This is a genomic window from Bacillus pretiosus, assembly GCF_051294775.1.
In the GTDB taxonomy this organism is placed as follows: Bacteria; Bacillota; Bacilli; order Bacillales; family Bacillaceae_G; genus Bacillus_A; species Bacillus_A wiedmannii.
Genome location: NZ_JBPPHF010000005.1, coordinates 115,344 through 173,014 on the forward strand (window position 1 = coordinate 115,344; position 57,671 = coordinate 173,014).

General features: G+C 31.6%; 45 protein-coding genes and 7 pseudogenes (2 of these 52 cut by a window edge). 20 read left to right on the forward strand and 32 right to left on the reverse strand.

Translation table 11 applies throughout. The features are described 5' to 3' along the window. Positions 1–163 carry the 5' portion of an MBL fold metallo-hydrolase gene (locus ACSG5Z_RS23800; protein WP_435712285.1) on the reverse strand. Its footprint begins 659 nt before the window's first position, so only the first 163 of its 822 coding nucleotides appear in the window; the start codon lies at positions 161–163; the stop codon falls past the left edge of the window. A gap of 173 nt (positions 164–336) precedes the next feature. Beyond that, entirely contained in the window at positions 337–957 is a 621-nt protein-coding gene (locus tag ACSG5Z_RS23805) for a DsbA family protein (protein ID WP_435712286.1), read from the reverse strand. A gap of 1,202 nt (positions 958–2,159) precedes the next feature. On the opposite strand from ACSG5Z_RS23805, the gene ACSG5Z_RS23810 reads away from it, so the two are divergent. The 4 genes and pseudogenes from ACSG5Z_RS23810 to ACSG5Z_RS23825 all read left to right on the forward strand — a co-directional run bounded on the left by ACSG5Z_RS23810 (position 2,160) and on the right by ACSG5Z_RS23825 (position 4,560). Further along, complete coding sequence (locus ACSG5Z_RS23810) at positions 2,160–2,564, forward strand: DUF3221 domain-containing protein (protein WP_435712287.1); 405 nt, start codon at positions 2,160–2,162, stop codon at positions 2,562–2,564. An 86-nt stretch (positions 2,565–2,650) separates the two neighbouring features. Continuing rightward, positions 2,651–2,871, forward strand: a pseudogene (locus tag ACSG5Z_RS23815) (IS4 family transposase); the annotation flags it as partial. Between the two features lie 307 nt (positions 2,872–3,178). Further along, complete coding sequence (locus tag ACSG5Z_RS23820; protein WP_435712288.1) at positions 3,179–3,721, forward strand: stress protein; 543 nt, start codon at positions 3,179–3,181, stop codon at positions 3,719–3,721. A gap of 542 nt (positions 3,722–4,263) precedes the next feature. Then, positions 4,264–4,560, forward strand: a complete 297-nt coding sequence (locus ACSG5Z_RS23825; RefSeq protein WP_098343806.1) for a hypothetical protein — start codon at positions 4,264–4,266, stop codon at positions 4,558–4,560. A 128-nt stretch (positions 4,561–4,688) separates the two neighbouring features. On the opposite strand, the gene ACSG5Z_RS23830 is transcribed toward ACSG5Z_RS23825, so the two are convergent. Next, a complete protein-coding gene (locus tag ACSG5Z_RS23830) occupies positions 4,689–4,781 on the reverse strand; it encodes an IS3 family transposase (RefSeq protein ID WP_161796075.1) in 93 nt (30 codons plus the stop codon). 23 nt (positions 4,782–4,804) lie between these two features. Next, on the reverse strand, positions 4,805–5,023 hold the full coding sequence (locus ACSG5Z_RS23835) for a hypothetical protein (RefSeq protein WP_088609731.1): 219 nt from the start codon (positions 5,021–5,023) through the stop codon (positions 4,805–4,807). Positions 5,024–5,447: 424 nt separating this feature from the next. Between ACSG5Z_RS23835 and ACSG5Z_RS23840 the strand changes: the two genes are divergently transcribed. After that, on the forward strand, positions 5,448–6,122 hold the full coding sequence (locus ACSG5Z_RS23840) for a hypothetical protein (protein ID WP_435712289.1): 675 nt from the start codon (positions 5,448–5,450) through the stop codon (positions 6,120–6,122). A 359-nt stretch (positions 6,123–6,481) separates the two neighbouring features. Here ACSG5Z_RS23840 and ACSG5Z_RS23845 read toward each other — a convergent pair whose 3' ends face one another. After that, positions 6,482–6,946: a hypothetical protein gene (locus ACSG5Z_RS23845; RefSeq protein ID WP_435712290.1), complete on the reverse strand. Its 465-nt coding sequence runs from the start codon at positions 6,944–6,946 to the stop codon at positions 6,482–6,484. 251 nt (positions 6,947–7,197) lie between these two features. Continuing rightward, positions 7,198–7,452, reverse strand: coding sequence for a hypothetical protein (locus ACSG5Z_RS23850; protein WP_435712291.1), 255 nt, complete (start codon positions 7,450–7,452; stop codon positions 7,198–7,200). Positions 7,453–7,648: 196 nt separating this feature from the next. Here ACSG5Z_RS23850 and ACSG5Z_RS23855 point away from each other — a divergent pair, with 196 nt between their 5' ends. After that, positions 7,649–8,275, forward strand: coding sequence for an ATP F0F1 synthase subunit alpha (locus ACSG5Z_RS23855; protein ID WP_097952597.1), 627 nt, complete (start codon positions 7,649–7,651; stop codon positions 8,273–8,275). A 239-nt stretch (positions 8,276–8,514) separates the two neighbouring features. Here ACSG5Z_RS23855 and ACSG5Z_RS23860 read toward each other — a convergent pair whose 3' ends face one another. After that, on the reverse strand, positions 8,515–16,113 hold the full coding sequence (locus tag ACSG5Z_RS23860) for a non-ribosomal peptide synthetase (protein ID WP_435712292.1): 7,599 nt from the start codon (positions 16,111–16,113) through the stop codon (positions 8,515–8,517). Positions 16,114–16,479: 366 nt separating this feature from the next. On the opposite strand from ACSG5Z_RS23860, the gene ACSG5Z_RS23865 reads away from it, so the two are divergent. Both ACSG5Z_RS23865 and ACSG5Z_RS23870 read left to right on the forward strand, forming a co-directional pair. Continuing rightward, positions 16,480–17,406: an aldo/keto reductase gene (locus ACSG5Z_RS23865; protein ID WP_435712293.1), complete on the forward strand. Its 927-nt coding sequence runs from the start codon at positions 16,480–16,482 to the stop codon at positions 17,404–17,406. A 345-nt stretch (positions 17,407–17,751) separates the two neighbouring features. Beyond that, positions 17,752–18,018, forward strand: coding sequence for a hypothetical protein (locus ACSG5Z_RS23870; RefSeq protein WP_016136232.1), 267 nt, complete (start codon positions 17,752–17,754; stop codon positions 18,016–18,018). Between the two features lie 429 nt (positions 18,019–18,447). Here the strand turns inward: ACSG5Z_RS23870 and tnpB are convergent, their stop codons facing one another. After that, positions 18,448–19,569: an IS200/IS605 family element RNA-guided endonuclease TnpB gene (gene tnpB, locus ACSG5Z_RS23875; RefSeq protein ID WP_210627560.1), complete on the reverse strand. Its 1,122-nt coding sequence runs from the start codon at positions 19,567–19,569 to the stop codon at positions 18,448–18,450. A 1,610-nt stretch (positions 19,570–21,179) separates the two neighbouring features. Between tnpB and ACSG5Z_RS23880 the strand changes: the two genes are divergently transcribed. Continuing rightward, a complete protein-coding gene (locus ACSG5Z_RS23880) occupies positions 21,180–21,908 on the forward strand; it encodes a glycosyltransferase family 2 protein (protein ID WP_435712294.1) in 729 nt (242 codons plus the stop codon). 1,420 nt (positions 21,909–23,328) lie between these two features. On the opposite strand, the gene ACSG5Z_RS23885 is transcribed toward ACSG5Z_RS23880, so the two are convergent. Next, a complete protein-coding gene (locus tag ACSG5Z_RS23885) occupies positions 23,329–23,394 on the reverse strand; it encodes a YopX family protein (RefSeq protein WP_075313364.1) in 66 nt (21 codons plus the stop codon). A gap of 143 nt (positions 23,395–23,537) precedes the next feature. Between ACSG5Z_RS23885 and ACSG5Z_RS23890 the strand changes: the two genes are divergently transcribed. The 3 genes from ACSG5Z_RS23890 to ACSG5Z_RS23900 all read left to right on the forward strand — a co-directional run bounded on the left by ACSG5Z_RS23890 (position 23,538) and on the right by ACSG5Z_RS23900 (position 25,198). Then, positions 23,538–23,771 (forward strand): CGEA protein, encoded by a 234-nt coding sequence (locus tag ACSG5Z_RS23890; RefSeq protein ID WP_210627561.1) that lies wholly within the window; start codon positions 23,538–23,540, stop codon positions 23,769–23,771. Between the two features lie 172 nt (positions 23,772–23,943). Further along, on the forward strand, positions 23,944–24,189 hold the full coding sequence (locus ACSG5Z_RS23895) for a CGEA protein (RefSeq protein ID WP_048524909.1): 246 nt from the start codon (positions 23,944–23,946) through the stop codon (positions 24,187–24,189). A 31-nt stretch (positions 24,190–24,220) separates the two neighbouring features. Further along, positions 24,221–25,198, forward strand: a complete 978-nt coding sequence (locus ACSG5Z_RS23900; protein WP_435712295.1) for a CgeB family protein — start codon at positions 24,221–24,223, stop codon at positions 25,196–25,198. Between the two features lie 235 nt (positions 25,199–25,433). Here ACSG5Z_RS23900 and pseI read toward each other — a convergent pair. The 9 genes and pseudogenes from pseI to ACSG5Z_RS23945 all read right to left on the reverse strand — a co-directional run bounded on the left by pseI (position 25,434) and on the right by ACSG5Z_RS23945 (position 34,332). After that, a pseudogene (gene pseI / locus ACSG5Z_RS23905) lies at positions 25,434–26,470 on the reverse strand (pseudaminic acid synthase). Continuing rightward, entirely contained in the window at positions 26,463–27,023 is a 561-nt protein-coding gene (gene pseH, locus ACSG5Z_RS23910; RefSeq protein ID WP_195756425.1) for a UDP-4-amino-4,6-dideoxy-N-acetyl-beta-L-altrosamine N-acetyltransferase, read from the reverse strand. The pseudogene pseI and the gene pseH overlap by 8 nt, the downstream one beginning before the upstream one ends. A gap of 1 nt (position 27,024) precedes the next feature. Continuing rightward, the gene (gene pseG, locus ACSG5Z_RS23915; RefSeq protein WP_210627444.1) at positions 27,025–28,125 is read right to left on the reverse strand and encodes a UDP-2,4-diacetamido-2,4,6-trideoxy-beta-L-altropyranose hydrolase; all 1,101 of its coding nucleotides are present in this window, start codon (positions 28,123–28,125) and stop codon (positions 27,025–27,027) included. A 39-nt stretch (positions 28,126–28,164) separates the two neighbouring features. Beyond that, a complete protein-coding gene (locus ACSG5Z_RS23920) occupies positions 28,165–29,922 on the reverse strand; it encodes an N-acetylneuraminate synthase family protein (protein ID WP_210627441.1) in 1,758 nt (585 codons plus the stop codon). Positions 29,923–29,931: 9 nt separating this feature from the next. Next, positions 29,932–31,137 (reverse strand): UDP-4-amino-4,6-dideoxy-N-acetyl-beta-L-altrosamine transaminase, encoded by a 1,206-nt coding sequence (pseC, locus tag ACSG5Z_RS23925; RefSeq protein ID WP_435712296.1) that lies wholly within the window; start codon positions 31,135–31,137, stop codon positions 29,932–29,934. Further along, positions 31,137–32,099, reverse strand: coding sequence for a dTDP-glucose 4,6-dehydratase (locus tag ACSG5Z_RS23930; protein WP_435712297.1), 963 nt, complete (start codon positions 32,097–32,099; stop codon positions 31,137–31,139). The genes pseC and ACSG5Z_RS23930 overlap by 1 nt, the downstream gene beginning before the upstream one ends. After that, positions 32,096–33,121: an SDR family NAD(P)-dependent oxidoreductase gene (locus tag ACSG5Z_RS23935; RefSeq protein ID WP_000465151.1), complete on the reverse strand. Its 1,026-nt coding sequence runs from the start codon at positions 33,119–33,121 to the stop codon at positions 32,096–32,098. Before ACSG5Z_RS23935 ends, ACSG5Z_RS23930 begins: the two co-directional genes overlap by 4 nt. Before the next feature lie 239 nt (positions 33,122–33,360). Then, positions 33,361–33,560 (reverse strand): annotated as a pseudogene (locus tag ACSG5Z_RS23940) (CDP-glycerol glycerophosphotransferase family protein); the annotation flags it as partial. A gap of 4 nt (positions 33,561–33,564) precedes the next feature. Next, positions 33,565–34,332 carry a glycosyltransferase family 2 protein gene (locus tag ACSG5Z_RS23945; protein ID WP_435712298.1) on the reverse strand — a complete coding sequence of 256 codons (768 nt, stop codon included), beginning with the start codon at positions 34,330–34,332 and terminating at the stop codon, positions 33,565–33,567. 290 nt (positions 34,333–34,622) lie between these two features. Between ACSG5Z_RS23945 and ACSG5Z_RS23950 the strand changes: the two genes are divergently transcribed. Beyond that, a complete protein-coding gene (locus tag ACSG5Z_RS23950) occupies positions 34,623–35,912 on the forward strand; it encodes a glycosyltransferase family 2 protein (RefSeq protein WP_435712299.1) in 1,290 nt (429 codons plus the stop codon). Between the two features lie 1,095 nt (positions 35,913–37,007). Here the strand turns inward: ACSG5Z_RS23950 and ACSG5Z_RS23955 are convergent. The 3 genes and pseudogenes from ACSG5Z_RS23955 to ACSG5Z_RS23965 all read right to left on the reverse strand — a co-directional run. Next, positions 37,008–37,154 (reverse strand): annotated as a pseudogene (locus ACSG5Z_RS23955) (3D domain-containing protein); the annotation flags it as partial. Between the two features lie 385 nt (positions 37,155–37,539). Beyond that, positions 37,540–38,331: an SDR family oxidoreductase gene (locus tag ACSG5Z_RS23960; RefSeq protein WP_075313321.1), complete on the reverse strand. Its 792-nt coding sequence runs from the start codon at positions 38,329–38,331 to the stop codon at positions 37,540–37,542. Continuing rightward, entirely contained in the window at positions 38,318–39,235 is a 918-nt protein-coding gene (locus ACSG5Z_RS23965; RefSeq protein WP_075313319.1) for an aldo/keto reductase, read from the reverse strand. Before ACSG5Z_RS23965 ends, ACSG5Z_RS23960 begins: the two co-directional genes overlap by 14 nt. A 954-nt stretch (positions 39,236–40,189) precedes the next feature. Between ACSG5Z_RS23965 and ACSG5Z_RS23970 the strand changes: the two genes are divergently transcribed. Beyond that, positions 40,190–41,200, forward strand: coding sequence for an N-acetylneuraminate synthase family protein (locus ACSG5Z_RS23970; protein WP_075313315.1), 1,011 nt, complete (start codon positions 40,190–40,192; stop codon positions 41,198–41,200). Then, the gene (locus ACSG5Z_RS23975; RefSeq protein WP_435712300.1) at positions 41,200–41,988 is read left to right on the forward strand and encodes an SDR family oxidoreductase; all 789 of its coding nucleotides are present in this window, start codon (positions 41,200–41,202) and stop codon (positions 41,986–41,988) included. The genes ACSG5Z_RS23970 and ACSG5Z_RS23975 overlap by 1 nt, the downstream gene beginning before the upstream one ends. A gap of 516 nt (positions 41,989–42,504) precedes the next feature. Here ACSG5Z_RS23975 and ACSG5Z_RS23980 read toward each other — a convergent pair. From ACSG5Z_RS23980 to ACSG5Z_RS23990, 3 genes and pseudogenes are all read right to left on the reverse strand, one after another. Beyond that, positions 42,505–42,708, reverse strand: a pseudogene (locus ACSG5Z_RS23980) (DDE-type integrase/transposase/recombinase); the annotation flags it as partial. A 22-nt stretch (positions 42,709–42,730) separates the two neighbouring features. After that, on the reverse strand, positions 42,731–44,128 hold the full coding sequence (locus ACSG5Z_RS23985) for a CDP-glycerol glycerophosphotransferase family protein (RefSeq protein ID WP_435712301.1): 1,398 nt from the start codon (positions 44,126–44,128) through the stop codon (positions 42,731–42,733). Positions 44,129–44,132: 4 nt separating this feature from the next. Then, positions 44,133–44,568: pseudogene (locus tag ACSG5Z_RS23990) on the reverse strand (glycosyltransferase family 2 protein); the annotation flags it as partial. A gap of 1,350 nt (positions 44,569–45,918) precedes the next feature. On the opposite strand from ACSG5Z_RS23990, the gene ACSG5Z_RS23995 reads away from it, so the two are divergent. Then, positions 45,919–47,280, forward strand: a complete 1,362-nt coding sequence (locus tag ACSG5Z_RS23995) for a YncE family protein (RefSeq protein WP_435712302.1) — start codon at positions 45,919–45,921, stop codon at positions 47,278–47,280. A 559-nt stretch (positions 47,281–47,839) separates the two neighbouring features. After that, on the forward strand, positions 47,840–48,106 hold the full coding sequence (locus tag ACSG5Z_RS24000; protein ID WP_137035145.1) for a hypothetical protein: 267 nt from the start codon (positions 47,840–47,842) through the stop codon (positions 48,104–48,106). A 412-nt stretch (positions 48,107–48,518) separates the two neighbouring features. Here ACSG5Z_RS24000 and ACSG5Z_RS24005 read toward each other — a convergent pair whose 3' ends face one another. Continuing rightward, positions 48,519–48,737 carry a helix-turn-helix transcriptional regulator gene (locus tag ACSG5Z_RS24005; protein ID WP_327961566.1) on the reverse strand — a complete coding sequence of 73 codons (219 nt, stop codon included), beginning with the start codon at positions 48,735–48,737 and terminating at the stop codon, positions 48,519–48,521. A gap of 147 nt (positions 48,738–48,884) precedes the next feature. On the opposite strand from ACSG5Z_RS24005, the gene ACSG5Z_RS24010 reads away from it, so the two are divergent. Further along, positions 48,885–49,211, forward strand: a complete 327-nt coding sequence (locus ACSG5Z_RS24010; protein WP_435712303.1) for a helix-turn-helix domain-containing protein — start codon at positions 48,885–48,887, stop codon at positions 49,209–49,211. A gap of 210 nt (positions 49,212–49,421) precedes the next feature. On the opposite strand, the pseudogene ACSG5Z_RS24015 reads toward ACSG5Z_RS24010, so the two are convergent. The 3 genes and pseudogenes from ACSG5Z_RS24015 to ACSG5Z_RS24025 form a co-directional block, all read right to left on the reverse strand. Continuing rightward, positions 49,422–49,805, reverse strand: a pseudogene (locus ACSG5Z_RS24015) (helix-turn-helix domain-containing protein); the annotation flags it as partial. Between the two features lie 273 nt (positions 49,806–50,078). Then, positions 50,079–50,372 (reverse strand): ArsR/SmtB family transcription factor, encoded by a 294-nt coding sequence (locus ACSG5Z_RS24020; RefSeq protein WP_435712304.1) that lies wholly within the window; start codon positions 50,370–50,372, stop codon positions 50,079–50,081. A 1,174-nt stretch (positions 50,373–51,546) separates the two neighbouring features. Then, complete coding sequence (locus ACSG5Z_RS24025) at positions 51,547–52,644, reverse strand: S-layer homology domain-containing protein (RefSeq protein ID WP_435712305.1); 1,098 nt, start codon at positions 52,642–52,644, stop codon at positions 51,547–51,549. 756 nt (positions 52,645–53,400) lie between these two features. Between ACSG5Z_RS24025 and ACSG5Z_RS24030 the strand changes: the two genes are divergently transcribed. Continuing rightward, positions 53,401–53,868, forward strand: coding sequence for a hypothetical protein (locus ACSG5Z_RS24030; RefSeq protein ID WP_435712306.1), 468 nt, complete (start codon positions 53,401–53,403; stop codon positions 53,866–53,868). Positions 53,869–54,113: 245 nt separating this feature from the next. Here the strand turns inward: ACSG5Z_RS24030 and ACSG5Z_RS24035 are convergent, their stop codons facing one another. Together ACSG5Z_RS24035 and ACSG5Z_RS24040 are read right to left on the reverse strand one after the other, a co-directional pair. Continuing rightward, entirely contained in the window at positions 54,114–55,484 is a 1,371-nt protein-coding gene (locus ACSG5Z_RS24035) for a lytic polysaccharide monooxygenase (protein ID WP_435712307.1), read from the reverse strand. Between the two features lie 294 nt (positions 55,485–55,778). Beyond that, positions 55,779–55,940 (reverse strand): hypothetical protein, encoded by a 162-nt coding sequence (locus ACSG5Z_RS24040; RefSeq protein ID WP_435712308.1) that lies wholly within the window; start codon positions 55,938–55,940, stop codon positions 55,779–55,781. 483 nt (positions 55,941–56,423) lie between these two features. On the opposite strand from ACSG5Z_RS24040, the gene ACSG5Z_RS24045 reads away from it, so the two are divergent. Beyond that, positions 56,424–56,837: a hypothetical protein gene (locus tag ACSG5Z_RS24045; RefSeq protein WP_435712309.1), complete on the forward strand. Its 414-nt coding sequence runs from the start codon at positions 56,424–56,426 to the stop codon at positions 56,835–56,837. A gap of 75 nt (positions 56,838–56,912) precedes the next feature. On the opposite strand, the gene ACSG5Z_RS24050 is transcribed toward ACSG5Z_RS24045, so the two are convergent. Both ACSG5Z_RS24050 and ACSG5Z_RS24055 read right to left on the reverse strand, forming a co-directional pair. Then, positions 56,913–57,128, reverse strand: a complete 216-nt coding sequence (locus ACSG5Z_RS24050; RefSeq protein WP_001167047.1) for an alpha/beta-type small acid-soluble spore protein — start codon at positions 57,126–57,128, stop codon at positions 56,913–56,915. Positions 57,129–57,287: 159 nt separating this feature from the next. Then, positions 57,288–57,671, reverse strand: the end of a protein-coding gene (locus tag ACSG5Z_RS24055; protein WP_435712310.1) for a methyl-accepting chemotaxis protein. 1,374 nt of this gene lie beyond the right edge of the window; the window shows 384 of its 1,758 coding nt (coding positions 1,375–1,758); its start codon lies beyond the right edge, outside the window — the gene reads right to left on this strand; it ends in the stop codon at positions 57,288–57,290.

Sequence of the window (57,671 nt, forward strand, 5' to 3'; positions counted from 1 at the left end):
AATCCACAATTTCTTTCGAATCAGATTGAGTAAATTTTGAGTTTATTAAAAATGCATGTCCTGCTTTCTCAACTAAGGTTGCAGTGACCATAAAACTTTTTTCGTCTGAACCAAACACCATCAATTTTACATCTTTTTGATCTATATCGATTGTTTTAAACATAGAATATTATTCTCCTTTTGTTAAAGTTATTAACTAGTTAACATACTTTTATCTTGTTCCGACAGAAGCTCCCTTTTCAATTCACCTGAAAATGTAATAGCACCAGCAAATATTCGGGAGATGTATGTCGGTTGGCGTAAGCTAACATGTTTGCTACTATAACGTAAACTTTCTTAGTATAAATTTTTAAAACGTGCTTCAATTTTATCTGCCGTCATTACCCCACCACCAATAGGAATAATTTGATTATCCTTTTGTAAAAGTAATGAAGGATAACTATTAACACCAAGCTGTCGAACCTTATCAAAATCGCTTTGGGCATCTATTATAGTTTCTTGAGCGTTTAAACGTTCTAGTACTTGTTCAGGGTCCAAACCATGCTCAATGGCAATCTTACGATATGTTTCAGGATCACTTAGACTTTGTCCCCCATAATAAAACGCTTTTTGCATAGCCGAAGTCAATTCTAACAAACGGTCTGGTGCTAATGAGCGTAAGGCTGAAAAGCCAATTGCAGCATCTTTCGAATTCATTTTAAAAGTACCTTCTTTTACTAATTTTTGATATAAAGGACCAAATTCTGCACCTGTAAGTTGATTAATTCTTTTATTTCCCTCTTCTATATATGAAAGATTTTTCATTGGTAGATTATCTAAAAATAATCCTCCACATAAAACAGTTAAAGGCATTTCAGTATGATTTTTGTAAAACCCTTTAACATTTTCTGAAAATCCGTAGCACCATCCACAATATGCATCCCATACGTATAGAAGGTTATCTTGTTTTGTTTTCATTTAAATCTCCTACCTTTATTTTTATTAACTAGTCCAGATAGCACTTAAAATTCTCAGCTAACTTTCTGGTTTATATAAGTACATCTCTTTTATATCTTGTTCTTTTTTAAGTTACCTTACTATATTTTTCAAAACTAACCCTTCAAAAAAAGATTAGATAAGATCTTTAACAAAAAATAGTACTGCACATTATCGCTCTAAAATAGAAGATACTGAAGTTCGGAATATACCTTGATTTAAATACGTTAGTAACTTTCTACACTGGGCGATAACATATGGCATACCATCCTTAATTAAATATATAAACCTTATTTTCACTTTGAATATAGATACTAGTTGTAACTAATATGATTACAACTTTATGAAACCATTTTAGTTACAACGATAGTAGAAGTCAATTCTTTTTTAACAAAAACATTAAATTTCTACCCTAATGCTTTTAGAATACTAATATTAACAACTGGCTTCATGTTCTTAAATTTTTTAGAACTCTTAGTAATTCCCTCAAAATATATATGCCATTATATTGATAAAATCTATATGTTCCCTTAACCCTGTATTTCTTACAGAATCTTTATTTATTCATTTTATTTTTTGATCGTGTGCAATTAACAATAAATTCAAAAAAGAAAAAACAATTTTAAATTTATTATTGTATTTTTAAAGTATTCCACATCAAACAATATAGTTAACACTATAAACATAGTATCAACTATATTAATTGAATATTAGTAATAGTGAGTCTAAACATTATCAATTTACTTTATATTACATATATGTAAAAATAAGAACATGATAAGCTTTTTCAAATTTTTCCCCTAATAAAGATTTGAAATTAGCATTTCAATACTCTCCTTACTGTTAATATGCCTAGAAAAAGAACCCAATTGGGTTCTTTTTCTGTTCATTACATAAAATCCTATATTAATAAAGAAAAAAAGAAGAGGAATCTCTCTCCTCTTCACCAATAAAATTGAACATATTTAAAATTAAGAAAGGGCATACATTCATCAAAAGATGAAAGGAACAATAATAGTTCACCTGGTGAATTATAACACAGATTGACTCCTATTAATAGGTAATATTAACATTTATGGAATAATTGTGACATAAATGTTAAACATCTTAATATTAAAAGGCTTTATATGTGAATAACTAGAAAGTCGATAGTGTAGGGATTAAATATAAGGGGGATATATATTATGTTTAACAAAAAACAAACATTCGTAACAACCGTAACAGCTTTAACATTAGGATTTGGATTTACTTTCGGATTAACACCAGCCTTTGCAGATTCTAATAAGCCTTCTCTCAACAATACTCCTGTTCATTCTATTCAGAACCAAGAACAAGAACCTTTTACTGGATATGTCATTTCAGTAGATAACAATTATTTAGTGGTTGCTGCTACTTCTACAAAAGATGAAGCACTTGCTTATCAACATGATTGGTGGGATCTAGTTTCTCAAAATAAGATTTTAAGAGTCCCTGTTTCAGATGGTGAAAACTACACATTAGGTGAGAAATTAAATGTATATGCAGCTGCATGGACTAAATCTTTACCACCAATAGCTGTTATGCCTACAATTGAAAAAGTATTTCAGTAGGTAATATTTCCGATAATAAAGCTATCCCATATAAAAAGGAGTCGAATAACGACTCCTTTTTATATTCACTTTTCTTTTTACGTTTTCCAGAATTCTTTCGGGATAGGACAGTAAAAAAAAACAATTTTTGTATGTTTTACTTAATCTTAAAGACATTATGCATTAGATAAAGCTAGGAAATACTTATGAACTTCAAAATGTCTATATCCAACAACAAGAATTATGCTTGTGAGTTTTAATATACATAATCACAACAACTCAAGTTTATAAACTTAGGAAACAGCAAACCTATGTTGAAAAGAAGAAATAAGTTACACACTCTGAAAAAAGTAAATGATTAACATAAATCAACTTTAATAGATTAGCTTTTAATCAAACATTTTCATAAAACAACAAATCTACTATCATCCATAGTCTTCATATATTTGCAACAGAACCCAAGATACTAAAATAAATGAAAGTTTTTTCATATATCAACAAAAAATTCAGTTAATGTTTTTTTATTCCTATAAATGTATATAAACCTTAAATTAAGTTTCTTATATACATAAAATTTGTTTATTTTTGCATTTTTATTATTTTTTGACTATTAATAATTTAAAGGAGGTTTTTTTATGAAAAAAATGAAAAAGTTAGTGAACGTTGCTTTAGCTGGAGCTATCGGTATAGGAGGATTGGGGGCGTTTGCACCAACAGATGCAAGTGCAGCTGAGATTTCTCCTTCTAAAACAAATATTCCTACTAACTTATCTACTGAATTACCCACTAATTTTGTAGAGTCTAAGTTACCAAACGCAGCGAAAGCTAGTGCAAATTTAGATGTAAGTATAGATGTATTAGGTATCGCTAATTTGATTAGAAATGCCATCAATAGTCAAACTAATCGTTCAGGATTTGTAAAAGGCGTAATGGAATCAACATTTTATTCTGCAGGTCAACGCTATAATGTTATGGTTTTTAATTTAAACCATAACTATGATGATCGTTTTAACGGTGTTAAATTCTTCGGAACAACAGTATATGATGGAATCACTTTTGGAATTTGGGTATTTGAAGATGGGGAATTCACGAATAAAGGTGATGGTGGATGGATTAACTGGGCATTTAGAGGTTGGTTCGATCGCGATGGTGGCCATGTTAAATTTTATCGTCCGTAAAAATAAACCACAAAATCAGCCAATTTTGCGGTTTATTAAATAAAAAGTATTATTAAGCCTAGGAGATCATATTCTAAAATCAACTCCTAGTAAAAACAGTATAGATGATATTTATTAAAAAGAAAAGCACTCCGAAGAGTGTTTTTCTTTTTTTGTTTAAAATTAAACAATTGGAATTTTTAGTATTGAACTACCCCCACTTTCATTTCGTTTAGAAGTGAAAGTGGGGGTAGTTCAAAGCTGCCTTTCTTGTATGAATTATAAATTTTTACACATACTATTTACGGAATGCTTGAATCATTGTCATTGAAAATGTTCAGCACTTCCGCTCCTTAAGAGAACAGTCTACGCAACTGTTCTCTTTCCTATTTCCTTTTTCACACATATAATATGACAAGCATTATTAACTCCGCTACAATCAATAGCATCTCAACATTCTCAACGTTTCCTCAACAATTTCACAATATTTTTCATGGACAACAGCACACTTTCTCAACAGTTTTAATATCTTAATATTAAATACTGAAAGGAGATGTTGAAAAATGACTTGGTTCATTATTTTAGGATTTATGCTTATTTTAATAATAAGCGGTTTTCATGCACATAGTATTCATATCATTTTCAAAATAGGTTCAGATACAAAAGCTGTGCCAAGTTGGTCTTTCGTTAATAAAATAAACTTCCAAACATTAAAAGAATTAATAAAAGGACTAAATAAGGATAAACTTAAAATCCTTACAATAGGAGAACTTGTTATTCCTTTAAGTTTCTTTAATAAATTATTTAGTAAAACATTAATTTTTCTATTCCTATTCTTTTACTCTCAATACTTAAACTAACGTAATATGAGATGAATTAGAAAATAACAATCACTAAGCGTAGCAAGCCAACAATCGATCGCCTATGATGAACTGGACCTGAAGAATTAAACAAAAAATTAAGCGGCTGTTTGAATGTGAGTCCGGTATTATACTGGACTCATTCTTTTTAACTGTACTTTGATTTTTTTGCGATTGTAATGAACTATATAATTATCTAATACTATCTTAATATGTTCCATACCTTCGAATTTTGTAAGATAAATTACTTTTGCTTTGTCTTGTTCTGTAATTCCATCTCTTTTTGAACGAAGGCCTTTAACTTTTTTAAGTAATCGATTTCCATACGTAAACATTCATTTTCATCTTTTAATGCCTTTATAGCCTCTTCAATAGCTACATTATCTAACTTCGATCTTGTATTTGTAATTCCCATAGCTGGATCCCCTTTCTTGTTTGTATATAGGAAATCCATGTCTTTCAAATCATATATTCCCCTTCATCTACGAACTATTTCAATGAATTCCTTAACAAAAACGATTCATTTATTTCCTTTTTTATTAATCTATTTCTAAATATTTCAGATCTATCCATTGAAAAATCCACCTATATTCATTCCATATTTCTCTCTCCTAAATGAACGTAGTACATATTATCCTCAATACATTTATAGGTTTTTATAGGATTTTTAAAAAAATCTACTTACATTTAAATAGTCATACCACTTTATTCTGTCAACTCCATCTATATTGATAAATATAAAAAAACAAATTTATTTGACATTTTAATGACTTGTAACAGGAAAATATTTACATTAAATAAAACCTAATATATCTTTAATTTGTAAGTTGTAGTTAGTTGGCCAACTTTCCATACAATTTAATGATATAAAATAAGGGGGATCTAAAATGAATCAAGTATTAAAGAAAAGTAAGAAAAAAATGATGGATTTAGTTGGTTCACTTCTAATTTCTCTATCAATGTTTTCAGCTACTAGTTTTGCAGCTACAGAAGGTGCTATAAAAAGTGTTACAAATAGTACCTATACCGGGATTGCAGCTGATATAAATCTACCAAAATCAGTTGTTGTTAAAGATGGATATGTGAATTGGTATTTAGGTATTGGAGCATCTAAAGTTGAGGGTGGTATTTCCAAAACACCAAGTGGATATAAAGTATTTCTAAATTCAGGATATAATGAATCAGGTCAAAACAGTAAGTATTGGAACACACAGTATGATGCATCAATTAAAGATGGTGACCGAGCAAACCTTAAACTCGTTAATAACGGAAATGGTACGGTTACTATGTATGTAAATGGAAGCCCTAGATATGCAAATCAGCCTGTATATGGCTCATTTTCTCAATATGAACCAGTAAAAATGGTTCAGGGGGTTGAAGATACTGGACGTAATTCCTTTAGCCAAGCTAGCTTTTCAAACGTACTTCTAAGAACAGATACATCTGGGGCTACCTACAAAAGTTGGAATGGTTCAATTTCTTCCTCATTTTCAAGACACGGTACTTATGGTAACAATTTCACAGTTTATTCTCAAGTACCATTAAGCACAAGTTTACGCTAAAGGTGTTATTTGAATAATAATGTTTTTGAAAAAAGTAGTTGCATTTGCGACTACTTTTTTATATAGGGTCCATTGTAATAGATATTCGCGCCAATATAAATACCATCTTTCAACTTTTTCAAAAAACAAGCTGTTTATTTAAATGTTATGTACAAAAAAACGTAGAAATATTTAATTTCTACGTTTTTTATAGGTTAATCAATTAATTCATTTACTATTACAATTCAAAGTCATACTTCGTTTGATAAGCCACTAAGTAAAAATAATACTCCGAAAAAATAACCCCAACTAGCTTTACGCATATATCTCTTGAAAAAACAAGAAACCACCCATTTGGATGGCCTCTAAATTTACTAGTTTTAATATTTTTCTGCTACTAAAATATAATCAAAGTTATTATCTTCATTCCCTCTTACCGATGAACTTACTTCAATATAATAGTCTTCCCATTCTTCCGCTTCAAAAACAATTTTTTCCATATCATTCGAAAGGTTCAAAGATTTTTTTATTATTTTACCTTTCGAATTTCGTACAAATAGATCAAAATCATTATCATCATGCATTCCCTGCAAAGTAACTTCAACTTTCATGGTATCACTTGGAGAAAATTTAAAGATATCTATACCGTCTTTATCGTCTAAATTTAAATTGCAATAAACCACACAATCATACCCTAAATCTAGTCTATTGGCTGTTTCAAGAGTATTATTTGGCTCCGTATCTCTAAATTCTTTCTGTTTTCTAGCAGCGTCCACAAAACTTGTACTACTAAACACAAGTGTTACGGTTCCTAATAATATAATCCCTAATTGTTTTAAATTCATTTTCCTCATCCCCTCATTATTTTTTGTGTTTATTACGACAACGATATACCTATATTTTACTATTTTGTAAATAATTTTACTATTGAAAAAATCTGTTTATCTTTCTTTATTTATTTTACAATCATTTTATTAACGTTTTCTAAGAGTCGAAGTTTTCGAGTCGGTATGTTAAAATCTGTTTCCCCATCTTTTAGAGCTCTACAAAAACAGGTGGATTAAGCGGATTAATTTGCAATAAAAAATAGAAATAGTCAGTCATGGTAGCCTATTTCGTCTTTTTTAGATGTATTAAATGGCTTGTATTTCTCTCTTAATCCTTCGATTTCCTTACACTTCTCCTTAATATCCTCTCGAAGAGATAATCTAACCTTGTATAATTTTTTCACAGTTATAATTTTCCACTGTTTAATTAGGAAATTCATATGTTGACCATTTACGCCTAGAATTTTTCTTTCCCCATTTCGCACGAAGGTTCCTTTTTGCTCTACGGTAACAATTTCATACATACACATCTTCCTTTCCATTTGAATGATAAATTATTAAATCAAGATTTATTATTATGCAAAATTACATTCCAATTGTAGTTGATAATCATTCTTATTGTAACTATAATGATTACATGTTAGGTGATATACGAAAGTTATTTACGAATTAAACCTAACTGCGCATTTAACTACAACCGGAATGGAGATGTTATAAGGTATGAAAAAAATCATTTTAGCTGGTGCATTAGGAATTGCAGCTCTTGCAGGCACAAATCTACCAGGATTAGAAGTAACAAAAGCAAGTGCAGCTTCTATCGAGTCAAATTTATCAACAATTGAAGGGCGTGTAGTTGAGGTTACTGATAATGTTATCTCTGTTGAATCAACAAAGTATTCAGAGCCTATTAGTATTTATTTAAACTCTACACCAAATGTAAAAGTTGGTGATCAAATAAAAGCTACTGGTGCAATGATGCGTAATTTTACGGACTATATGGTTGCAGAGTCAATTGAAAAGGTTCAAGGTACTGATACATTACACCAGGGAAGTTATTTAAAACATGTTTTTGCATACGAATATGAAATAGGACATGTTACAAAAGTAGATAAGTTTAAATCTGGAATAGAAGAATATAATTATGTAATTGTTCAATATACTGGAAATGACGGAAGTAAACGTAATGTTACGGTTTATTTGACACAAGGGCAGAAATTTAATGTAGGTGAAAAAGTTAAAGTGCATATGGCGAACGCTGAAAGAAGTAATGAGTGGTCGATAACAGATGAGATTGAAAAAGTTAATGATTCTCAAGCATTAACTGATGATCGATGGATTTGGTCTTAATATAAAATTGTATTTTTTCTCTAATTAAAAATAATTATTTGTCTTAGTTAATTTCTTCTGTTTGTAATATGAAGAATTGAAATATTAGCCAACCAACTAAATGTATAAACCTTTTAATTGAAAAGAACTTGTAGATAAAACTACAAGTTCTTTTTAATTTTCCAAACGATAAGGGGAAGTAAGCAAACATTCAAAACTTCATATTTATAGACCAATCTGTTCAAAATCGATTGTATATTCTATAGCAATATTGGTTCTTTAATGGTTGGTAAAAACTCGATACTCATAGCATAATTTAATAACAAATTGATATACTCTTGATTTGGCTCTAAACAATGTATATTCTTCAAATATCCTTGCGTGTATAAACAAGATGGTATAGCTACTGATAGCTCTTCTACAGATTCTAATAAAGGCATTATGAGCTCTAAAGCTTTCTGTTCATCAGTGGTTAGATTCGTATTAAAAAACTTCTCTATATACTTTTCTTGTTTCATTAACATAATATCGTATCCAAAAGCTTGTAAACTATTAATAAATTGGTCCCATTTAAGCTGAGTTGGATTACAAATATGCATGGTTTTATTTATTGTATTGACCTTATAGGATAATTCAGTAATAGCTAAACTTCCATAGTCTACAGGCGTTAAATCTACATACGTATTGATGTCAGGTGCTATGCTAGATAGGCATATCCCTTTTATTAATCTATAAAATGCATTTTCATTAATATTGTATTGAAATTTACCCGTTTTAGAGTTACCCACTAAATTCCCCACACGGTATATCGTAGCACGAACCCCTTTTTCCATTGCTTCTCTGACCATTTTCTCGCCTTGAAACTTACTTTCTAAGTACACATTATCTAAATTTTGCCCTCTATCAAAATTAGACTCAAAGAATTCAAATTCTTTTGGATCGCTTTCAGCCTGCCCTACTACACTTAAAGTAGATATATAATGAAAACGTGCATTTGTATTCTTAGCTAATTCCAATAAATATTTTGTAGACTGAACATTTACCTTTTGAAAATGATCGCGTTCTCCATAGTGTCTAACTTCTCCACCACAATGTATGATTGACTCTACCTTATTATTTAAATGGTCCAATTGCTTTGAATCTAGACCTAAATTTATCAAAGATAAATCTCCTTCAATTAACTCTACTCTCTCCTCCAACTTTTGGAGAATTTCTTTACCGAAATAAAACATCATTCTTTCTTTTAACTTTGAACCAATTACTTGATCCTCATGATTTCTTACTAGACAGTAAATAGTCGTAGATGGCAACTGTAATAAGCGTTCTAAAATGTGTGCTCCTAAATATCCTGTAGCCCCTGTAAGGAAAACTGCTTTTGGATAATTCACCCTATCTATCTCACATTCTTCTAATTTATTTCTTTTATAAACAGGAGTCGTTTTCGTTTCATTTTCTATATATGCTACATTCATGTTTTTCTCTTTCTTGAACGACATTTCTTCCATTTCTTCAATATGAGAGGCTAATTTTTCTATTGTTCTATACTTAAAGAAATCTTGGATTTTCAAGTTAGGGTATAACGGTTTTAATTTGACTAATGCCGGCATAACTTTTAAAGAATGTCCACCCAAATTAAAGAAATCATCTTTTAAACCTATAGATTTAATGTTTAGAACTTCGGACCATACTTTTGCAATGTTTTTTTGCACTTTAGTTTGAGGCTTAAGTATACACTCATCGTTTTGCTCATTATCAAACTCTATTTCTGGCAGTTTTTCGAAATCAATTTTCCCATTAGCCGTTATTGGTATTTCTAACACATGAGAGTAATATTTAGGGATCATATATTCTGGCAATACATTTGATAAATATAAAGCTAACTTATTTTTCTCTATTTCTAAACCGTCCACTGTTTTATAATAAGCTTGCAATAGCATTCCATCTTTCGTTTGTGTTACCACAGCCTGATTTATCCCCTCAAATTGTAATATTGCATCTTCTATCTCCCCTAGTTCAATTCTGTGCCCTCTAATTTTAACCTGCTTATCTTTTCTTCCCATAAATTCTATATTTCCATTTGGTAACCACTTTGCTAAATCACCTGTTCGGTATAACCTTTTACTGTTATCTTCTGAATATGGATTTGCAATAAATGTCTGTTTTGTTTTTTCTTCCTGCTTCCAATACCCTTGGGCCAATCCTAAACTCTCAATATATAATTCGCCCATGCCCCCTACCGGACAATGTTGCATATATGAGTTCAATATATGAACCTTTGTGTTAGAAATTGGAATGCCAATCGGTATACTACCTAAAATGTTATTTTCGCATTCTAAGTCTGGTATGAAATAATACATCGCTGAAACAGTTGCTTCCGTAGGACCATACTCATTTACCAGTTGCACTTGGTTTTTAAAAGTATTTTGCCAACTCCTAATAGCATTTGTTGATGCAGCTTCCCCTCCCATTATCATAAATCTTATCGAACGTATCTTTTCACTATCCAGTTTATTTAATGAAGTCGATAGTTCATTAAAAAATACTGTTGGTAAATCAGAAATAGTTGCTTGTATTTCTTGGACAGCTTGGGCATATGCTGCAGTTGAATAGCGCTGTTCATCACTTAATACATATAGTTCCGCCCCATTTAACAAAGTAGAAAAAATTTCCGATACAGAAGAATCAAAACTATGGGAATAAAACTGTGTTACTTTATCATTTGGTGAAATATGAAATACTTCATTTCTCCATTCAACTAAATTTAATACTCCTTTATGAGTTAATAATGTACCTTTTGGTTTGCCTGTTGATCCTGAAGTATAAATTACATAGGCCAAGTCATCTGGTTTATTTAAAATTTTCACATCATCATTTATTGTCGTACGATATATATCCTCTATTATTGAAACGTTATAACTACTTGAATTCAAATGATTTTTATATTTGTAATTCGTTATAATTCTACATGCCTCGCTGTCACTTACTATATAATTTATTCTATCCTCAGGGTATTTTACATCGATTGGTATATAGGCAGCACCGGCTTTTAATATTCCAATCATAGAAACGATACTATTCATACTTCTATCTAAAAATATGGCTACCTTGTCACCTTTTTTTATACCTTTATCAAGCAAATGTTGAGCTACTTGATTAGAACTCCTATTTAATTGCCTATATGTTAAAGACTCTGTTTCAGTCGCTATAGCAATCCGATTTGATTGTCTTTCTACTTGCTTATAGAATTGCTCCTGTATATTTTGAAAATAAGGATACGGTCTTTCTGTATGATTTACCTTTCTATATAGAGATTCCTCTTCCAGTGATAGGAATGAAAGATTCTCATATACCACTGTTCTTTGATGAATAAATGCGTCCAGTATATTAAGTAAATTTTGAGTAAACCTATTAATTGACTCTTCCTTGAAAAGATTAATATTATACTCAAATGAAATCTCTACATAATCAGATCCTTCTTCAACAGCTAAAGAAATGTCAAACTTACTAACATCTTGTTTATTAGGTAACAATTGAAGCTTGTAAGCATCATGTTGTTGCAAAATATCTTTCTGGTAACTAAACATAGTAGAAAAGATCGGGTTATTTCCAAAGCTTCTATCAGGATTTATTTGCTCAATTACTTTATCAAATGGGTATGATTGGTTTTGGAAAGAATTCAAACATTTTTCTCTCACTACTTTTAATAGCTCTTTTAAATTTTTCACATCATTTAATTGTGTTCTAATAGCTAAAGTATTTACAAAAAATCCTTGTATTTGTTCAAATTCTTGATAATTCCTTCCAACAACCGGTGTACCTACAATAATGTCTTTTTGATCCGTGAGATAATGTAACAATTGAATATATGCTGCCAAAAATAGCATATACATCGAAACATTCTCTTGTTCACATACTTGTTTCAAAGACTCTTTCATTTTATTATCTAACTTCATTTCAAATACTGTACCTCTATTTGTACTTTGATGATTCTTACTAAAATCTAAAGGAAGATTTAGTATAGGAAGCGGTGCTGCAAGTTCGGCCATCCAATAAGATTTTTCTGTATCCCACCGACCTAATTTTAACTGCTTCTGTTCCCACTCAACATAATCTACATATCGATTAGAAATAGTTGGCAACTCAGGATTTCTTCGTTTAGCAAAGGCACTATATACCTTCATTAATTCATCTAATAAATTCCTTACACTCCACTCATCAGTAATAATGTGATGTAAATTGATATATAAATAGGATTTTTTCTTATCAAGATTAAAAATTCTAATCCGGAAAAGCGGTCCATTTTCCAAATCAAATGGTGTATGATCCGTTTGATTTATTGTTCTACGTATATATTCTTGTTGTTCCTTTTTAGCCATGTGTTCAATCTCATGGTGTGTCAGGTCAATCGCTATTGATTTTAATATGACTTGTCTAGGCTCCCCATTTTTTTCAATAAACATTGTTCGGAGCATCTCGTGTCGTTCAACTAAAAACCTTATGGCGTCCTGTAAAATATCTTTTTTCAAACTCGGCTCAATATATATGTGTAGTGGTGTATCGTATACTCTATTAATAGCGTTTGATTTATTTAAAAACCAGATTCTTTTTTGAGCACTTGATAACTGATAACTTTCCTTATCTGCAACTTTTAATATTTGCATCTTCTGTTCTTCCCTATCATGATTTACTTCCATTAATTTATCGATGTAAGCAGATAGACTAGCAATTGTTGTATGCTCAAAAATATCTCTAATTTCTATTTTCAAATGAAACTCTTTTTGAATTTGATTTAATACTTGCACAGCAATTAATGAATGTCCCCCAAGTTTAAAAAAGTCGTCATCTCTACTGATTCTATATTTCCCTAAATTTAAAATCTCTGACCATGTTTTTGCCAACCTTTTTTCTGTGCCACTTATTGGTGGTATATATTGATTTTGCATATTTTCAAGTAAAGATGGGATTTGTAATTCTAATTTTTTTCTATCAATCTTACCACTTGGTGATAATGGAAATGTTTTAAGATGAAATATATAATTTGGCATCATAAAATCTGGTAAACTTTCACTTAAGAATGTTTTTAATTCCTCTTGTTTTAGTTCTGTATTGTCTTTTGATACATAAAAGCTAGCAATTTTGTCATTTTGATAAATTACTACTACTGCATCTTTTACCTCTGGGTGTTTAAATAATGCTCTTTCTATTTCATCAAGCTCAATTCGATACCCACGTAGTTTTACTTGATTATCTTTCCTTCCGATAAATTCTAAGTTTCCATTTGGTAAAAGACGTACTAAGTCCCCAGTATGATATATTTTTTCATTGCGATTATATGATTTTTTGAAAGAAATAAATGCCTCTTCTGTTTTTTTCTTTTGATTTATATATCCTTTAGCAACCCCATCACCACCAATGAATAACTCACCTACTACTCCTGCCGGACATAACGTGTTGAACGGACTGACCACGAAAACTTTACTATTAGCAATTGGTTTACCTATTGGGATATTAGAAGTTTCTTCTTTTATCTCATGATTTACTTCATAAATGGTTGTACATACAGTAGCTTCAGTAGGACCATATGCGTTAAGAATTGGAATCTTTAACCCTACTTTACTTTGCCATTTACGAACTGATTCAGCAGGTATGGTTTCCCCTCCCACAAATACACATTTTAAGGAATTTAATTTAAGCAACATTTCTTTTGGCATATCAGCTATTAATTTAAAAAATGCAGTTGGTAAAAGAACAAATGTAATACCATTCTTGTTAATTACATTTATAAATTCTTCTGCAGAACGTTTTTCCATTTCAGAAATTAAATGCATTCTTCCTCCGCATAACAAAATCGGAAACATTTCCATAATGGAGGCATCAAAAATCATTGTTGCAAATTGTAAAAATACATCATTTTTGTCTACATTAAATTGATTCATTAATGAATATGATAAATTAATTACTCCTCTATGTGGTACAACTACTCCTTTTGGTAAACCTGTTGAACCTGACGTGTAGATAATATACGCAGCATCTTCTATGTTATGTGTAGACGCAATATTTTCTTTAGAATTAGTGTAATGAAAATCCTCTAGAAAAATTGTATGAATCGCAAAACTTTCAATTAATCCCCTGAATTCTTTCTTTGTAATAATCATTTGACTTTCACTATCTTTTAATATAAATTCTATTCTTTTTTCAGGAAACTTTGGATCGATTGGTACATAAACTCCACCTGATTTTAGTATACCTAGGATGCATACAATTGTATCGATCTCTCTCACCATAGTAATACTTACACGCTGTCCCTTTTTTATATCATTTTCACGTAAATAATTCGCAATTTGATTTGACCTTTGCTGCAAGTCATAATAGGTAATCGATTTATCCCCCATTGAAATCGCTATTTGATTTGGCGATTTTAATGCTTGTAGATCAATTAATTGATCTAATGTTTTTGAATTAGGATATGCAAGAGTATTTGAGTTTATATCTTTGTATAAACCATGTTCCTTTTTTAAAAGTAAATCCAATGAATGGATAGGTTCGTTCACATTCTTCATTAGTTTTTGTAACAAATATATATATCTTTCAACTAAATCATTCATACTATCTGGTTTATATAATGCTGAATTATAGTCAACCTCAATTTTATTCTCTGTTTCCCCTTCATATCTCATTATTCTCCAGGTCATGTTAAAAGGATTTACTCTTTTACAATCTGTTAAAACTGTGGACTCAATATCGGGAATTTTCAATTGAGGTATCCTTACCGTATTAAATGCTGTTGAATAAATCATATTATGATGTGTATTATTATTTAGATTTAAATCTCTTACTATATGTGAATATGGATTATGTTTATACTTAATAGCCAAATGAACAGATTTATTCACCTTGTTAAGTATTCCCTTAAATGTATCACCTTTTTCTATTGTTATACGTATAGGTAATGTATTAACAAAATAACCAAAAGCATTTCCTTCTTCCCTTTGTGGTCTAGTATTAATTGGAATACCTACAATAATTTCTTCAGCATTTGTCATTTGATGAAGCAAGGCACAATAAGTACTTAACATAACCCGATAGACACTTATGTTATTTCTTTTAGCAAAACATTGTATTTGATAAAATAAATCGGCATCAATATTCTTGCTTATATTTTTGTTCGTATATATCGGTTCATTCATTTTATTAATAGTAGCAGGAAACTCTGTAGGAGGTAATTCACCTTGTAAATAATCTTTCCAATAGGATGATCCTTCTCTATATATTGCACTGTCAATAAAACCTTTTTCAAATTCTACAAGGCTCTTATAAGGAGATTCTAATACTAAACCCGTATTTTCTTGAAGTAATTCACAATACGTATGAGACAATTGTTGGATAAAAATTCCTAAACTACATCCATCATAAATAATGTGATGAAAAACCATATGTAAAATAAATTCATCTTCACACAATTTAATGATGTGGAATTTAAACAAAGGCCCTTCTTCTAAATTAAATTTCTCATTCACTATAGAGTCTAAGAATTTTTTAAAAATAAATTTTTGTTCTGTGTTTTTAAAAGCAGTTAAATCCTTAATTGGTATATCAAAATCTATACTCTTTTGAATGAATTGTTTAATTTTTTCGTCCCTCTTAATAAATAGTGTACGTAGCGCCGGGTGAGATTGCACCATTAAAGTAAGCGATTTCTTAAAGTTATCTATTTGAAGATTTCCTTTTAGCTTTATTATGATAGCTTCATTGTTCATTCCATTTTCTAATTCCATTTGATGAGCTATCCATAATGCTTCTTGCCCTACTGTTGCATCCAATTCTTCTACAATTTCATATTGCTTTTGTATTTCCTTCATATGAATTTCTCCTTTTATAAATATTTCAAAACGGATAATATTTATAATTACAACTATATGTACACATTCTGCGATTTGTAAATGTATATTTTCCGACTAAATTCAACATTTATTTCGCTTATTGCATAGTTATTAAAATGATGAATAAAATTCATATTTATACCGTGAAAGTTCATACTTTTATTCAATTTAAGCATAAAAAACCATTTTACTAATAATTCCAATTACTTTTTATAAAGTAATCTCATATATATTTATTAAAATATATACTCTAATTTACACCCCGAAAACAAATTCAAGAATATTCCAACTGGTGGCTATATATATTTCTAATAATATAAACTGAAATGGAGGAGTCCGTACATAATGGAATATAGATTATTAGGTAACACGGGATTAATAGTTTCAGAGATAGGATTTGGTTCTTGGGCGATTGGTGGAGATGAATGGGGAGTAGTAAAAGATAATGAATCCATTGATGCAATCAATAAAGCAATTGACCTAGGGGTTAATTTTATTGACACTGCTGACGTTTATGGACTAGGTCATAGTGAAACACTCGTTGCAAAAGCTATACATAAACGTAGGCAGGACATCATTCTTTCTACAAAAGGTGGATTAATTGGTCATCATTATGACCCCAATCAACCAGCCGTTTATGGAGATCCTCAAAAGATCATTGATGCGTTTGATGCTAGTTTACTGCGGCTTAAAACGGATTATATAGATTTGTACTTTTGTCATATTTGGTGGGATAAACCTGAAGAAACAGAAGCCTTTCTACAAGCTTTCCAAACCTTAAAAAAATCTGGCAAAGTGAGAGCAGTTGGCGTTTCTACTAATGATTTAGATTATATTAAACATTTTAATCAGAATGATGATTTAGATGTTGTACAATTCGATTATAGTATTTTAAATAAAGAACCTGAAAAAGACATCCTTCCTTATATTGAAAAGCATAATTTAGGTGCTGTGATAAGAGGTCCACTTAAGATGGGAATTTTAACAGGGAAATTTAATCATGAAACCCAATTTACAGACGATGATTTAAGAAAAGATTGGCCCAAAGAAAAGTGGTTTAAAGATAGCCTAAACAAGGTAGAAAAATTACGTTCACTTGTACGATCAAATCGAATTCTCGCGCAAATTGCCTTACGGTATGTTTTAAGCCACCCAGCTGTTTCAGTTGCCATCCCTGGTGCAAAAAATTCTACTCAGGTTGAAGAAAACTCCTCACACTTAACTCGTCCATTATTATTGGATAATGAAATTGAATTTATAAAAAAACTTTGATAGCTCGTTATTCTCTCATAAAAATTTTACTAATTTAGCTACTAATTCACCTCCTATTCCCTATGTCTACCTATTCTTCATCAAAGAATTCAATATAAAATTTACAATAAAAGTAAATAAATGTTTTATATGAAGATTACTTAGGGAAAAGGAGCGTAATTTACTAGATTCCTCTTTCTTCTCATTATTTTTAAAGCGTTTTTAGATCTAATTCTATTACATTCTTGCTAAATAACATCTCCACTAATCATTAACAATTTGTATAGCTATATAAAGACTCTACTAAATCATTAAAGGAATCTCCTTCCTCCTATCGAATTATTGTAGAGGAAAGGAGAGGAATACATGGAAATTCTAGGATTAGATCCTCGCGCATTAGCGACTTTAGGTGCACTTGAATACACCAACCGTCGCAATAAATTAATTGAAGACTCGGAGAATAACATATACGAGTGTAAAGAAATAAAAGAAATCCTTCAATCACTCCCTAAAGAGAAGCAGATTGAGGTTCTTGAGAATCAAGCTTACTTTGAAGCTGTGGCAAAGATGATTGAACAAAACAATTTAATTCTTTTAGAACAGATGAAAGCTCTACAGCTAATTCAGAAATAACAAACTTATGATTGATTAATTCTACATATGCTTCCATATATAATGTCTCTTTATCTATACTACCGGCCTCTGTTTTTACAGGGGCTTTTGTTATGTTCTTGTTCATATTTTGAATTTGGGTGGTTTCTTTCACATGTATGAATAGGATCTTCTAGTAAGCCTGGTGTAGATTCTAATTCCTGCTTTTCAATTTCCTCTGTTACAGCACTGATAAAATTCCCATAGTACTTTTGCACCTAATAGTTCTGCTAATCGTTTTTCACGCATTTCAAATGTTTTTATATCCATATATAGTATTATTCTTCCACCTCTCCCGACTTATTTATTCTACAAAAACCATAATTATCCTCTTATTTGAACTACCCCCACTTTCATTTCGTTTAGAAGTGGGGGATTCCCAAGTAAAGAGTTCTATCGAACTCTAATTGATTAGGCTAACCCCGCAGTCCTTGCGGTTAGAAGCCTTATTGCTTCATTCTTTATATTGATACTTGCGTTAATATCCCTATCATGGTGTGTACGACAAGAAGAACAGTCCCATTTACGTAGGTTTAGATTTTTAACGTCTTTGTTTTGATATCCACAACAAGAACATAATTGGCTGGAAGCAAATGTTTTCGATACGGCAATGACTTGTTTGCCATACCATTTTGCTTTGTATTCCAACATGGATCGAAATTGCGACCATGATACCTCACTAATTGCTTTTGCTAACTTATGATTCTTTAACATATTCGATACTTGCAAATCCTCTATACCGATAACATCGTGGCTTTTGATGATTTCAGTTGAGATTTTGTCCAAGTAATCTTTTCTAGCATTTGATATGTATTCATGAATTCTAGCTACTTTTACTCGTTGTTTATTCCAACGAGAAGATCCTTTCATTCTTCTAGAAAGAACACGCTGTGCTTTCGCCAACTTATCTTCTAATGATCGGAAAAACTTCGGATTTTTATAGGGTGTTCCATCTGATAAAATGGCGAAATCTTTTAGTCCTACATCTATCCCAATGTAAGAATGTGTTTTCGGAAGTTCTTGTACTTCTGTTTCAACTAATAGTGACACAAAATATCTACCAGAAGGGTTCCGTCTAACTGTAGCATTTACAATACGTCCCGTTATTTCACGACTTTTGGCAAATCGAACAAGACCTAGTTTTGGTAATTTTATTTTGTTTCCTACAACGGCAATGTTTTCATTTGTTTGTTTTGTGATATAAGATTGTACGTTATTCTTCTTGGATTTAAAACGCGGGGCACTATTTTGTTTTTTGAAAAATCGTGTATACGCATCCGCAAGGTTGCGAACAGACGACTGAATCGCAATACTATCCACTTCTTTGAGCCAAACAAACTCTTTCTTCATGGCAGGAAGTTTGGCAGAGCATGTACCATATGTTAAACCTTTTCCAGTTTCTTTATATGCGTGATTCCATAGGGATAGGAAATGATTGAATACAAAGCGAGAACAACCTATCGTTTTATTAATTAGAATTGCTTGTGCTTGATTTGGATAGATACGAAACTTAAAGGCTTTATTAATTATCATTTGATTCACCTCCATTTCGGTATATGACTATCATACACCAAACGTATATTCGATGGATAGCGAAGTAACACTTTATGTATGTCGAACAATTAAGATGGCTTCCTGCCATCCCTTGTTCGAAGCCAATTCATCTCCCACCTACTCACTTCGCGTCCCTTGAGGAAGGAGTCTTCTTGGCTAAAATGATAAATAACACAAAAGCCATCACCTAAGTGCAGCTTTAAAATACAGTTTTTGTTTAGCTATCTTTCATTTCCGAATAATATTTTTAATCCTGTTGATACTATTTCTGTAACTTAAAGTTACAAATTATTTCTGTAAGCGTAGCGTTTCTTTTGTACAACGAGCAATTAGTTTTATTAACTAGCTGCTTTGTTGTGCAAAATGAAGTTTTTGTCCAAGTTTTTCACCATTCGATAAAATAAACATAATAATAGTTAATGAACAGACATTTATAATCAATCTCCTAAGGAGCACTTTAATTAGGTGCTCCTTTCTACATATACAATTTAGATATTATTGCGATAGGTAAAACTTTGAAGTTATCTCCATCTTTCCCCGGCTTAACACTGTACGTGCGATTTTCATTACATACAGCGTCCCATATTATCCTTTTATACTAAAAAACAATGTTGTACTCACCTATGTATTCATTCCCTTTTCTTACGAAAAGTCCAATTATCTTACTCGATCCTGTGAGTTACATATAGTTGATTTAGTTTTCAACGAACAAGACTAGGGACTATCCCTCCACATTTGTTACATGCTTCGTTGGTACTGTGAAGAATAAAGCAATTTCGGTTCGTTAGAACCTTATATACATCTGTCTGCTAGTAGGCGTTAGTGACAGTTTCTTGCTTAACACGTTCCGATTGACTTAGCTATACATATATCCTTAGGTGCTTACTTTAAGCCTGTTATCTTTACATCCTCATCGTTAGATGTTCCGAAATTCATATCATTTACTCTTACTTTTCGGTAGATAACGTCGTTATTGACGACATACACATTTCTAATGTATTAATAATTTAGACCCGTACGTTCGCAAGTTTGTCAGTCCGTTATTTTGGACATTCTCACCATAAATATTTTGTAGCATCCCGACCTATCCATTACCATACGATTTCTCACTTAGGTTGTGTTCAGCCGACTTCACCTAGATTCATACAATTTTTGACTACTATCACGCCTTGCATATAGGAGGATCAGATAAGTAGTTTCAGCTCAACCTGACGGCTTTCATTCCTACTTTCAGTCAAACAGTTGTTGTTATCAAAGTGATAACGCTCCTCTTTCGTGTTTACACACTTATAAGGAAACGTGCCGCACAAATAGCGTTTTTGCAAACTTTTCCCGATTGTTCCTTCTTTATTTCTAACGCATGTAGTAATAATTCTATCCCTCTTTAACATCAGCTCATTTATGCAGAACGGATTTTACCATTGTGTACAAACATTTCTTCTTTTCATTAAATAATATATAAAGACAACTTAAGTAACAGAGCGCTAGATACATGTGACCAATTATTTTTATGAAAAGGAGGTTTTTTTATTAATACAACACTAATTTCTCATTTCTTCAACGAAGAGTATCTGCTTCCATGGTGGTTAATGCACCACACAATGCTATTTGATCATGGTATCCTTATTAATCGGGGGTCTACTGATCGTTCAGTTGAGATATGTAGATTATTTGCACCTCATTGGGAAATCCGCAATTCAAAAGTATTAGAGTTTGATGCCTTATTAGTTGATCAAGAGGTTATGGAAATCGAAAAAGAAATTACAGGATGGAAAATGGTATTGAATACCACTGAATTTCTTTGCTGTTTTGATAAGGAAGCATTTTTTTCATCTCTTACTTCTTTAAAACAAAACATGTATGCCATTAGAACTATTCTCATGGTCGATGATCCGACTCACGGTTATACTAATCCGAGATACGGAATTCCCCTTGTCAAACAGCGTTATCATGGAATAATAATCCCCCCTACTCCTCCTGCACCTTACTATGGAGGTAGATTGATCCACAATTATTCGCATGGTAACTATACAGCCGGAAGGCATTGGTCAAATCATCCATTTATGGTTTACATGTATCCTGCTTTCGTTTTAAAATTCTTTTACAGTCCATGGAATAAAGCTATGCAAAACCGAAAATTGCAAATTGGTCCTACACTTTCTACACATAGCATCCAGCATGGCTTAGGTACTCATCACCTAGCAACACTAGATACATTAGAAAAAAAATATATAGAATTTGCAACCTCTACTACTGACCTTCGGTTAGTCCCAGAATATCAAGTTATATTTCCAAATTTATGTTTTCCTAACTATTAATACATCTAAAAAAACATTTTGAAACTTTTCATACAGACAAAAGTCAATCCGCCTTTACAAATCATCGTATTACTAGAATTATTCAAATAACAATTTTGTTGTAAAACTGCACATACCTACACAGCATGCATAGACTATCGTGTGGTATTCTTTTTCAATGTTAGTTTTACTTAAGGAGCGCCTTGGAAAGCGCTCTTTAGTTTTCAAATAAAAATTCTGGTCAAATGATTCACATTCTTAGAAAAAGTCATATATATTATCATGTATTCTTTTACAATAAGAGTCTTGGTCTTAAGAACACTTTTAAAAGTGTTCTTTTAATTTATTTAGATTTACATACAGTAAACATAAAATAAACTGACAAGACATAGTTGCATTATAATCATGTACATTTTTTGTACACGATTTCTTTTTATTGTGTGTGATAGGTAAGGCTTTGATATCATTTCCACCTTTTCCCCCACCTAACGCCGTACGTGTCGGCTTCCCGACATACGACGTCCCATCTTATCCTTTTATACTAAAGCAACTAGATTACAAACAATGTTATACTCACCGATGTATTTATTCCCTTTTCTTACGAAAAGTCCCATCATCTTACTCGATCCTGTGAGTTACATATAGTTGATTTAGTTTTCAACGATCAAGACTAGGGACTATCCCTCCACATTTGTTACATGCTTCATTGATACTGTGTCCCCACCTTCACAAGAATAAAGCAATTTCGGTTCGTTAGAACCGTATTTGCACCTGTCTGCTAGTAGGCTTTGGTGACAGTTTTTTGCTTACCACGTTCCAATTGACTTAGCTATACATATATCCTTAGGTGCTTACTTTAAGCTTGTTATCTTTACATCATCATCGTTAGATGTTCCGAATTTCATATCATTTACTCTTACTTTTCGGTAAATAACGTCGTCATTAACGACATACACATTTCTAATGTATTAATCCTTTAGACCTGTACATTCGCAAGTTCGTCAGTCCTTTATCGGACATTCTCACCATAAATATTTTGTAGCATCCCAACCTATCCATTACCATATGATTTCTCACTTAGGTTTTGTTCAGCCAACTTCACCTAGCTTCATACAATTTGTGACTACTTGCATGTAGGAGTATTAGATAAGTAGTTTCAGCTCAACCTGACGATTTTCATTCCTACTTTCAGTCGAACAGTTGTTGTCATCAAATTGATAAACCTCCTATTTCGTGTTTGCACACTTATAAGAAAACGTGTCGTGCAAATAAGAATTTTATTTATTTTTCTAGTTACTCTGGATTTCCATAAATGCTACCGAAAACTTAAGCCTTCTATCTTATCCTAATCAAATACCGTGTAGCATAATTCCATGTATTCGTTACATCCTACCTTATAATTCCAATCATCATTTGGACCTTGGAATAGCTGATTACTAAATTACACAATATCTTCCTCATAAACCTCCTTACCATTTTTATTTTTTAAACCTGTGTATCGTAGTATTTCACAGTTATCATATTAATCATGAAGGGATAAAACCGGAAAGTGACTTCTAATAGTCCAAGCACTTCATACTGCTACCCCATACAATATAACATGTTTGGAATTTACTACATTATTAAAAATTAGAGTTAGGAGGGTTTAATATGGCAGCATGTACAGGTTTAGCTTGTGTTATATTCTCTGCATGGCCAGTGGGAACAGTTGTTACAGTTACTACTAGATCAGGTCAAATTATTGGTCCTGCTACTTTTGCACAGTTCATTCCGCAAATTTGTGCGGTGATTTTAGTTGAAGAAGATGTGCTAACCCCCTCTTCAACCAATACTATATTCATAAGTTGTGAAGATATAGAAAGCGTTACATTAACCACCCCTTAAGATGATTCAAATGGTTCTAGTTCGATCTATAATTAAGACATTCATTAGAATGTCTTTTTTCATTTCAATAATATACTCTAATTTAAATTTCCCCCTTCTAAAGGTTACTTGTCTACACATCCTTCTACATACTTTCATATGATACAGTATATTGTTTAAAGGAGGGACAAATTTGTTCTTATGCAATTTATTTCGTTGTTCAGGTGGAGTATGTAGTATTTTTAAAAATTTACAACCAGGCGAAGTCGTTACTGTGACTGGTAAATCTGGAAATATTATTGGACCTGCTGTTTTTACAAATTTTAACCCTAATACTTGTATCGTCACATTAGAAGAGGAAAATTCAATTACTCCTCCAACTATAAGTATTACTAAGATCAGTTGTAAAGAAATAGAAAGTGTTACGTTTAGCTCATAATATATTTTATACCTAAAGTAGGGATTGAAATATGAAACTCTTATACATTACTTCTGGTTACTCAAAAATCTATCAATATCTAGATCAAAGCATACAGAGAACACTTATCAATCAAAATTTCGAATGGTTAGCAGTACAGCCGAGTGAATTAATAGAGCAATTGGATTTCATTACAGCAACGTTTCATCCTAATATTGTTTTCACCTTATTAGGTAATTATCTACCGCAAAAAGCAATTCAATATTTTAAAAAAAGGAATATTAAATTAGCTGTCTGGTTAACTGAGGACCCATTTTATATAGATACTTCTCTTCCTCTATTAAATAACTTTGATTTTATATTTACTATTGATAGCGAAGCACTTAAATATTACACAGCTTTAGGATATACCAATGTATATCATTTACCCTTAGCAACTAATATAGATGTATTTAAACCTGGTCTAAAAAATTCAAAATATAAAAGTGAAATATTGTTCATTGGATATCCTTATCCAACCCGAGTGAAATTGATACAGTTTCTTTTGGAAAAAACCCCTTATCACTATACTGTTATTGGTCAACACTGGAGAAATAAGTTAATTAAAAAATGGAAAAATCACCGAAGAATTAAGATTATAGAAGAATGGATTCCACCTCAAGAAGTTGCGTTCTATTATAATAACGCTAGTCTTATATTAAATCCTCATCGTAGTTATCTATTTCCACAGAATAAAAATAAAAATAGAGTAAAAAGTAATACCATTAATAATCGTACATTTGATATCGCAGCTTGCCAAGGCTTTCAAATTATTGAAGAAAAATCTGATCTTTCATCTTTCTTCAATAAAGATGAAATTATATCCTATAAAAGCTTTGAAGACTGTTTAAACAAAATATCTCTTCATTTAAATGATACGATTTCAAAAGGATTAATGGTCGAAAAAATTTACACAAAAGTTATTACACAACATACTTTTCATGAGAGAATCAATTTTATAATGACTATATTACAATCACAGCTTTATTGATTTATTAAATTAAAAATTGCTTTTATAATCATTCCGAATAAATTAAAATGCCTTTTTAATTTTATGAAAAGGCATTTTAATTTATCTTTTTCCGCCAGAAGACTCCTTCCTTAATTTCCCTGAAGGTGTGATTGCACTGATAAATAGATAGGAGATGCATATCGGTTAGCACAAGCTAACATGTTTGCTACTACATACTTGAAATGAATTCCTATTAGTATTTCAGTATACTCTATCAAATTAAATCCCATGAAATAGGTGTTCCTTTATTGATATCTTTACTCGCTTTCTTTCCAATAATTTTGGATAGGTGTTTTGGCAATAAGCCATTACCTGGTCTAATAGCTTTAATATTTTCATTCGTGAATACTTCTCCCGCTTTTATGTCTTCTACAACATATAATGACCTTCTAAACTTTAAAGAGTCTTTTTCTAAATTAGTTGGTCCATAATATACATTACCTAAAGATTCCCATGCTTTTTCAGTTTCACTTACTAATAATTTAAATTCAGCAGGTTCCATTGAAAATTCAGCGTCTACACCTCCGTCAGACCTCGAGAGTGTTAAATGTTTCTCAATTACTGTGGCCCCCAAAGCAACACTTGCTACAGATACCCCTACTCCAAGTGTATGATTTCACATTTAAATAACTCCTTCATATGAGGTATGGTAGCTATATTTGTAGATTTTGGTGATGCAGGATACGTACTTGTACATTTTAATAGAATTAATTCTTTACATCCCTCTTCTCTCGCAGCCCTTACTGTTTCATCTAATTCAGCAATCGAAGCCATACCTGTCGAAATGATTATTGGTTTTCCTGTTGCAGCTACTTTACGTATGAGGGGAATATCTGTATTTTCAAAAGATGCGATTTTATAACAAGAAACATTTAATGATTCTAGAAAATCTACAGCCGTTTCATCAAATGGCGTACTAAATGGTATCATTCCTAATTCTATACAGCGATCAAAAATGGGTTTATGCCACTCCCATGGTGTATAAGCCTCTTTATATAAATGATAAAGTGATTTACCTTTCCATAAGCTTTTTGTATCTTGAATTAAAAAATCACCATTTTCTATATTTAAAGTCATTGTATCAGGTGTATATGTTTGAATTTTAAATCCCTGTGCTCCAGCCACTGCAGCTGCCTCTACAATTTGCAACGCCCTATCTAATGATTGATTATGATTCCCCGACATTTCTGCAATTATAAATGGTGGCAAGCTTTCGCCAATCTCTCTACCTCCGATATATACATTACTCATTTTTTTCACCTTCAAGTTCTTTTTTTATGGCTTCTTTTCTTTCCCTCCATTGTTCATGAAACAGGGTCATTGTAATGACATCAATATAATCATTATCCCTGCAAATATAGTTTTCATATCTTCCATCTTCTTGGAAGCCAAGTTTCTGATGGAAGTTTAAACTAATACGGTTTGATTCTATTATTTCTGCACACACTTTGTGTATGCCTTTTGTTTCAAAAATATAGTCTAATGCTAATAAACCTAATACAGTTCCAGCACGTCTTACGCTTTGCTTTTCACCTATATAAAATCCCCAATAACAAGTCTGATTCATTTCATCTATTTTTGTAAAATTAACAAATCCAATTGGCTTTTCTTTATATGTTAATAATCTTGCAACCTTTGTATCATCCATTTCTAGTTTTTCATACCATTTTAAATGTTCGTCTATTGTAATTTCATGATCTTCATACATAATCGTACGTATTTCTTTTGTATTCCTCCACTTTAAAATAAGTTCTAAATCTTTCTTTTCTAAACTTCTCAATTGAAAATCCCCAATATCTAACATACTATCCTCCTAAAATAATTTTTACTATTTCATCTGAATTACTGGCACACTGTATAGAAAGAGCTTTCTTAGACATTTCTTTCACCATATTAGAATTTGATAAAAGTTTGCTTAGACATTTCGTAATCGTTTCATCCGAAACAGTTTCAGCTGTACCAATATTCCATGTAGCTCCAGCGTTTGCCACAGCCCTAGTTACTTCTATTTGATTTTGAGCAGTTGTAATAGTTATAGAAGGTAATCCAAGAAAGCAGCGTTCCCAGGTAGTTGTGCCTCCAGCTCCTATCCCTAAATCCGCTCGTGCGAGAAGCTCTTCCATATTCTCTATTTGACAATAAAATGAAGCGTTAGAAACACTCTTACAATAAGTTTGAATCTCCTCTTTATGCGGATTTTGACTTCCTACCACAACGTCTATTTTTAAGTTATCTTTATTTATATTTTGTAAGGCTCTTAACGTTTTTAATGTCTCATTTGTTGCATCATGTCCACCAAAAAAAATAAAGATTCGCTCAATTTCTCCTGTTCTTTTTCGTGAAAATTTCTTAGCGGCATGAAACTCTGGCCGTAATACGGCGTATTTAGGTCCCAATTTCACTAATGAGTGCTCTGGTATTAAATCTTTATAGCGAACATTAAGGTTATCATATAAATTTTGGTCTAGTAATAAATCACAGTCATGCATTCGATTTGCAAGATCATCGATTACCATAATCTTTCTTACAGTTTTTCTTAAAGCAGTCTCCCACTTATTATCTAATCCATAATGATCAACAATTAACCAATCAAACTTGGGAAGTTGCGACAAAATATCATTGGTCTGTTGTGCATCAACAAACCAATGATATTTTAGCCAATTCAAATAACTCCCGTGTACTGTACTTGAGAAATTCGTATTTTCACCATCTGCATCTAATAAAAACACATGAAATCCCTTATTTAAAATATATTGCTGCAGATCACCTTGCAGCTTACGGCAAATGAAATAAATCTGAGCACCTTTATTCCGTAACTCATGGGCAAGTGTTAAACAACGCATAATATGACCGGTCCCTATTTCAATAGATGCATCAGCACGAAAGACAATTTTTTTCTCAAGCAAGTTACTCACTCCTCATGAAAAGTACTACGATTTATTAATTTACAATTTTGTTTCTTTATTTAACTCATCTACTAATGATTGTTGATTTGCCCATTTCAATTTCACGTGACTATTGATTTTAATGAGTTCAGGATTTTGATGAATATAATCTTTTATTTGCTGAAAAAGTAAAGGTTCGGCTTTTACATCAAGACTTTTATAAAGTTTATTAAACATATCTAAATCTGGTTGTTCATCTAGTGTTAAGCGCCAAGTGGGGTAACTAAATTCAGAAGGTGTTTTTACAATATTAACCGAAAAAAGATGTGGATTATTAATAAAATAAAATGAAAGGTATTCAGTATACATTAATTGTTTAGATTGCTGAACCAGACGATGAAGTGCTTCAACAGTTATTATGTCGCTATTAATTCCTATCGCGTTGTCCTTAGGTTGTGTGAAATCCGCACCACTTTTTAAATGTTGTTGAATTAAATAGCTAGTGAGTTCAGGCGAAACCGCTGGACAGTCTCCTGTTACACGAATAACAATATTTGCATCTGTCAAATTAGCTGCTTGAATCATGCGTTCGGCAACGTTATCTGGATCTCCTCTTACAATTTTCACTCTGCCATCCATTGTGAATTCTTCAAGAGGATTATCTTCTGAGAGGTGTGAAGTAGCTAGCACTACATTATCAACTTCAGGAATAGCCAAACAATTTAACAAACAACGTTCAATAGAAGGTATTCCATTTATTTTGAGTAATGCTTTTTTTGCTAAACGTGTCGATTTTAAGCGGCATATAACAACAAGGGTAATTTTTGGTTTTTCAATCATATTTGCTGTTATAGGTTCATTAAATTGGATTTTGTTTTTTGCAATCTGGGGTAGCAATTTTTCAGCATTGAAGGGCATGAGAGCTTTTTCATTATCACATCTTTTGTAAGTTGTTTTTTGAATCGGAATAATCTCTCCTTTATTTATTTCTTTATTAGCAATAAGTCTCAATGAGGCATTTTCTATATATTTTCTTTCTGAATTGCTAATTTCAATCTGTCCCATAACAACTTCACTCTGCCGTATTTTTGTTACCATTCTTTTAAATTCATGAGGCTCTAATGAAGAATAATAATCGTAGCCTTTATCTGACCGTTTCAGAGTAATATGTTTTTCTATGACAGTAGCTCCTGCAAAGTATGCGTAAGAAGGTAACTCTATAGCTAAAGGTTCATCAGCATCTTCATGATCAGCAAAACCAACTTCTAAATTGTAGCGATTCTTCAAATAAATAATTCGTTTTAAGTTGACATCTTCCGTTCTAGTCGGATAGCCTTGAAATCCATGCATCAAAATAAATTTATTATTTAAATGTTTCTCAATAAAAGATAACATTTGATCAATTTCAGTATCGTACCATCCCCCTACACCAATAAGAATTGTTTTATGAAAGTACTTCAATTCTTTTATCAGATCATTTGATTGTAAAACAGTAGATGGAAGTTTAATTCCATCAATTAAATCTTTAAAATAATGTAAAAGTTCTATTCCCCACGAATCAAATATATCCACCCATACTTCTAACCCTAATTTCTTTGCCATCTCTACACTGTTCTTCCATGTTTTTTTATTTATAAACAATTTAAGATAATCTTTATAGTATGAATAGTCAGGAACAGCCAAATGATCATATTTAAACCATTGAAATTTCACACCGTCAGCTCCACAATCTGCTGCAGCTTGAATTAATTCTTTTAAATATTTTTCATTTCCCTGATGGGCATTAGCAATTTCAGCAATAATCTTTACTTGATTCATACGATCCTCCTATTTTGAATTTTTAGAATAATATCTTAACACCTTCTTCACGGCAGTTATAACATGCTTTACATCATCCTTTGTCATTTTAGGAAATAGGGGAAGCGTAATAATTTCCTCATATAAATTTTCTGCTTCCGGACAAATGCCTTTTCTATAACCTAATTTTTGATAAAACGGTTGTAGATGTACGGGTATATAGTGCACATTCACACCGATATTTTCTTTTTGTAATGCCTCGTAAATTTCTTTTCGATTACATTTTAATAATTTAGTATTTAAACGAATAATATAAAGGTGCCAACTTGAGTCGGTTTTGGGCAATTGCTTTGGTGTGATGATTTCAGATAAACAACTAAATTCTTTATTATAGATGTCTACATATTTCTTTCGAATCTTAATAAAAGAGTCTAATTTTCTTAACTGTGATAAGCCAAGAGCAGCTTGTATATCAGTTATTCTGTAGTTGTAACCTAAGAATTGCATTTCATAATACCAAGATCCATGATTTTCAAGAAGTTTTTGAGGGTTCCTTTCAATTCCATGTGTACGGAATTGAACAAGTTTTTCATAAAACAGAGGATTATTTGTAGTAATTACTCCACCCTCTCCTGTAGTAATATGTTTCACCGGATGGAAACTAAACATTGTCATATCACCAATAGAACCAATCTTTTTATTTTTATATGTGGCTCCTAATGCGTGGGCTGCATCTTCAATAATAATCAAATCATTTTCTTTTGCTATTTTTTGTATTACATCTAACTCTACAGGCTGCCCAGTAAAGTGTACGGGAATGATGGCTTTTGTTTTGTTTGTAATCTTTTCCTCTATAGATTTAGGACTAATGTTATATGTTTCATTGTCAATATCTGCGAATACTGGCTTTCCACCCTGGTATAAAATACAATTTGCACTTGCTACAAATGTCATTGGAGTTGTAATTACCTCATCTCCCTCAGTTATGCCAGCTGCATAGCAAGCAGCATGCAGAGCAGCTGTACCATTTGAAAAAGAAACAGCGTATTTTGCTCCCACATATTTCGCTATAGCCTCCTCAAACTGTTGAATCGTTGGCCCTGTCGTTAAAAAATCCCCTTTTAATACATCTACAACCGCCTGAATGTCATGTTCATCAATTTGTTGTTGACCATATGGCAAATATGTTTCTCTAACAGGCTTTCCTCCATGTATACCGAGAATTTCCCTTACCATTATTCTTTCTCCTTAGGGTTACTTTTTAAAGATTTAATCCACTCTTCTGTTTTAATAACTCCATCTTCTAAAGAAACTTTCGGTTCCCAACTCAATATTGTTTTTGCTTTTTCATAGTTACATAATAATTTTTGAATTTCACTTTGTGGATGGATATGAGTTACATGTTGAATACTTACTTTATTTCCTGAAATCAATTCTGCTAATTTATTAATTGATATATCTTGTCCTGTTCCTGCGTTAATAATATGACCATTTGCTTTTGAAGAGTATCCTGCTGCCACAACAAAATCCGCACAATCTTCAACATATAAAAGATCTCTCGTTTGTTTCCCATCTCCATAAATATTTAGTGGTACATTATCTAATTTATTATTTATAAAAATAGCAACAACCCCACCTTCACCACCAGTTTTCTGGAATGGGCCATACGTATTAAATGGACGAATAACCACAACTGGCAGCTTGTAAGCATAATAGTAAGATAAAACCATGTTTTCAGCAGCAATTTTTGATCCAGCATATGGAGAAGCTGGTTTAATCGGGTCTAATTCTGATATTCCTTGTATATTAGTAGCTTTATCGTATACCATACACGTACTCATAAAGACCATTTTGACATTATGCTTATGACATTGTTCTAACAAATTAAAAGTACCTACTGTATCATTTTCAAAAGTTGTTCTAGCATCGTCTATACTATCTTGAACATTAATACTCGCTGCCAAATGACAACAAAGGTCAAATGAATTATTTTCAAATAATTGAGCAACTAATTTTTTATCTTTAATATCTCCTTGAATGCATTGTTTTAAATTTAGATCGTGTGCAAACTCGGTAATATTTGCAGTAGTTGAATTTGCTAAGTTGTCTAATATCCATACTTCATGCTTATCCTGCAATAATCTCTTTACAACCCACCTACCAATAAAACCTGCACCACCAGTTACTAATATTTTCATAGTTTCTCCCCTCCTGTTAATAGTTGCTGGTTTAATATTAAATTTCTAAGCTCTTCTTTTGAAATAGCATTTTGATTATCAGAACGGTAAAACCCTGCCTTCGCCCTTTTTGCATTTTCATATTGAGCACCCTTTTTTAATGGGCTAGGAATGATAAACATATCTGGTAATTCAAAAGCCTGTAAAGATTCATCATGTGTCATAAGTTCTTCATACATTTTTTCACCAGGTTTTAACCCAATTTCTTCAATTTTAATATTCTCCTTGGGCAATCCATATAACTTTGTAACTTCTTCTATCATCACTTCACTTAAATCGTTTAATGAAATAACTGGCATTTTTAATATAAAAGTTTCACCACCCTTTGCTATTTTCATTGCTTCAATTGTTAACATAGTTGCTTGGGTCAGTGTCATCATAAATCTACTCATACTAAGATCCGTTACAGTTATTTTTTGGTTTTCTTTAATTTGATTTTCAAATAAAGGAATGACAGAGCCTCTTGACCCCATAACATTTCCGAAGCGAACACTTGCAAATATCGTTTCACTTGAACCTTTTGAATATTCCGCTGACGTAATCAATCTTTCAGCAGTCAATTTTGTTGCACCGTAATTATTTGTTGGTGAAATCGCTTTATCAGAACTTGTAAAAACTACCTTTTTTACTTTCTGAGCAATTGCCGCTTTTATTACATTTTGTGTTCCAAAAATATTGGTCAAAACTGCTTCAAACGGATTATATTCACAAAACGAAACATGCTTCATCGCTGCCACATGGAACACATAATCAATATTTTCCATTGCACTATATAATCGATCGTAATTTCGAATATCCCCAATTAAATAGCGAATATTTTGATTTCTCCCCCTGAGTTCTTCTTGTAATAAAAATTGATTATATTCACTTCTACTAAAAATCCTTACAACTTTAGGCTTTTCTTCTAGAATATTAGAAAGAATGCTCTTTCCAATTGTTCCTGTTCCACCAATAATTAAAATGTTTTTATCTTTAAAAAACATATAAATGCATACCTCCTCTTATTGAAATAATTTTTAGTCAAGAAAACTCCTTTCTCAATTTGTATGTAGTGCTATTGCACCAACAAATAGGTGGGAGATAAATTAGCTTTTTGAATAGCAAAACATACGATGCTGTTTTATATTTTTTGTACAGGTTGCTCATTGAAAACTGAAAATATGAGGTTGTTTAAGGAGTTATCTTTGGTTGAAATGAAGACATTTTTTTCAAACTCTAACTACAACTGCGTTTCTTCTATTGGCTCAATGGACAGTTGTTTATAAAAATTATTTACTTTCATATTATTTTTTACATCATCGTCTAAATATTGATAAAAATTACTCAGTAATGGCAAACGGATATTATAATGGTTTAGCTCAGAAAAAACATTTATATATTCTAGATTTTGTGCCCAGTAATTTCTAAATAGATATCACTCAACATTTCACCCTCTTTTTCTTCTTAAGTCTTCTCTTAATTCTTTACATGTTCTTTGTGGCGGTAATAATTGTACAAATTCATTTTTTTCTTCTGCAAATAACTGCGAATGTATTGAATGTGAAGTAATATAATTGATATCTAAAATTTCATCTAAAGGATGAAAATCCCAATAATGATTTAATCTCCAAAAAAAGCGTGCATCTCCTATACGATAAAATTGAGGATCTTCATCCCAGTATGAATTCCACCTTTTTTCAAGAATCGGTAAAACAGAGGCTCTATGCATAATAGAACAATGATCAATTGTACATGGAGCATTATTAGTAATTTTTTTGGCAGCTCTTTCAACAGTTTTAATAGGCAAATCTGATTCATCTAGATGAATCGTTTTTGATGCAGAATAAATAATTTGAACATCTTTATTCTCATCAAGATAACTAGACATCTTTTTGAGCCGTTCTTTTTCATATTGATTATCATCAGTAATATAAGTAATATACTCCCCCTTCGCATACTTAAGAGCCTCATTAATTAAAGCCGCATATCTGACTTTTTTTGTCCGTTCAGAAATATGGGCCACATTACTTTTATAAAAATGTACATTTTCCTTATTTATAAATGGTTGAATTACCTTCTGGGTCATTTCATTAGAATTATCATCCATGATAAAAAGCTCAAAATCTTGAAAAGTTTGGTTTAATACACTTAATATCGATTTTTCAACAAACGTAGGCTTATTGTAACTTGTCATTATAACTGAAATTTTAGGCAAATATTCCTCTCCTCCTTATAACCAAATACAAAAACAGTTACGTTATTATATAAACAGAAAGGACAATCCGTTCCGATAATTTTTAAAAAAATTTATATATATATTAAAGTCTATAGCAGCGTTTATATTTATCTATATATCTTTTTTTACTCCACTATAGTCCATACCATATCTATGAAAAGGTAATAAACTATCCAAGTACAAAAAAGAATGTATCAATAAAGGTTTATTATTATCTATTAGACTTCGCTAGAAAAAAACATTCAATATTCTCAGAAGAGGTGACGATTTTGCAACCCCTAATTTCAATTATCCTTACTAGCTATAATAAGCCATCATTAATTAATCAAGTTATTGAAAGTGTCCTAATGCAAACTTATAAAGAATGGGAACTTTTTATTATGGATGATAACTCTTGTCCAGAAACTATAAATATTATAAAAAATTATTTAGATGACCCTCGAATTTATTATGAAAATAGTTTTATACAAGATAATGAGAGATATAAAACCACAAGATATGCTACTCTCATCAATAAGGCACTTCCATTAACACGTGGGGAGTATATTTGCTATTTAACGGACGATACTATGTACGTTCCAAACAGATTAGCTGAAATGTTATCTTTCTTAGAAAAACATCCTGAAATTGATGTAGTGTACTCTTCTCAATACGTAAAATATGTTGATTATAATCTACAACCTATTCATGAATATGTAAGAGAAGCTTCAAAAATTTTATATACAGCTGCAAATGTTGTGGATCACTGTTCAGTTATGCATACTAGAAGAATATTATTAAAGGTTTATGAAAAATACTGTGAATATTGGGATACAAATCCTTTATATTGGTTTGTTGGAGATGCGATGTTTTGGAAACGCCTAAATACATTCCAGCCTTTTTATCCCATTAACAAAGTGCTCGATATTACTTTTAAAACACCATTTTCCTTCCAAAATTTATATGCTAACCTCCCTTCCAAAGATTTAAATGGTATTTTGTTTAGCAATTCACAAGGTGAAGTATTTTTAATTGATAATTATAAACGTAGGCTTATATCGAAAGAAATGCTTTCCTACTTCAAATATAATCAAAATGAAATTGTCTCAATCCCTGATCCCTTTATCTACAAATATACTGAAGGTCCTCCCATAACCCTTACTGAATCAATCCCAAATCTACGGGTTGTGCAAAACGAAAAAGAAGAGTTATTTTATATAGAAAACAATCAAAAACGTCCATTCATTAATACAATAGCATTTCGCAAACTAAAATTTTCAACTCAAGAAATTATTAAAGTTTCACAAAGTAGTTTAGATCAATTCTCAGATGGACCACCTATTTATCCGAATTTATCTCATTACACGATTCTACCCGAAGGAAAAGTATTTATCTATCATCACAATTATTTCATAATGACAGATTACATGCTTCATCCAATAGATAAAGACATATTGCAAAAACTATATTTATTAAAGAACTGTATACCGATTTCAAAAACTAGTTTATCCCACTTTAAGATTGGTCCTCCTATTTCATCATACCCCTCTCACTTAGCTAAAGAATACCGAGAAGAATGACATAAGAGGATAGTGCCCATAAGAGATATTGCTTCAAAAAATAGAATGAGTTAATACAGGTAGTAGCGACTCTCAATATTAATAAATTAGACATATCAGCTTACCGAATACATCTATGAAATCCTAAGAAGATAAGTTAGTAAAAACTCTTAAAGATATCTAAATACTACACTTCACATATCACCAAATGTATATAGAGCTACAAGTGATTTAAATCATTCATGTTCATTTAATAGAGGGCCTCGGTTCTCTATTTTAACGAATTCTTCGAAAGAGTTCTCCTTCCTCAAGCGTGTGAAAGGCGATAGTCCAACGGTAGGTGGGTGATGAATTTCGGTTTGGCATAGCTAAAAAATTTTGATAAAACTAGCTATATGAAGTTCTTTGATAACTTGATATATAAGGTTGCAGGAAGAAAATAGAATGCGCAAACCAAACCATTCGGTTCCTGTGTAAAATATCAATCATACCAAAGGAGCGTCCAAACGTTGGACATCTAGGGTTGGAACACCCGGAAGTGGCGAGTAGTTCACTACATGAAACTCCAAATTAGTCTTATATACCAACTTCGAGCTACTATTGGATGGCTAAATATAGACCGCTCTAAATGAACATTAACACTATACACATAGTGTTAATGTTCTTGATTAAATATTAGTAATAGTAAGTATAAATATTATTAATTTACTATATCTTACATTTATGTAAAAAATGATATATGTTAAGCTTTTTCTAGGCATTACAACTAAATTCTACTTAACATTATTATCTTATACATAATAATTGCATTGCTATAAATATCACAGGTAAACAATCTCCCCTGCGCTTGATTGGATAAATTACCTCTAAAATAATAGTTGTTGCTTTTTACTATTAATAAGAGTGCAAGAAATCTATTCTTTTTACATTTAATATATAAACATGATACAAATTGTATTTTTTCATTTTCCATTAAAATTTTGGTCCTATTTTGGAAATAACCCTCTTAAAATACCTAAATCATATTAACAAAGTTTTTCAATGAGTTGCACTAACTCAAAAATAGAAGTCAGTCTCAATAAAGAGAACTAACTTCTATTTGTGTTACCATGAATATCATAGAATTTTCACTTTAACCGTTTGTCTTCCCCAATTTATAGCCTTACTTTTTGAACCTACTAAAACATCAATACGATTACCTTTAATTGTACTACCGGTATCACCAGCGATTGCTTCACCATAATTTTCTACCCATACTTTTGATTCCGTAGTTGGCTTTTCACGTACGTTGAGTACATCCGCTATTACGATGGTTTCTGCGGTAACAGATGTTGTAAAAGTCCCCCGTCCAAAAACTGTTGCTGTTGCTGCGCCAATTATTTTTTCTTATTAGCCTCCATTATGTTTTTTTTGACTTCTATCTATATCAAATACTTCCTTAAAATTAGGAAATTTCACAGAATAACAAAGTATTTGTAACGATAATTTTATCAATATAATCTAATATAACATTATTAACTAAGGCTCTTTTCACTCCTAGATTGTCAAATTTTCACTATAACTAAAAAATCACTTCATCTTATATAAAATGAGAAGATTTTTTCAGTGGAAAGGTTTCTTGTTACATTCTTGACTTTCTAGCGATGTTTTACCACGATGTCCAGCCACCATCAATGCAAATATTTTGCCCCGTTACATAACTTGAAGCATTAGATGCAAGAAAAACAATCAACCCTTGTAATTCCTGGGGATTTCCAATACGACCTAGCGCTGTTTTTTTATTTAAATTTCGAATAAATTCTTTATTTTTCTGAACTTCTGTATTAGGAAATGGACCTGGAGAGATAGAATTAGCTCTAATTCCTTTTAAACCATAGTGACACGCAAGATACCGAGTAAACTGTATGATAGCAGCTTTTCCTGCTCCATAATTCGGAGGATTATTAAAGCCTGAATCGCCGTAAATAGAAGGGTCTGGGGAAACAACACCATACATTGAAGAGATATTAATAATATTTCCTTTATTCTTCGGTAGCATATATTGTAATGCCTTTTTAGTAACCCGAAACACATTATTTATGGAACCATCAATCCCTGTTTCCCACTCCCAATCTGTCATTTCTTCAATAGTTTTTCCTGCTCCAAAGTAAGCATTATTAATAAGAATATCTATCTTATTAACTGAATTATAAATCTCTTCAAATGTATGGTTTATTGAATTACTATCTGAAACATCTAGAGCATATCCCTGACATTTCACATTATATTTTTGATTTAACTGATCAGCTAAATTCATACATTTTTCTTTGCTTCTACTAACTATCATAACGTTTGCGCCATACTTAGCCAGACCTTCGGCAATTGCAGAACCAAGATAACCAGATCCACCAGTAACAATTGCATTCTGACCTTTTAAACTAAATAATTCATGTTGATTCATTACTCATCCTCCATAAGTTCGGATTAATAATTATCTCAGGTATATCCTTAAATAACTCCTTTGCAGTATTAAGAACTTTCTCTTCTAATAAAGGTGAATTACAGATTTGAATATTTTCTTTTAATTGATCTACTGTTTCACATCCAATAATAATTTTGTCAACTTCTTTCAATTCTCGAACAAATAATAAAGCTAATTGTGCTCTACTTAAATTGAACTCCTGAGCTAAAAACTCAAAATCTTTTAGTGGTTTTTTAGCGTCTTGTAAATAATCGGGGATTTTTTCCACATCCATTAATAGCAACCCTTGAAGATATGGACTTCTAGCATGTATTTCTATTCCTTTTGTTTTCAGTTTTTGTAGTAGGCCTGAATAAATTAGACGTTGATCAAATATATTTAAAGGGACTTGAATCATATCAAAACAATCAAATTCCAAAAAACTCTTAACTTCATCAGGTGTATAAACGGACACACCTATCTTTTTGATTGCTCCCTTTAATTTCAATGTATTTAATTTCCGAATGATATATCCATTATGTGAAACCATATTTTTAGAATCATGTAACAAGCAACAGTCTATACTGTTTGTTTTCAAATTCATCATAGATTGTTTAATATATTTATCAATTAAGCTATCCAAATGCTCAATACCAATATTTTCAGAATCAATCGTAGGAATTTTAGTTACAACCTGAAAAATTTTTTCAGTTGTTTTACTTGAGATATATTCACCTATAATAGCCTCACTATTTCCATAAGAAGCCGCTGTGTCTAACACATCAATACCATTATTTATAGCATATTGAATAATATTTAAAGCCTCTTCCCTATCAGGCTTACCCATTATATTTCCTATTCCATAATGAAGACCCAGCTGAATAGTACCTAATGCTAATTTCATAAAGCACCTCCATAATAACCACTTAGACTAGTTAGATATTTTAAACAAAATGACGATACATATTTACATTGAACTGCCCCCACCTTCACTCTCCGTTTAGAGGAGGAGCTTTTCTCGTTCAAATGATAAAAATTTCTTATTTATTTTTAGTTATCAAGATCGCGTATAAAGATGTTGATGTAAAAAGAATACAACCTGAAATTTTTGGGTTGAATGTATATAGAATCTGCGGCTCGTTACGTCACAGATTCAACGAAGACGTTTCTTCAGCATTTTCTATACGTACGATACGACCAAGAAAGAATGGACTTATCTTTTATATCCTTGTGAAAACGAAAATCAAATTTGTTCCTATTAGCTACTTGGTGCAACATGCCTTAGATAAAGTGACTCTTCCATCAACGGAGCCTTACTACCCGCAAATAACGGGATAAAACAGGTAAATAGTACCCCCAGTCACTGCCACTTGGTACAAATCATTTTGGATCTTGGATAATTAAAAGCTCACTTGAAAAATGCTACAATGATACGATTGCACAATCTAATACATTGAACGTTCATAAAGCATTAATAGAAAACTACTAATTAATATTTCTCTGCCGGAAATTAAAACAAATATTCCCCATTTATTGAATAATAATTTTGAAAATTACTTATTTCACGTTCTAAATTCGTTTATTAGTTCATACGTTATTAAAGGTGTTGAAAAATAAAAAAGCAAAAGATTTAAAATATCATAAAAAGAGTTCAGATGATGCTTTAAAAGAACTAGGTATGTCTTCTCCTAAATAAACACTGCAGTTGTCATAGCATGTAATTATTTACACTTCACTTCTGTTTAAACATTTCTTAATAAAAAATCATGCTAACAATCCCTTACAAATTCACTTAAGAAATTACATACTATACAACTGCTGCAATTTTGTAGTTACCTTAAGAAAGGACAGATTGCTGATGCAGAAATTTAGTATTAATAGAAAGCTAATTGGTGCTGATTCATCAGTTTTTGTAATTGCCGAGGCCGGAATTAATCATGCAGGTTCATTTATTGAAGCGAAAAAAATGGTCGAGGTTGCCAACTCAAGTATGGCTGATGCAGTTACATTTCAGCATATAGCCTATAATGACATTGATTGTAGAAAATCTTCTAAGACCAAATTAGATTGGGATAAATGGAGATTATCAGACGAACAGATTATCGAATTGTTTGATACTGCACATAGATTGGGATTATCTACGACTGCTTGTGTAGTAGATTTTAAATCTCTTGAGTTTATTGTCAAGTCGGGTGCTGACTTTCTTAAAATAGTTAGCGGGGATATTACATGCCACCCCTTTTTGGCTGAATGTGCAAAAACTGGTTTACCTATATTTCTTTCTACTGGAAGCGCATTGTTACCTGAAATAGAAGCTGCTTTAGAAGTGATTGAAAAATCTGGTGGAAAAAATGTCGTTGTATATCAAACTAATACTAAATATCCGACTCCACCTAATGAAGTTGATCTTAGAGTAATGGAAACACTAAAAAAATTTAATTATCCAGTAGGCTTCTGTGATCACACTGCAGGAACAGCTATCTCCTTAGCAGCAGTGACGTTAGGTGCTCACGTTATAGAAAAGCATTTCAGTTTAGACGCTACAATAAAAAGACCCGACTATGAAGTTTCTATTAATCCTCATGAATTAAATCAATTTGTAACTGATATACGTAATATTAAAAAAGCAATGGGTGTGCCCATAAAGCGCCGGCATACGGATGACGCAAATTTTATATTAACTCGTAGGTCCTTGGTAGCCTGTAATGATATGGCTAAAGGTACAAAAATTCAATGGAGTGATTTAACATATAAACGCCCTGGAACAGGTACCCAACCTTCAGAAGCAAAGAATTTTATAGGTAGAACTTTAAAATATGATGTAAGTAAAGATGATCAATTATATGAAGATATGTTGGAGGAGATTTAATGAATAAAATTGAGAGACGTACCGCATTAGTGTTAGCTAGTTCTGATGGACTTGGTTTAGCAGTCGCTAAAAGATTATACTGTGATGGACATGATGTCATTATTACAAGTAGAAGTGAAAAATTAGAAAAAGCTAAAAAAGAAATTTGTGCTATTGGTAATAAAGGAGAAGTTCTAGCAATCCCATCCGACGTAACTAACATCGAAGATTTAAATAAACTTATTATGCAAGGAAAAAATCAACTGGGTAATATTGATATTTTATTTACCAATGTGGCTGGTCCTAAAGCTGGAACGATAGAGGATTTAACTATTGAAGATTTCTGTAAAGCACACAATGATCTGTTATTGCCCGTCATTTATTTAACTAAACAATTAATTCCTGATATGTGCTCTCGTAAATGGGGCAGGATTATTATAAATTCTTCCATTACTGCAAAAGAGCCTTCAAAAATGCTTACCTTATCAAATATATATAGGGCTGGACTAGCTTCTCTTTCGAAAACTCTTTCTCATCAATTCGCTAGTTATGGAGTTACAGTTAATACTGTTGGACCTGGTTCTTTCAAAACTGCTCGCGCATCAGAATTATTAAATGAAATGTCTAAAACACAAAAACGTAATGTTGAAGATATTGAATTAGAAATTACACAAAATTTACCAATGAAGAGGTATAATGAACCAATAGAATTTGGCAATGTTGTAGCTTTTTTAGCTAGTGATGCTGCAAGTGCTATTACAGGTACTTTTATTCCAATTGATGGTGGAATTTCTCATGGGGTATTCTAAACAAATAGATATTTACTATTATCCCAAAGTACTAAATGCTCAAATCAAGTTTTTTCTATATTGTGATCCCTTCTATTAGTAAAGCAAGTTTTTTATCAAATTCGACTGGGACCATTCGGTCAGGTGTTAAACCCATCTAAAAAGAAAAATAACGCTAAAAAATTGCTTTTTTTCCATAAGAATACTTAATCATTTAACCATTTTGATATAATTATTTAATTGTATCAGAACCCCAAAAAACTACTTATTTAACACATATTAATACACTTTTAACTTCAAGACTAAAAGAAGAGCGAACTGTATTTTCATTCTCATAAGAAAAAATTAAGAAACGCACTGATTTCATAATAACAAACTTCTCCCACACATCTTGGCCCTCAGGAAATTTCATATTGTATTGAAATTTCTATCCAGACGAAGTTCTAGATTGAAAATATTGGTTCTGTTGCAAAATTAACTACAATGGAAAAGATCTGTGGTTGAAGAAAATAAATTTTATACAGGCAGCTATAATTTCTATAATTCATTGTATATCGAAAAAACGGAGTTTGGTTGAAGACTCCGTTTTTTATATAAGGAATGAATAGTTTCAATTCCTTTTATTGTACTTGAGGTTTGAAGAGAGTTTTGAAATCTTGAGGATCTAGCAAAACGACGTTTTACGTGTCTATGGTCTTGTTCGATACGATTTTTTAGATGTTTAGCTGTATAATCCATGGTGTTTTATAAAGATTTTTCAATTTTACATACTTCGAGATAAATCCTGTAATTTTTGAGTAGCTGTTGTTTGAGGGTAATTTTTCTGTATGAAATAATCCCTTAATTGTTTAGCAGTTGCAGAATATGAAGAATCATATAAAACTTTTTCGATTGTCTGTATCATGTTTTCAATAGAATGGGTCACAAGCCAGCTTAATTCATCGTAATATTTATAATCTCTCTCCTCTGACTTAGATTTATAAACAACTACCGGTGTATCCAATAACATAGCCTCTAATCCTACTGTTGAATTAGAAATAACTACAAGATCTGAATTAGAAATGACATCATAAATACTTACTTCAGTTGTAATATACTTGACATTAGGGTATACCTTACTTAAATGAATATATTCGCTCACTAAATTACGACCTTTTTCCCAAGGGTGAGGCTTTATAATAACTGTAATATTTTTGTCTTTCATCAATTGTTTTGTTAGTTCAACATAAACTTGGGTTTTAAATGGTTGCGTTGCTATAAAGATTATTTTCTTAGAGGGATCTATATTTAGTTTCTTACAAAGTACTTTTTTTTCTAAATGCTTCTTTTCAAAGATATCATCATATCTTGGGTGTCCCAATATCTCGATTTGAGAATCCGCTCCACCTCTTCGAAAATACCACTCTCGTTCATACTCTCCATATACAATCTGTTTCGTAGCGAAAATTGGAAAAAACGCTTCTTCTCCCATTATGGCCCCATGCTGAAGACAATAACTTGGAATCCCCTTACTTTTAGAGATAAGAGTAAGTACTCGGTTCGTTATATCTTCTGTTGTACCAACAATCACACTCGAGATATCATGTTCTTCAAAAATAAAATATGCCATATTAATTTTTTCAATCATGATAGGAAGATCATTGAGTAGTTTTGTTTGAAAAAATTTATTAGAAAATAACGGATGTTCTTTACATGTTGAAAAAATTTTTTGAGCTTTTTCAATGAAAATATGAGAACTATCAGGAACTTTATTTGTATAATCCAGTGTGCAAATCGTAGGGAGACCATAAAGCTCGCTTTTTTTTGCTCTTGTTAATATTTTTGTAAAATCAGGATTAAAATGAGAAAAATTACCTGCTGAAAAACGAAGATAATCAGTATTAAGCAATACAATTCCATCTGGTCCTCTTTTTTTTGTCGTTTGCTCAAGCAGAGGCAACCATTTTTCAAATTCTGACTGCAATTGTTTTTCTTCTATTGGCGCAACTGACAAATGTTTATAAAAATCCTTATTTTCCATCTTTTTTTTAACATCTTCTTCTAAATATTGATAAAAATTACTTAATAAAGGTAAAGAAATGTTATGATGTACTAACTTAGAAAAAACCTTTATATACTCTAAATTTAATAACCAATAATTTTTCAAATAGACTTCACTCAAGATCTCACCCTCTTTTTCTTCTTAAGTCTTCTCTTAATTTCTTACATGTTCTTTATGGTTTAATAATTGTACAAATTCATTTTTTCTTCCACGAATAACCAAAAATGTATCGAGTTTGAATTTATTTAATTTATATCTAAAATCTTATCTATCGGATAAAAACCCAAAAAATGATTCAATCTCAAAAAAACGAGCATACCTTATGCAATAAAATTCTGGTTTTTCATCCCAGTAAGAACCCCATTTTTTTGAATGATTGGTAAAATAGAAGCTCAATGCATGTGATCAATTATATATGGATCATTATTTGTAATCTTTTATGCTGGGCTTTTTACAGTTTTAATAGGCCGAGATGCTTCGTTAATTAAAACTGCATACCTTACTTTTTCTGTTCGTTCTGAAATATGTTGAATATTACTTCTATAAAATTTTATATTTTTTATTAGAACTCTTTACTTAGGAATCTCTCACTTCTAAACGAAGTGAAAGTGGGGGGAGTTCAAACATGTTTGAATTACTTACTAAGTAGGTTTGGTAGAATTATCATCCATAATAAAAACTGCAATACATCGACAATTCTAATTTAATACACTCCGTATCGATTTTTCTACAAACAATGGCATGTTATAACTAGTCATAATAACTATAATTTTAGGCAGCTATTATCCCACTCCTTTTCAATAAATAAAGTTCAGTTATGTTATTATATAAACAAAAAGAACGAACTGTTCCGGTAATTATGATTTTCTTTTTATATACTCCAAAAGATAAAGGCGATATCTTGTTTGTCCATGAATTTTTATTATTTTCCATGAAAATCTATTTCATAAGTAACTTCAATCACAATATGACTTGCTGAGTAGAGAATCTTCTGATGTGAAAGGTAAACCAGGAAAAGGGAACTCACCTACACAGGCGGGTTCCCTTTTTTTAAACATTAGACCAAGTTTTTAATTTTTGCACGGATTCTTTAAACACCTTGCACCGAGAATCGCTCCGACTTTCCTTCGTCTTTATTACAAACTGGTATTATTCTACAGATAATGCATGCATATTTTTCTAATCTCAAATTAGGAGAAAAATCCGTTTAAAATTGTACTAAACAGCTTTATTTTTTCTATTGTATATTTGTAATAAATTTGCATGCTCTATCTTGCTAGTTGATCTTCGAACTATAGAAGGAATTAAGAACAAGTCAAAAATGACCAAATAAAAAAGTCAATTCCTAATGTAGCTATAGCTAAAACTACCATTAATTAATGTAATATACTTTTCACCCTGGATAAATCAGAATATTCAATAATTTTTTTATGTTATCCCCTTCAAACCCAGGAACATTCTAATCTCTTTCAAGACTTACTCCCCCTCACTCCTAGGCGACCACAATCCTCATTATTGACACATATGCAAATTCCGTTTCTGCCATAGCGCTGTGCCACCTTTCATGCTTTGGCTTCTTCGAATTCAATAGCGCTTTATCAGCATGCCTTATTGCTCGACTTAACCTATCGAGATCAATTTTATATTTACCTCAACATGTTTTACCATTATTGGATCAGATTTTATCCCGATTAAAATAACCACGATATGTACAAGCATTAGAAAATAGGAAGCATAATATAGAGCATTGCCACCTATTTGTCTGTTGTATCAACAAGTAGATGCCTTTCAAACATGATTATTCCATAAAAAGGAATAGGTTCTAAAAATATTTTTCTTAATACGGTATGTAATCAACTTTATATACCACATGAAATAACACATAATTTTTAATAAAGGAAGTGAAGTCCATGTTACCTTGCCAAGGTACGTGCAATCAATATGTAGATTTTGAGGTTTTAATTACAGCTCCTGAAGGATATATAATTAATGATACGAATTATACTGGTGCTGTCACCTGGAATACAAACCGATTAAAATGTGCATTTGAACCATGTACGCTACAAACACCGAACCCTTGTCTTCTTCAAACTGATTTACCAGATGGTTCCTATCCAGTACACAGTGTTCGCATATATGGCGTACTTACAATGCTTGTTAGTATTTCTCCTGTTCAAAATCAATATGGACAAGGAGATGCAGCTTTTTCTAAATGGCATAAATTCTCCATCAATCAGATTGTTTATTATACAACTGATCCAAATTGCTGCTTTGATTTTAGTAGCTTTAAACTTAAGAGTTTAACAGTTACACCACAAGATGAAAATACATTTATCTTAAATGGCACCCTTTCTGTTTTACCAGTGCCACCAAATCCTCCGGTTTATGCTTTTACAGCAAATAGAGATGATAATACTCTTTCAGTAATTAATACAGCAACAAAGACTGTCCAGCATGTAATCAATCTTCCATATCAGCCAATTAAAGTTGCTGTTAATCCAAACAAAACATACACTTTAGTTTTGCACTCAAATGATAATAGTGTTTCTACAATTAATAATGAAACACTTACCATTATCTCTACTTTCTCAATAAACGATCCAATTGATATTGGGTTTTCTCCGGATGGTCAGTTTGCATATATACTAAATATTTCAACTGACTCAATGGAAATTACTACAATTAACCTTCTAACTCAAACCATCTCTAATACTATCTCACTTGGAGGATCTGGATTTTCAAGTATAGCCATTGATCCGAATGGACAATACGCCTACATCGTAAATTATACGACTTGGAGTATTGTAAAAGTTGATCTAAATACAGGAGAAATTGTAGTAGATCTTCCTACTTCAATGGATTATCCAAGCATCATAGAAATTAGTTTGTTTGATGGCCTAGCTTATGTTACAGAAGAACTTCCGGCGACTGGGACCCTTCTTGCAGTTATTGACTTGTCCACTTTTCAAGAGATTGGCAGAATTCTTACCGGAACGTATTACTACTCGTTCCTTGCTCTTTCACCTAATCAGCCTGTAGCTTTGCTAGGAGAAGAAACTATAGATGAAATCAATATTATTGATACAGCACAACAACTATCCACAGGAACGATTTCCATCAATGGTCCAGCAAGTGCTGCCTTTACACCTGATGGGAAATTCATCTATATTGCTCAGCCAGAACAAAATACAGTAACTATTCTTAACTCCGTTGATTATACCGTAAATACAGTAGTAACAGTTGGAGCATCACCTATAAGTATCGCAATATAAAGTTTGATGCTTATTAATATTCAAGAGATACTCAGGATTTCACACTCTACTTATATTAATTTCCTACTCCCCATTATTTCATCTATACAAATAACCGATGCCCTTCTCTCTATTTAATGACTAATCGTTTATTTTTATATGTAAAAATTTATACACGGGACTCCTCTTAAATACTAAAAAACATATTACCTGATAACTCCTGGATATATTCTATAATCCTTTCAGTTACAACTCTCATTAATTTTGCTTATCCATCAATTCATTCCCTATTCCCTACATCTATCTAATCTTCATCAAAGAATCTAATATAAAATTCATAATAAAAGTAAAAAACCGTTCCATATGAAGATTATTTAGGAAAAATGAGTGTAATTTACTGGTTTCTCCTTTTTTCTCATCCTTTTTAAGAAGTTCTTTTAAGTAATTCTATTGCATTCCTGCTAAATAACATTCCCACTAATGAATAACATATTATATAACTATATAAAAACTCTACCAAATCACTAAAGGCATCTCCTTCCCCCTATCGAATTATTGTAGAGGGAAAGGAGATGAATGCATGGAAATCCTAGGACTAGATACGCGCGCATTAGCGAATTTAGGTGCACTTGAATACACAAATCGTCGCAATAAATTAATCGAAGAAGCAGACAATAATATATACGAGTGTAAAGAAATGAAAGAAATACTTCAGACGCTCCCTAAAGAGAAGCAGATTGAGATTCTTGAGAATCAAGCTTATTTTGAAGCAGTGGCAAAGATGATTGAACAAAACAATTTAATTCTTTTAGAACAGATGAAAGCTCTACAACTAATTCAGAAATAACAAACTTATGATTGATTAATTCTACATATGCTTCCATAAATAAAGTATCTTTATCTATACCATCAGCCTCTGTTTTTACAGGGGCTTTTGTTATGCTCTTGTTCATGTTTTGGATTTGTATAGTTTCTTTCACATGTATGAATAGATCTTCTAATAAACCTGGTGTAGACTCTAACTCTTGCTTTTCAATTTCCTCTGTTACAGCACTGATAAATTCCCATAGTATTTTTGCACCTAATAGTTCCGCTAATCGTTTTTCACGCATTTCAAATGTTTTCATGTTCATGCAAATACACTCCTTTAATTTATATATAACGATAAAATATAATTATCTTATGTAAAATTACTTAAAACACTTTCCATATTCAGATTTCTAGAAAATCACTATATAATCTTAAAGGTCTAACACTATTCAACACACTTCGTGTTGTTCTGAATCAAAAAAAATTGTTTGGACTGTAACACCATAAAAATTTGCTAATTTTATTTTTATATTATCTCGTGGAATTCTCTGACCATTTTCATACATTTGCAATGTACTAACACTGATCCCCACAGCTTTTGCCACCTCTTCTCTAGATTTCCCATTTCTTAAATTAATTAGATTTTTAGCCACTCTTTCATAATTCATGCATTCTCTCCCCCCTAAAACCACATTCCGTGTTGTTAATTAGAATATAAATCGCACGAAACGTGTTGTCAATAGATTTTAATTATCAACTTTTAAAAACTTTAATTATTTAACACATATTGTGTTAATATATTATCAGGTGATAGAATGAAAACGTTTGGAAATATAATTCGTGATTTAAGAAAACAAAAAGGAATTACGCAAAAAGAACTTGCTCACTCGCTTCAACTAAGTGAAAGTACAATTGGTATGTATGAGCGTAATGAACGTCAACCTGATTACAATACCTTGATATGTATCGCAGATTACTTTAATGTATCCACTGATTTTCTTCTAGGGCGAGATTTTAATGTTAAAGAGGACAGAAACAAGATAGAACTAGATCAATGGTTAAATGATATAAAACTTGCACCATCCCAAAAACGGGAAGAATTAAAACGTTTTTGGAAATTTATAATGCAGGAAGAAAAGTAATAAAATAAATCTCCACCTTTATAGAGTGGAGGTCTTGAGTTCGAGCCCTTCCGGGGCCATATATTACGGTAAAATGGCGTTCTATCCAAAGTTAGAGCGCTTATTTTTGTCCGATGATTGATTCATTGATTTAGCCGAAATGTTTGCGTTACGCTGCCAAACTGTAGCATTTACAATACGTCCCTTCACTTCGCGAATTTTGGCAAATTAAACAAGACCTAGTTTCGGCAACAGCAATGTTTCCATTTGTTTTTTTGCGGTATAAGATTGTAAGTTGTTCTTCTTAGATTTAAAGCGCGGGGTGCTATTTTATTTTTTGAAAAAGCTTGTATAATCATCCGCAAGGTTGCGAACAGACGACTGAATCGCAATACTATCCACTTCTTTTGCCCAAACAAACTCTTTCTTCATGGCAGGAAGTTTGGCAGAGCAGGTGCCATATGTCAAACCTTTTTCTGTCTCTTTGTATGCGTAATCCCATAAGGATAGGAAATAATTGAATACAAAGCGAGAACAACCAATCGTTTTGTTGATTAGAATTGCTTGTGCTTTATTTGGATAGATACGAAACTTATAGGCTTTATTAATCATCATTTGATTCACCTCCATTTCGGTATATGACTATCACAAATCAAACGTACATTCGGTTAATCGTAAAGTAACGGTTTATGTATGTCGAACAAGGGATCGTTTCCTACCATCCCTTGTTCGAAGCCAATTCATCCACCACCTACTCACTGGGCGGTGACCCTTCACGCTCCTTGAGGAAGGAGTTTTCTTGCCTAAAAGGATAAATGTGTACCATTTGTTAAACATACAAGAAAAGTTTCCTGCTTTATGACAGGAAACTTTTCACATATTATTAATCTAAAAACCTAAAATCCCTACAATTTGACGAGCTTTAGCATTATCTATATAATAATGCATCTCTAATCCCTTTCTTTCTGCACGAAGTACGGTTCTCCTTAATTTTGATAGATGCTGTGAAACAGTAGATTGTGGGAGTTTTAATATTTCCGTTAACTGCGTAACATTACACATTTTATGGTACATTAATTCACTTACAATTTGTAATCGAACCGGATGTGCCATTACTTTTAAAACATCTACGTCTTCTTCGCGGATTTCAGCTAGATCTCTATCAGATACTACTGTTTTCATTTCGCATTCTCCTTTATTATTAATTTCTATTTTTCTTATTATCCTTATAAATAGTACTTATAGATGCTTACCATTTGTCCTGTTGAGAAAATATATTCTCTTCTTAAAACAAAAAGGACACCTATCCTGAAAACAGTTTTTTTACATATCTTTGATCTATGATTAACACGCTTGGCTAAGCAAAATTAATTCTTCTACCCCTTGTTTAAAGCAAATAAAAAATTCTGCTTTTGCCTTCCCGTCCTGAAAAATTGATAAGCAGTATCTCCTATCTCACACTCTACAAAATAATCATTTTATTTCTCAACATGGATACCTGGAATTAAAATACCAAAAATGGTAATATAAAGTCACCTTCAGTTGTCAATTGTGTCCCTTTTTTGAAAGGCCCTGTCTATAATGACAAGGCCTTTTAAATTTTCCTAACTTAAAATATCCTTTATATTTCGTTTTTTAGTTAACCCTAATAATATGTATGCCTCTTTTAATGTAATTAAATCTCTTTTACACTCCTCCATTTAGAGATGCTAAATTAACAAATGTCTATTAAAAATTTATTAGAACCTCATACTACAATCATTATCCAGAACCAAAATAATACAAACGAATAAAATGCGTTTTATCACTTTTACTTCTCCCAATTAGTTTATCACCTAATTTTAAATGTATAATCCCAAAATAATTATTAGAAACACCTTTTATAAGAAGAGCTATTTTTCTGTGAAATTTGGTTTACGAATGCTAATTTATCCCCATTTAAATCTCTTTTATAGTAAAAATTGATCTTATGCACAATCTAATTAATAAACTGTGGTATAACGGGTATAGAAATTAATTTTAATTTTAAATAAAAAGAAGAGTTAATTTTTGATTAACTCTTCTTTTTGCAATTTCCTGCTCGTTATTAGCAATTAATTCACGAAAATGCTCTTCTCTATTTTCTTTTATAAACTTCATCGTTTCTATTTCTCCTACTCAAATTAGCTTCTAAACGTTACATTTTTCATACAATACTGATTCCCAACAGTATTATATGGAATAACTAAACATTTTCTTATATACTCTATTAAAAATCTACACTACATAGAATGAATGTTTGTTTCGATCCAATTCCTTACCCCTTCAATCAAAATAATAACTTCTTCTATCAGTTTAAACCCTTGTAAAAGCTTAATTATTCACCAATATAAATGTACCAGGTCTTATAATTAGCCATTTGTCCCATTTTTATTTTATGTCGGCCTTTATCAAATGCATATTCCATATTTACATTTTTGACCAATCTATCAATCTCTTTGTCTAGATTTAAATCAGGGTATATCATAGTAACCCATCTTTTCGTCAACTCAATAGATGGATTATGGTTTTCGAAGCTAATAGTAAAATTATTGCCGCCCTTTTCATTTATACTCAATGGTCCATACCAATCTTTATTTTCTTTTGCCATTTTAGATGAAGCTAAATATAGTACAGCACTTGTCTCCCAATACTTTATATCTAGATTATACTTCTCATTTATTTCTTTAATGAGATTTTGCGCCTCTTTAGATATAGATTTACTATACACGGGAACAATATCCACTAACGATTTATCAAAAGTGAAATCATCTGTCACCATGGATCTCGGTATCCCCAACGGCATTACTTCAGGTTGTCCCGGCTTCTCTAACTTACGCATTGCATTATATAGAAACTGTGCATATTGCTCACGAGTTACTACTTTTTTAGGCTCAAATAAATTGTCACCTGTGCCCACAGCAATTTTGTTCTCTTGTAGGGCGCTAATCGCCTCAGTAGCCCAATAATTTTTTTCCACATCATTAAAAGTAGTAATAGATTGTTGCTTTAAATTAAATGTTTTTTGTAAAATTGCCGCTAATTGTTCACGAGTTAATACATCATTTGGTCCGAATTCATTATCCCCATATCCATTCATAAGACCAGAACTGACAACAGCATAAATTTCTTTTTCAAACATAGTACCTTTTACATCTTTAAATTGATCTTCAAACCTATCACCTACAAGTAATGGCTGTAGATACACATATAGCAGACGAGCTGCTTGTCCTCGCGTAATATTATCGCCTAATCCAAACATTCCATTTCCATAGCCAGCTATCATTTTTTTATCTTTTAGATGCATAATCGCATCATAAGACCAGTGATTTGCAGGAACATCTTTAAATGTTGTGTCTGCTTGTACATTCGTTAACGATGTTAATGCCGTCGTAGCAAGTGTAGCTCCTATTAAAAGCATTTTTGTTAGTTTCATACTATAATCCCCTTATTCCTATAATTTATTATTACAAATTATTTCATTCGCCTTATATAATTCCCTTCCTATCATATTAATATTAACATAAAATACAATAATTGTTATATATAGATATATAATTAAATAGTTTCATTCATATATTAATAACCTCTGTTCTATTTTCGGAATACCTCTAAAAATAGATTTCGTTGAGTATGTATGCAATAGAATTGTTGATAGTAAATAAAACAGAATTTACTATCAACATGATGAAATATTTAATAGCATTAAGGCATTACATGAATTATCAGATGTTTAAATTTTTTAAATAGCTAAAATTATATAGACCAAAAAGAACCCCGTAATAAGAAAAACTATACAAACTGAGCATCTGCAACATTTGTATAAAACATTTTTATTTAATTCCTTTATTTCTCGATAATGGATAGATCAAAGTTATTGTCTCTTGTTAGTAGATTCCTATTTTATGTATAATGAAATTATCATTTTACCAATAAACGGTAATAAGAGGTGATACAAGTAAACAAACCAAACGTATCATCGAAGTATTAAAGGATCTATTCAATGTACATTAAGATACATATATAGGATTTAAAACCATGAAATTTTATGTACAGATTGAATTACTACAAGATGGAAGGTTGGTAGCAAATCTACTCAAGAAAAAAGAGCATTCAATTTGCTTAATGTTATAAAACTACTTGATGTGACATCTGTTGAATGAATTAAAAACATACTCAGGGGGAATTTCAAATGAAAACATTTAGTAAAGTATTATTAGCGGGAACATTGGCTCTTGGCGGTTTAGCAGCAATGAATGTGGAAACACCGAAAGCTCATGCTGATGGAGCGAGCGAATATTGTCGTTACATTTGTGGTCCTAAAGAAACATTAAATAATTTCACAATTCAACTTTCAGATACGAAATACAGATTGGGACAAAATATCATTCTACGAGCAACAAATGATAATGCATATGATGTACATTACACAGCATCTTTTGAAAAACAATACGATACTGGTTGGGATTATTATGACGCTGATTTTCACTATGGTTCCTTATTACCAGCTGGAACAAATGTATATGAAGATTTTGATGCTGAGACTGGCAATGGTGGAGCAATTTCTGAACCAGGAACATATCGCATGAAAATTGAAGTAACACATGCAGATGGACACGTTGATACAATGTACACAGCGCCAATTACATTAGCAAATTAAATAATAAGGTTGCTTCATATCTTATTGTTTTTATTATCTATCAAATATGTATTCAAAGTACCTAATCTTTTTTTCGTAATAGGTACTTTGAATAATAGTTTTATTATTAGGTTACGTTCCCTATTAATAGGTATTGAAAATGCAGAAATTGATATTCAAACAATATTAAGAGTTAAAAAATAGGAATACCTTCTCTTATAATTGACTCATTATTTAAAAACTAAAGGGATTCACTATTGACATCATTAGTTTACTTCTTTCCATAATGACAATGCAAAAATCCAATTTGGATCTCCATTCCCTTGATAACTCTGAACTGCCTCATACACCTTATCCTCATGAACTACTCTATCTCCTGCTTTATACGCTTTACGCGCATCCCATTGTCCATAAGAGTTTTCTTGTCCTTTTGTTGTAACTGTGATGGCATCACTTTTCATTGATTCATTACCTGATGTATCGACAGCAGATACTACATACTTATATGCTGTATTCGCTTGCAAATCTTTGTCCATAAATGAAGTTGTATTAGCAGTAGCTATTTCTTTCATGGCCCCTCCAACTTCTTTGTATACAATATAATGGCTCACATCTACATTATCCTCCGATGGACTCCACATTAAATCAATACTACTCGTAGTGGTTCCCATACTGTGTAATCCTTTAGGCTGGGTTGGTGCTTCTGCATCTGGCTTTTCCTCTGTTGTTTTAATAACTAATGCTTCACTTTCTTCAGATATATTCCCTGCAGCATCTACTGCTCTTACTGTATACGTATATTCTGTGTTTGGGCTTAATTTTTTATCAATTACACTTGTACCGACTACAGTATTAATTAACTCCCCATTACGTAGCACTTGATATTCTTTCACCCCTTCATTGTCTGTTGCAGGTTTCCAATTAAGTTCTACACTATTTGAAGTAGCTTTTATTACTTTTAATTCAGATGGCTGGGTTGATGCCTCTTTATCTGGTTTTTCATCATTTATTAGATTCACATCAATTACATTATAGAAAGCGTTTACAGTATCAGCTACATCCCAAACAGCTAAAATAACATGGTACCCACTACGATCAGTTGGTACATTGATTTTATGTGATAAATTATTAGATGCTTTAGAACCATCGTGTTTTATAGTACCAATTAACTCGAAGTCTGCTCTTGTTAAAGGTTTATTTGGATCCCATCCCTTTTTCGTGATGTAATAGTGCCATTGACTTGTTGAATGAGGAGCTGTGTATTTCCAAGTGAAGGTATTTTCTCCGCCCTTAATCGTATTCTTAAACCATCGATCAGCTGTTTGTTGATCAAGAATCCCACCAAACAGGCCTCCTGCTGAAGCAATTTTCCCGTCTGCTGGTCCACCCTGTGGGAATCCTTTAGGAGCTTCTAAACTTTGCGGTTCATACATTATATTTCCACAATTTAAATTCAGCGCTCCATAATTTTGACTGCATAAAGCTGCACGGCTACCTGGCTTTTCAACAAACCCATGTGCATAGGCATTTTGAGGAATAAGAGTTGTACTCATAATTCCCACTGCTACTGCAGCAGCACTTAATCCTTTTTTATTTGTAGCCATTTTTCTAAACTGCCCTAGAATTTTTTTATTCATACTACTAGTCCCCTCCTATTGAATTTCTTACTATATTAAGAGCATGGATGTAAGTGAAGGCTAAACACGTATAACTAAAATTAACAATTGAATACAAAATCTCATAATTTCATACTCAACTATTTATTTACCTTCATTACATTTAAATAACCCTATAGCTAAATTATCGCATATTAATTTATTAAGCTTGCACAGAAATTATGACAGTTATTGGACTTTTTTCCTTTAACCCTTTTTTGTCTTAAAAGTTCTTCTTACTGTAACTTTAGAACAAAAATGTATTCCTTTCTACAATTACCTATACGAATTTAAAAAATAATTGAAAAGGAAAAATAAAAATACTACAACAAAGAATTTCCATTTGTTTCTTTTCGTTGGTTTTCCAGCATGTTGTATATAAAAAAACAAGGCAATACCTGCCATAGAAAATAAAAAAGTTTGATAATAATCAATCATCTGTAATCCCCCTCCATACAAAAAATAAGAAGCCTCTTTTTGAGAGACTTCTTATTTTTAATACAAACGACATACATAGGCTAAATATACACAATAAGATTAGGATGCTGAACCTTATTGCAGCTTTATTATAACATATAACCTCTTATTTTTGTTTAATAATTCCAAATTATACAACTTTATCAACAATTGAGTATTTATATATAATACACAATAAAAAAACAACAAAATATTCACTTATAGAACCAACGTATGTAAAAACCAGCTACCATCCCATTCATAGTTTTGAAAATTTGTCCTCTCCTTCTTTTAACAATACTTTAAACTTCGAATAGATTACCGTATATCGACATCTAATGTATGCAGAATTACATATCAAATATCATTGAAAATCATTCTCGTTGTAACTATAATGGTTTCAAGAAGTGATATTTTTCACTTCGTTTTCAAATCTCACAATATATTAAAGGAGGAACTAGCATTATGAAAAAAGTTATTTTAGCAGGGGCATTAGGAATTGCAGTACTATCAGGTATGAATTTACCAGGAGCAGAGGCACCAAAAGCAAGTGCGGCAACTACGAACTTAGACATTCAAGAAGTTACAAAATATTACTCTATGAGTTCCTATGAAGTTTCTCAAAAAGAATCATTTAATCTTAATAAGGGGGACGAACTTACGGTCTTTGTACAAAATTCCGGGTTCCCAATTTCTTATACAGTCTTTGATGCAGATGATCAAATAATTGGCACATACAATGCCAATTCACCATACGGTCGCGTATTCAAAGCCCAAAAAGACGGTAATATTTCTGTTCAATTTCAAGCAGGCGTAAATTCTTCTTACATGAAGAAGATGAATTTTACAGCCAAATTTGCAGTGTCTAAATTTAACTAGCAATAAAAATTTTCACTATCCTCTTTAAAGGCAAATTAAAAAGGTATATCCCTTCCATGGGATATACCTTTAACTTTAGTGAATTTTATATTGACCAGATAACTGTTCTTGCGCCATACGAACTAATCGTTTTGTAATTTCTCCACCTACTGAACCATTTGCTCTTGCTGTTGAATCCGGTCCAAGTGTAACACCAAACTCCTGAGCAATTTCATATTTCATTTGTTCAATTGCACTTGCTGCAGCTGCTATTAAGATTTCGTTTGAATTATTATTTTCGCGAATTTGCATTTTTTAAACACCTCCGGTGAATTTGGTAATATCATGCTCTATTTCCAACAAAATATGTAAAAAAATTATTTGTTTAGCCATTTTACATATATACCTAAGCTTTCATCCCTTATGTGGGAATAAATAAAGGTATAGGTTATACCTACACCTTCTCCTATCCTACTTACTTTTGAATTCCCCTATTAACTCCTGTAACTCTTGGGAGAGCCAATTTAAAGAATTCGCTAACTCTGCAATATCTTGTACATACAGTTCTTGCTCTTTCATACTTGTCTCTACATTACCACTGCTATTCACATATGTATTTGCAATGTGTGATAATTCATTTACAACCTTAACAATAGTTTGATTATCTTTTAAAATGTCACTTGAATTATTCGAAATCGCTTTAACTTGATTTGTAACAGATTGTGCAGATGCTGAAATCTTTTCAAAGAAAGCATCACTACTTTGAACAAGCGTTATTCCTGATTCTACTTCCTTTGAACACTTCAGGATGGATCTTACAGCCTCATCTGCTTCAGCTTGGGTTTCACCAATTAA

Bases quoted from the DNA above. Each gene is read 5' to 3' on its own strand.
- ACSG5Z_RS24040 (WP_435712308.1), bottom strand. From the start codon at position 55,940: ATGATTGATTATTATCAAACTTTTTTATTTTCTATGGCAGGTATTGCC.
- ACSG5Z_RS23960 (WP_075313321.1), bottom strand. From the start codon at position 38,331: ATGAATCAACATGAATTATTTAGTTTAAAAGGTCAGAATGCAATTGTT.
- ACSG5Z_RS23860 (WP_435712292.1), bottom strand. From the start codon at position 16,113: ATGAAGGAAATACAAAAGCAATATGAAATTGTAGAAGAATTGGATGCA.
- ACSG5Z_RS24035 (WP_435712307.1), bottom strand. From the start codon at position 55,484: ATGAATAAAAAAATTCTAGGGCAGTTTAGAAAAATGGCTACAAATAAA.
- ACSG5Z_RS24020 (WP_435712304.1), bottom strand. From the start codon at position 50,372: ATGAAAACAGTAGTATCTGATAGAGATCTAGCTGAAATCCGCGAAGAA.
- ACSG5Z_RS24000 (WP_137035145.1), top strand. From the start codon at position 47,840: ATGGAAATCCTAGGACTAGATACGCGCGCATTAGCGAATTTAGGTGCA.
- ACSG5Z_RS23810 (WP_435712287.1), top strand. From the start codon at position 2,160: ATGTTTAACAAAAAACAAACATTCGTAACAACCGTAACAGCTTTAACA.
- tnpB (WP_210627560.1), bottom strand. From the start codon at position 19,569: ATGATAATTAATAAAGCCTTTAAGTTTCGTATCTATCCAAATCAAGCA.
- ACSG5Z_RS23995 (WP_435712302.1), top strand. From the start codon at position 45,919: ATGTTACCTTGCCAAGGTACGTGCAATCAATATGTAGATTTTGAGGTT.
- ACSG5Z_RS23965 (WP_075313319.1), bottom strand. From the start codon at position 39,235: ATGAAATTAGCATTAGGTACTATTCAGCTGGGTCTTCATTATGGAATA.
- ACSG5Z_RS23930 (WP_435712297.1), bottom strand. From the start codon at position 32,099: ATGAAAATATTAGTAACTGGTGGTGCAGGTTTTATTGGTAGGTGGGTT.
- ACSG5Z_RS23850 (WP_435712291.1), bottom strand. From the start codon at position 7,452: ATGTATGAAATTGTTACCGTAGAGCAAAAAGGAACCTTCGTGCGAAAT.
- ACSG5Z_RS23920 (WP_210627441.1), bottom strand. From the start codon at position 29,922: ATGAATCAAGTAAAGATTATTGCTGAAATTGCTAATGCCCATCAGGGA.
- ACSG5Z_RS24030 (WP_435712306.1), top strand. From the start codon at position 53,401: ATGAAAACATTTAGTAAAGTATTATTAGCGGGAACATTGGCTCTTGGC.
- ACSG5Z_RS24025 (WP_435712305.1), bottom strand. From the start codon at position 52,644: ATGAAACTAACAAAAATGCTTTTAATAGGAGCTACACTTGCTACGACG.
- ACSG5Z_RS24050 (WP_001167047.1), bottom strand. From the start codon at position 57,128: ATGCAAATTCGCGAAAATAATAATTCAAACGAAATCTTAATAGCAGCT.
- ACSG5Z_RS23840 (WP_435712289.1), top strand. From the start codon at position 5,448: ATGAATCAAGTATTAAAGAAAAGTAAGAAAAAAATGATGGATTTAGTT.
- ACSG5Z_RS23820 (WP_435712288.1), top strand. From the start codon at position 3,179: ATGAAAAAAATGAAAAAGTTAGTGAACGTTGCTTTAGCTGGAGCTATC.
- ACSG5Z_RS23845 (WP_435712290.1), bottom strand. From the start codon at position 6,946: ATGAATTTAAAACAATTAGGGATTATATTATTAGGAACCGTAACACTT.
- ACSG5Z_RS23805 (WP_435712286.1), bottom strand. From the start codon at position 957: ATGAAAACAAAACAAGATAACCTTCTATACGTATGGGATGCATATTGT.
- ACSG5Z_RS23855 (WP_097952597.1), top strand. From the start codon at position 7,649: ATGAAAAAAATCATTTTAGCTGGTGCATTAGGAATTGCAGCTCTTGCA.
- ACSG5Z_RS23890 (WP_210627561.1), top strand. From the start codon at position 23,538: ATGGCAGCATGTACAGGTTTAGCTTGTGTTATATTCTCTGCATGGCCA.
- ACSG5Z_RS24005 (WP_327961566.1), bottom strand. From the start codon at position 48,737: ATGAATTATGAAAGAGTGGCTAAAAATCTAATTAATTTAAGAAATGGG.
- ACSG5Z_RS23935 (WP_000465151.1), bottom strand. From the start codon at position 33,121: ATGTTTTTTAAAGATAAAAACATTTTAATTATTGGTGGAACAGGAACA.
- ACSG5Z_RS23865 (WP_435712293.1), top strand. From the start codon at position 16,480: ATGGAATATAGATTATTAGGTAACACGGGATTAATAGTTTCAGAGATA.
- ACSG5Z_RS24045 (WP_435712309.1), top strand. From the start codon at position 56,424: ATGAAAAAAGTTATTTTAGCAGGGGCATTAGGAATTGCAGTACTATCA.
- ACSG5Z_RS23830 (WP_161796075.1), bottom strand. From the start codon at position 4,781: ATGGAACATATTAAGATAGTATTAGATAATTATATAGTTCATTACAAT.
- ACSG5Z_RS23970 (WP_075313315.1), top strand. From the start codon at position 40,190: ATGCAGAAATTTAGTATTAATAGAAAGCTAATTGGTGCTGATTCATCA.
- pseC (WP_435712296.1), bottom strand. From the start codon at position 31,137: ATGGTAAGGGAAATTCTCGGTATACATGGAGGAAAGCCTGTTAGAGAA.
- ACSG5Z_RS23900 (WP_435712295.1), top strand. From the start codon at position 24,221: ATGAAACTCTTATACATTACTTCTGGTTACTCAAAAATCTATCAATAT.
- ACSG5Z_RS23975 (WP_435712300.1), top strand. From the start codon at position 41,200: ATGAATAAAATTGAGAGACGTACCGCATTAGTGTTAGCTAGTTCTGAT.
- ACSG5Z_RS24010 (WP_435712303.1), top strand. From the start codon at position 48,885: ATGAAAACGTTTGGAAATATAATTCGTGATTTAAGAAAACAAAAAGGA.
- ACSG5Z_RS23825 (WP_098343806.1), top strand. From the start codon at position 4,264: ATGACTTGGTTCATTATTTTAGGATTTATGCTTATTTTAATAATAAGC.
- pseH (WP_195756425.1), bottom strand. From the start codon at position 27,023: ATGTTAGATATTGGGGATTTTCAATTGAGAAGTTTAGAAAAGAAAGAT.
- ACSG5Z_RS23880 (WP_435712294.1), top strand. From the start codon at position 21,180: ATGCACCACACAATGCTATTTGATCATGGTATCCTTATTAATCGGGGG.
- ACSG5Z_RS23870 (WP_016136232.1), top strand. From the start codon at position 17,752: ATGGAAATTCTAGGATTAGATCCTCGCGCATTAGCGACTTTAGGTGCA.